Source organism: Algoriphagus aquaeductus, assembly GCF_003253485.1.
Classification (GTDB): Bacteria; Bacteroidota; Bacteroidia; order Cytophagales; family Cyclobacteriaceae; genus Algoriphagus; species Algoriphagus aquaeductus.
The window spans coordinates 1-57,671 of the sequence record NZ_QKTX01000013.1; the positions used below are offsets into that span (position 1 = coordinate 1).

The 57,671-nt window shown below is 44.5% G+C and carries 44 protein-coding genes, 1 tRNA gene and 1 pseudogene; 25 read left to right on the plus strand and 21 right to left on the minus strand.

Annotated elements, in window-relative coordinates; genetic code table 11:
• Window positions 1–313 precede the first annotated feature (313 nt).
• From CLV31_RS16060 to CLV31_RS16080, 5 genes are all read left to right on the plus strand, one after another.
• A complete protein-coding gene (locus tag CLV31_RS16060) occupies window positions 314–943 on the plus strand; it encodes an ABC transporter ATP-binding protein (protein WP_111393932.1) in 630 nt (209 codons plus the stop codon).
• On the plus strand, window positions 936–1,994 hold the full coding sequence (locus CLV31_RS16065; protein ID WP_111393933.1) for a hypothetical protein: 1,059 nt from the start codon (window positions 936–938) through the stop codon (window positions 1,992–1,994). Before CLV31_RS16060 ends, CLV31_RS16065 begins: the two co-directional genes overlap by 8 nt.
• 463 nt (window positions 1,995–2,457) lie before the next feature.
• Window positions 2,458–3,651 carry an esterase gene (locus tag CLV31_RS16070; RefSeq protein ID WP_111393934.1) on the plus strand — a complete coding sequence of 398 codons (1,194 nt, stop codon included), beginning with the start codon at window positions 2,458–2,460 and terminating at the stop codon, window positions 3,649–3,651.
• Between the two features lie 19 nt (window positions 3,652–3,670).
• The gene (locus CLV31_RS16075; RefSeq protein ID WP_111393935.1) at window positions 3,671–4,828 is read left to right on the plus strand and encodes an esterase; all 1,158 of its coding nucleotides are present in this window, start codon (window positions 3,671–3,673) and stop codon (window positions 4,826–4,828) included.
• A gap of 138 nt (window positions 4,829–4,966) precedes the next feature.
• Entirely contained in the window at window positions 4,967–5,320 is a 354-nt protein-coding gene (locus tag CLV31_RS16080) for a DUF4260 domain-containing protein (protein WP_111394089.1), read from the plus strand.
• A gap of 32 nt (window positions 5,321–5,352) precedes the next feature.
• Here the strand turns inward: CLV31_RS16080 and CLV31_RS16085 are convergent, their stop codons facing one another.
• A complete protein-coding gene (locus CLV31_RS16085; protein WP_146250911.1) occupies window positions 5,353–6,012 on the minus strand; it encodes a hypothetical protein in 660 nt (219 codons plus the stop codon).
• Window positions 6,013–6,153: 141 nt separating this feature from the next.
• Here CLV31_RS16085 and CLV31_RS16090 point away from each other — a divergent pair, with 141 nt between their 5' ends.
• From CLV31_RS16090 to CLV31_RS16115, 6 genes are all read left to right on the plus strand, one after another.
• Window positions 6,154–6,768 carry a hypothetical protein gene (locus CLV31_RS16090; RefSeq protein ID WP_111393937.1) on the plus strand — a complete coding sequence of 205 codons (615 nt, stop codon included), beginning with the start codon at window positions 6,154–6,156 and terminating at the stop codon, window positions 6,766–6,768.
• Between the two features lies 1 nt (window position 6,769).
• Window positions 6,770–7,063 carry a winged helix-turn-helix domain-containing protein gene (locus tag CLV31_RS16095; RefSeq protein WP_245943422.1) on the plus strand — a complete coding sequence of 98 codons (294 nt, stop codon included), beginning with the start codon at window positions 6,770–6,772 and terminating at the stop codon, window positions 7,061–7,063.
• 74 nt (window positions 7,064–7,137) lie between these two features.
• The gene (locus tag CLV31_RS16100) at window positions 7,138–7,464 is read left to right on the plus strand and encodes a hypothetical protein (protein ID WP_111393939.1); all 327 of its coding nucleotides are present in this window, start codon (window positions 7,138–7,140) and stop codon (window positions 7,462–7,464) included.
• A 22-nt stretch (window positions 7,465–7,486) separates the two neighbouring features.
• Window positions 7,487–8,230 (plus strand): DoxX family protein, encoded by a 744-nt coding sequence (locus CLV31_RS16105; RefSeq protein ID WP_111393940.1) that lies wholly within the window; start codon window positions 7,487–7,489, stop codon window positions 8,228–8,230.
• Window positions 8,231–8,313: 83 nt separating this feature from the next.
• Entirely contained in the window at window positions 8,314–9,558 is a 1,245-nt protein-coding gene (locus tag CLV31_RS16110) for a DUF4153 domain-containing protein (RefSeq protein WP_111393941.1), read from the plus strand.
• Between the two features lie 106 nt (window positions 9,559–9,664).
• Window positions 9,665–10,567, plus strand: coding sequence for a sugar phosphate isomerase/epimerase family protein (locus tag CLV31_RS16115; protein WP_111393942.1), 903 nt, complete (start codon window positions 9,665–9,667; stop codon window positions 10,565–10,567).
• 111 nt (window positions 10,568–10,678) lie between these two features.
• On the opposite strand, the gene CLV31_RS16120 is transcribed toward CLV31_RS16115, so the two are convergent.
• From CLV31_RS16120 to CLV31_RS16145, 6 genes are all read right to left on the minus strand, one after another.
• Window positions 10,679–11,398, minus strand: a complete 720-nt coding sequence (locus CLV31_RS16120; RefSeq protein ID WP_111393943.1) for a M15 family metallopeptidase — start codon at window positions 11,396–11,398, stop codon at window positions 10,679–10,681.
• Complete coding sequence (locus tag CLV31_RS16125; protein ID WP_111393944.1) at window positions 11,395–12,090, minus strand: ABC transporter ATP-binding protein; 696 nt, start codon at window positions 12,088–12,090, stop codon at window positions 11,395–11,397. Before CLV31_RS16125 ends, CLV31_RS16120 begins: the two co-directional genes overlap by 4 nt.
• Entirely contained in the window at window positions 12,087–13,460 is a 1,374-nt protein-coding gene (locus tag CLV31_RS16130) for a DUF3526 domain-containing protein (RefSeq protein ID WP_111393945.1), read from the minus strand. Before CLV31_RS16130 ends, CLV31_RS16125 begins: the two co-directional genes overlap by 4 nt.
• A 1-nt stretch (window position 13,461) precedes the next feature.
• The gene (locus CLV31_RS16135) at window positions 13,462–14,913 is read right to left on the minus strand and encodes an ABC transporter permease (protein WP_111393946.1); all 1,452 of its coding nucleotides are present in this window, start codon (window positions 14,911–14,913) and stop codon (window positions 13,462–13,464) included.
• Window positions 14,914–14,921: 8 nt separating this feature from the next.
• Complete coding sequence (locus tag CLV31_RS16140; protein ID WP_111393947.1) at window positions 14,922–17,453, minus strand: TonB-dependent siderophore receptor; 2,532 nt, start codon at window positions 17,451–17,453, stop codon at window positions 14,922–14,924.
• A 383-nt stretch (window positions 17,454–17,836) separates the two neighbouring features.
• On the minus strand, window positions 17,837–18,733 hold the full coding sequence (locus tag CLV31_RS16145; RefSeq protein ID WP_111393948.1) for an IS982 family transposase: 897 nt from the start codon (window positions 18,731–18,733) through the stop codon (window positions 17,837–17,839).
• A gap of 143 nt (window positions 18,734–18,876) precedes the next feature.
• Here CLV31_RS16145 and CLV31_RS16155 point away from each other — a divergent pair.
• From CLV31_RS16155 to CLV31_RS16160, 3 genes and pseudogenes are all read left to right on the plus strand, one after another.
• Window positions 18,877–20,433 (plus strand): annotated as a pseudogene (locus tag CLV31_RS16155) (arylsulfatase).
• A gap of 50 nt (window positions 20,434–20,483) precedes the next feature.
• Entirely contained in the window at window positions 20,484–20,606 is a 123-nt protein-coding gene (locus tag CLV31_RS22185) for a hypothetical protein (RefSeq protein WP_262510284.1), read from the plus strand.
• A 108-nt stretch (window positions 20,607–20,714) separates the two neighbouring features.
• Window positions 20,715–21,494, plus strand: a complete 780-nt coding sequence (locus CLV31_RS16160) for a glycerophosphodiester phosphodiesterase (RefSeq protein WP_111393951.1) — start codon at window positions 20,715–20,717, stop codon at window positions 21,492–21,494.
• Window positions 21,495–21,524: 30 nt separating this feature from the next.
• Here CLV31_RS16160 and CLV31_RS16165 read toward each other — a convergent pair whose 3' ends face one another.
• The 3 genes from CLV31_RS16165 to fahA form a co-directional block, all read right to left on the minus strand.
• Window positions 21,525–22,874 carry a sensor histidine kinase gene (locus CLV31_RS16165; protein WP_111393952.1) on the minus strand — a complete coding sequence of 450 codons (1,350 nt, stop codon included), beginning with the start codon at window positions 22,872–22,874 and terminating at the stop codon, window positions 21,525–21,527.
• A 267-nt stretch (window positions 22,875–23,141) separates the two neighbouring features.
• On the minus strand, window positions 23,142–23,852 hold the full coding sequence (locus CLV31_RS16170; protein ID WP_111393953.1) for a Dph6-related ATP pyrophosphatase: 711 nt from the start codon (window positions 23,850–23,852) through the stop codon (window positions 23,142–23,144).
• The gene (fahA, locus tag CLV31_RS16175; RefSeq protein WP_181452655.1) at window positions 23,852–25,123 is read right to left on the minus strand and encodes a fumarylacetoacetase; all 1,272 of its coding nucleotides are present in this window, start codon (window positions 25,121–25,123) and stop codon (window positions 23,852–23,854) included. The genes CLV31_RS16170 and fahA overlap by 1 nt, the downstream gene beginning before the upstream one ends.
• A 171-nt stretch (window positions 25,124–25,294) precedes the next feature.
• Between fahA and CLV31_RS16180 the strand changes: the two genes are divergently transcribed.
• The 4 genes from CLV31_RS16180 (at window position 25,295) to CLV31_RS16195 (ending at window position 34,836) form a co-directional block, all read left to right on the plus strand.
• Window positions 25,295–27,181: a CocE/NonD family hydrolase gene (locus tag CLV31_RS16180; RefSeq protein ID WP_111393954.1), complete on the plus strand. Its 1,887-nt coding sequence runs from the start codon at window positions 25,295–25,297 to the stop codon at window positions 27,179–27,181.
• A gap of 199 nt (window positions 27,182–27,380) precedes the next feature.
• Entirely contained in the window at window positions 27,381–30,359 is a 2,979-nt protein-coding gene (locus CLV31_RS16185; RefSeq protein WP_111393955.1) for a SusC/RagA family TonB-linked outer membrane protein, read from the plus strand.
• 12 nt (window positions 30,360–30,371) lie between these two features.
• A complete protein-coding gene (locus CLV31_RS16190) occupies window positions 30,372–31,751 on the plus strand; it encodes a RagB/SusD family nutrient uptake outer membrane protein (RefSeq protein WP_111393956.1) in 1,380 nt (459 codons plus the stop codon).
• A gap of 451 nt (window positions 31,752–32,202) precedes the next feature.
• Entirely contained in the window at window positions 32,203–34,836 is a 2,634-nt protein-coding gene (locus CLV31_RS16195; RefSeq protein ID WP_111393957.1) for a valine--tRNA ligase, read from the plus strand.
• A 128-nt stretch (window positions 34,837–34,964) separates the two neighbouring features.
• On the opposite strand, the gene CLV31_RS16200 is transcribed toward CLV31_RS16195, so the two are convergent.
• The 4 genes from CLV31_RS16200 to CLV31_RS16215 all read right to left on the minus strand — a co-directional run bounded on the left by CLV31_RS16200 (window position 34,965) and on the right by CLV31_RS16215 (window position 39,977).
• Window positions 34,965–35,672: an AbiV family abortive infection protein gene (locus tag CLV31_RS16200; RefSeq protein ID WP_111393958.1), complete on the minus strand. Its 708-nt coding sequence runs from the start codon at window positions 35,670–35,672 to the stop codon at window positions 34,965–34,967.
• A 3-nt stretch (window positions 35,673–35,675) separates the two neighbouring features.
• A complete protein-coding gene (locus CLV31_RS16205) occupies window positions 35,676–36,470 on the minus strand; it encodes a 3-keto-disaccharide hydrolase (protein WP_111393959.1) in 795 nt (264 codons plus the stop codon).
• A gap of 116 nt (window positions 36,471–36,586) precedes the next feature.
• The gene (locus CLV31_RS16210; RefSeq protein ID WP_111393960.1) at window positions 36,587–37,639 is read right to left on the minus strand and encodes a M42 family metallopeptidase; all 1,053 of its coding nucleotides are present in this window, start codon (window positions 37,637–37,639) and stop codon (window positions 36,587–36,589) included.
• Window positions 37,640–38,093: 454 nt separating this feature from the next.
• Entirely contained in the window at window positions 38,094–39,977 is a 1,884-nt protein-coding gene (locus CLV31_RS16215) for an amidophosphoribosyltransferase (protein ID WP_111393961.1), read from the minus strand.
• Between the two features lie 414 nt (window positions 39,978–40,391).
• On the opposite strand from CLV31_RS16215, the gene CLV31_RS16220 reads away from it, so the two are divergent.
• Entirely contained in the window at window positions 40,392–40,709 is a 318-nt protein-coding gene (locus CLV31_RS16220; RefSeq protein WP_146250912.1) for a hypothetical protein, read from the plus strand.
• A gap of 84 nt (window positions 40,710–40,793) precedes the next feature.
• On the plus strand, window positions 40,794–42,221 hold the full coding sequence (locus CLV31_RS16225) for a sigma-54-dependent transcriptional regulator (RefSeq protein WP_111393963.1): 1,428 nt from the start codon (window positions 40,794–40,796) through the stop codon (window positions 42,219–42,221).
• Here CLV31_RS16225 and CLV31_RS16230 read toward each other — a convergent pair whose 3' ends face one another.
• The 6 genes from CLV31_RS16230 to lepA all read right to left on the minus strand — a co-directional run bounded on the left by CLV31_RS16230 (window position 42,222) and on the right by lepA (window position 49,086).
• The gene (locus tag CLV31_RS16230; RefSeq protein WP_111393964.1) at window positions 42,222–44,711 is read right to left on the minus strand and encodes an ATP-binding protein; all 2,490 of its coding nucleotides are present in this window, start codon (window positions 44,709–44,711) and stop codon (window positions 42,222–42,224) included.
• Window positions 44,712–44,762: 51 nt separating this feature from the next.
• Entirely contained in the window at window positions 44,763–45,305 is a 543-nt protein-coding gene (locus CLV31_RS16235; RefSeq protein WP_111393965.1) for a DsrE family protein, read from the minus strand.
• An 87-nt stretch (window positions 45,306–45,392) separates the two neighbouring features.
• Window positions 45,393–45,476, minus strand: a tRNA-Leu gene (locus CLV31_RS16240).
• A gap of 79 nt (window positions 45,477–45,555) precedes the next feature.
• The gene (gene folD, locus CLV31_RS16245; protein ID WP_111393966.1) at window positions 45,556–46,437 is read right to left on the minus strand and encodes a bifunctional methylenetetrahydrofolate dehydrogenase/methenyltetrahydrofolate cyclohydrolase FolD; all 882 of its coding nucleotides are present in this window, start codon (window positions 46,435–46,437) and stop codon (window positions 45,556–45,558) included.
• A gap of 243 nt (window positions 46,438–46,680) precedes the next feature.
• Entirely contained in the window at window positions 46,681–47,130 is a 450-nt protein-coding gene (locus tag CLV31_RS16250) for a four helix bundle protein (protein ID WP_245943423.1), read from the minus strand.
• 168 nt (window positions 47,131–47,298) lie between these two features.
• Complete coding sequence (lepA, locus tag CLV31_RS16255) at window positions 47,299–49,086, minus strand: translation elongation factor 4 (RefSeq protein WP_111393967.1); 1,788 nt, start codon at window positions 49,084–49,086, stop codon at window positions 47,299–47,301.
• A gap of 296 nt (window positions 49,087–49,382) precedes the next feature.
• Here lepA and CLV31_RS16260 point away from each other — a divergent pair, with 296 nt between their 5' ends.
• The 4 genes from CLV31_RS16260 to CLV31_RS16275 all read left to right on the plus strand — a co-directional run bounded on the left by CLV31_RS16260 (window position 49,383) and on the right by CLV31_RS16275 (window position 54,874).
• Window positions 49,383–49,919 (plus strand): DUF4924 family protein, encoded by a 537-nt coding sequence (locus tag CLV31_RS16260; RefSeq protein WP_111393968.1) that lies wholly within the window; start codon window positions 49,383–49,385, stop codon window positions 49,917–49,919.
• Between the two features lie 117 nt (window positions 49,920–50,036).
• Window positions 50,037–52,625 carry a cation-translocating P-type ATPase gene (locus CLV31_RS16265; protein ID WP_111393969.1) on the plus strand — a complete coding sequence of 863 codons (2,589 nt, stop codon included), beginning with the start codon at window positions 50,037–50,039 and terminating at the stop codon, window positions 52,623–52,625.
• A 96-nt stretch (window positions 52,626–52,721) separates the two neighbouring features.
• Window positions 52,722–53,417 carry an SIMPL domain-containing protein gene (locus CLV31_RS16270; protein ID WP_111393970.1) on the plus strand — a complete coding sequence of 232 codons (696 nt, stop codon included), beginning with the start codon at window positions 52,722–52,724 and terminating at the stop codon, window positions 53,415–53,417.
• A 137-nt stretch (window positions 53,418–53,554) separates the two neighbouring features.
• The gene (locus tag CLV31_RS16275; protein WP_111393971.1) at window positions 53,555–54,874 is read left to right on the plus strand and encodes a polysaccharide deacetylase family protein; all 1,320 of its coding nucleotides are present in this window, start codon (window positions 53,555–53,557) and stop codon (window positions 54,872–54,874) included.
• Between the two features lie 561 nt (window positions 54,875–55,435).
• Here CLV31_RS16275 and CLV31_RS16280 read toward each other — a convergent pair.
• Window positions 55,436–56,008 (minus strand): Pycsar system effector family protein, encoded by a 573-nt coding sequence (locus tag CLV31_RS16280; protein WP_111393972.1) that lies wholly within the window; start codon window positions 56,006–56,008, stop codon window positions 55,436–55,438.
• Window positions 56,009–56,200: 192 nt separating this feature from the next.
• Here CLV31_RS16280 and CLV31_RS16290 point away from each other — a divergent pair, with 192 nt between their 5' ends.
• Window positions 56,201–57,505, plus strand: coding sequence for a hypothetical protein (locus CLV31_RS16290; protein ID WP_111393976.1), 1,305 nt, complete (start codon window positions 56,201–56,203; stop codon window positions 57,503–57,505).
• Window positions 57,506–57,671 lie beyond the last annotated feature (166 nt).

Consider the following 57,671-nt stretch of genomic DNA (forward strand, 5'->3'; position numbering starts at 1 on the left):
CAGTCAACACGAGTAGAAAATGTGAAAAATTGGTCTGAAAAAAACATCGGGCAAACCACTCTTTCCAAGAGATTAAAAACCTTAAAGTGGGATGCAAATAAAAAACCAAAAATGGCACAAATTTGACACCCCACCTGTCAGGTTTCGAAAATCTGACAGGTATTTTTTTTTCCCATCATTGCGAAAGGTGAACCCATCCTTCTAAGTGAGCTAAAAACTTGATTTGGTTAAAAAAAGATAAAGCCCATTCTACTATGGAAGGTCAAAACCAGAAACCTGTTATTTTTCAAATCAAAAGAACCCAAGCCATCAAATGCTTTCCCTTTCCGGTTTTGAAAAAAAATACCCTTCAGGTTTCGAAGTAGTCATACCGCAGCTTGATTTGCCAGAAGGGATTCACCTGATTTTGGGAGGAAATGGTTCGGGTAAATCCACTTTACTAAAAGCATTAGCAGGAATCCATCCTGCAAATGGAGAAGTCCTTTTGAATGGCACCTCGCTCTCCTCTCAGCCGATCCACTACCGACGAAAGATCGGTTTTTCGGCAGCGGAACCGACTTTCCCCGAGTATCTCAACCTTACGGACTTGATCACTGTAGTAGCTAAAGCGAAGCAATCGACTCACGCTGAAATCGCCGAGTTAACGACGATTCTCGAGGTAGGGGAATTTATGACCTATCCGATTGGAGGTTATTCTTCAGGTATGCTGAAAAAATCCGCATTGATGCTGGCGTTTTTGGGTAAGCCCGAGCTGATCATTTTGGATGAACCATTTACCACCATCGATGCCCAAACCCAAGGGCAACTCGTCCGGCTGATCTGCCAACGAGCCAAGGAGGGAACTGGCTTTCTGATTACATCCCACCAATCCGGTCCCATCGAACTATTACCAGTGATGAGCGTGCTGCACATGCGTTCGGGAAAACTAGCCACCCATGAATAAAGTGGCCATCCTGGCATTTGTTCGCCCTTTTTATCAAAGGACGCTTGGCTTTTGGTCAGCAATCCTTCTCATCGGAGGAGTACTGATGGATGAAAAGCAGCACGTACTCCTTAGCCGATTTCTGATTAAAAATCCTGTAGCCTTCTGTTTTATCCCGGTTTTACTATTTTTCTATAGTTTAATCCATCTGCGAATTCAACAGGAGCTTTTGAGGGGAAATAACTACCTGGTTTTTCATCACCTCGGTCTTTATGCCGAAAAAGAACTTAGGTTATTTTGGAGCCGAATCATTCTGGCAAATTTTAGCCCTATCCTCACCTACTTTTTATTCCTGAGTTATTTTATCTGGGAAAAAAAGGCGTTTGATCTCGGAATTACTTTGTGGATGAGTACCTTGATTTTACTGGGTTTTACCTATGGAAAGATCAGACAAACACTTCACCGTCCCTTGAAAGAAGCTTTCGTCACAAGGCCGGCAGTCCGATGGGCTTTTCCGAGATCTACCTGGATCTTGCTTTCACTTAGACAACACAGACCGATTTTGGTTTTGCTGACCAAGGCTTGCGGGCTCTTATTGCTCAACGGATTTTTCTATTCTTTCCAATCAGGAAGCTATGACTGGCGGTGGCTTCAGTTTGGTATTTTGTGTTTGGCATATGTCCAACTTCCCTTGATTTTTGAGAAAACGGAAAAAGAAATTACAGAACAAAGTTGGATATTGGCCTTGCCACTATCCTGGAAAAACAAACTGGGCTATCAAATGGGTAGCCTGATACTGTTGATTATTCCTGAATTATTTTTTTTAGGCTGGAAAGGAATACTATCGACATATCCTGAAAACTTAGTGTTGGCAATTTTGCTGGTAGCTTTTATCTCCGCTTTGCAATTGTTGGTTTATAGAAAAAAGGAAAGTTCGAGCTTCCCCAATCTTGCCTTGACAATGTTCTTCGGGTTGTTTCTAGCCATCATTTTCAGTTTACCTTGGTGGGCATTTGTATTTGGAGTTTCATTCCTCTTTTTCCAACAGTCCAAAAGAGCCTTTGGATTTTGAGGGACAATTTTTGATCTGAGCAGTCTGGAAACTGCATACAAAAAGGTCCAAGCCTGTCTACCGGAAGGCAGGTCAAAAGACTTGAACCAATCGGCCATGCAACCATTATAGAGTTGTTTATTCTAAATCATTAAAAACCACATAGGCACATAGAGGTGCATAGCAGGTAAATCAATCACTATGTTTTCTATGTGTCTATGTGGCTCAAAACCTTTCCCATAAAATCTTCCTTATTACCACCAAAGATGGAGACTTTGGATTTTGATGAGCAGTTCTTCCTTTTTTAAGCAGTCTGAAGACTTGAACCATTCTAGGATTTGAACTCATAAAGTTTTTCTGGGGCTCTATGATGAAAATTCAGATTTGAAATCAGCATCCTATTGTATCCCTTTGTGGGAATTGCTTTTGCTTTTCCAATCCCTTTTCCTATTTTCACACTTTGAGACAATAGAACCAAAAACCTATGAACAAACAAATTCTGCTTATTCTCTCAGCTTTTCTGCTGGCGGTTTCGGCCCATGCCCAGGAAGCTCTTTTCCGCGCACAAAACATCATCTCTCCAGAGATTCACGAAGACAATTCGGTGACTTTCCGACTCTTTGCTCCCAATGCCAAGTCCGTTCAGGTGACAGGGGATTTTCTCCCGACTGTGAAAATGGATACTCCCATGGGGCAAATGGACGGACCCGGAAAAGCTGAACTTACCAAAGATGAAAACGGCGTTTGGTCCTTGAAAACCCACACTTTGGGACCTGAGCTCTACAATTATTCATTTATTATCGATGGATTTAACACGACTGATCCCAGTAATCCTTTCCTGATTCGTGATGTAGCTTCTGCTACCAATATTTTCATCATCGGAGGGGGACATGCAGACTTATTTAAGACCAATGACATCGCTCACGGTTCGGTGACCCGCAGATGGTATGACTCTCCAGGATTGGGCATGGATCGCAGAATCACCATTTATACTCCTCCGGGATATGAAAAATCAACTGAAACCTACCCTGTCCTTTACCTCCTTCACGGTGCAGGCGGAGACGAAGAAGCTTGGATCAACCTTGGACGGACTGCCCAAATCATGGATAATCTGATCGCCCAAGGCAAAGCCAAGCCAATGATCGTGGTGATGCCAAACGGGAATGTCATCCAGGATGGAGCGCCGGGCGAAGGCAGCAAAAACTTTTACAAGCCTCAGTTTATGATCCCAAAGACCATGGACGGAACCTACGAAGGGGCATTCAGCGACATCATCAAGTTTGTCGAAAGCAACTACCGGGTGAAAGCTGACAAAGCCAATCGCGCGATTGCAGGCCTTTCCATGGGCGGATACCACACCTTGCACATTTCCAGATATCATCCAAACACCTTTGATTACATGGGACTTTTCTCAGCGGCCATCATGCCAAGAGAAGATGCCACTGGAAAAGTGTACAGCAATTTTGATGAGACCCTAAAGGCCCAAATGGACAATGGATATAAGCTCTACTGGATCGCTATCGGGAAAACCGATTTCCTTTACAAAGCGAATCAGGAATACCTCGAGAAGCTCAAAGGCATGAACATGCCGCATGAATATGTAGAAAGCGAAGGCGGACACACTTGGAGAAACTGGAGAGTGTACCTGACCCAATTTGCTCCCCGTCTTTTTCAATAATCGATAAACTTATTACCCTATGAAGTTTAACTATGTAATCAAAAGCCTGGCTCTGTTCCTCCTTTTGGGAATAGCTACCAAAGTCCAAGCCCAGGAAATCAGTGCGATGCAGGCCCCACAGGTCGTATCTCCGGAAGTAGCGTCTGATGGAAGTGTGACTTTCCGCGTATTTTCCCCCAAAGCCAACGAGGTCGCACTCAATGGCAGCTGGATGGGATTTCGAGAAACATTGCCGCTCACCAAGGCCGATAACGGAGTTTGGTCAGTAAGCATCAAGCCACTGCCTTCCTCCATGTACCATTACAATTTCTTCATCGACGGCGTGGCAGCCATCGATGTCACCAATCCGCATGCCTTGAGAGACGGTACCCGCTATGCCAGTTTGCTGATGGTACCTGGAGAGGGTTCCTCCGTCTTCCAACTTAACGATACACCGCATGGTAATATCTCGCAAGTATGGTACCCATCGCCTACACTTGGTACTGACCGAAGAATGTACGTGTACACGCCTCCGGGATATGATTCGGGCAGAGATTCCTATCCGGTGCTGTACCTCCTTCACGGTGCCGGAGGCGATGAGGATGCTTGGTCTTCTCTGGGTCGCGCCAATTTGATTTTAGATAATCTGATTGCTTCTGGCAAAGCAAAGCCTATGATTGTAGTCATGACCAATGGAAATGCTTGGCAGACTTCTACCCTTCGTCAGATCCCAGGTCTTCCTACCCCAACCCGAGAGACTTTTGGGCAGTTTCAGGGCAAGTTTGAAAAGAGTTTGGTGGAAGATGTAGTGCCATACATCGAGAAAAACTTCCGGGTAATTGCGGACAAAGATCATCGGGCTTTGGCTGGATTATCTATGGGTGGCGGTCATACGATTACCGCCTCTATCACCTATCCGGGCACCTTTGGCTACATCGGTGTATTCAGCAGTGGGATCTTTGATGCCAATGCAGATATGGGGGAGATGGAGAAAAAATTCACTGCTTTGAAGGCCACCGGCGTCCACAAATACTGGGTAGCCTGCGGCAAAGAGGACTTTGTGATGGACTCCAACAAGCGATTGTTGAGTGTGCTGGAAAAAACCGGATTCGAACACGAATACTTCGAAAACGAGGGAGGCCACACCTGGGCCAACTGGAGAACTTATCTGTCGATGTTTGCTCCGATGTTGTTTTAAAAGTTTGGCCGTGAGTGAAGACATTCACAGTGGCTTCAAATACCAATAACCGAGTAGTGTGATAGCGCAGTCCAATTTGGGCTGCGTTTTTTGTTTCCTTTCAAAAATTCTATTTTGGAAAAAATCAACGGGCATTTTATGAATATCCTACTGAAACTTGAAGAATTAGCACTTTTGTTTTTGGGCACTTGGGCCTTTTACCTGACCGGTCTTTCCTGGTGGTGGTTTGCAGGGTTGTTTTTACTCCCTGACCTGGGAATGGCAGGTTATTTGGCAGGAGAAAAGGTAGGCGCTTGGTTGTACAACCTTTTTCACCATCGGACCATTGCTTTGATCATTTTTGGTTTGGGATTTTGGACCGAAAATCAAGGACTTGAAGTCGCCGGAATCATCCTGTTCAGTCACATTGCCTTTGATCGGGCACTGGGCTATGGGTTGAAATATGAAAAAGGCTTCAAATTCACTCACCTGGGTGAAATCGGCAAAAAATAAAGCTTCCCTGAAAATCAGAGAAGCCCTATGGATTAATTGTTTACCGTTGCTCCGGGAGGAAGTTTTTGCACAATTCTAAACTGCCCCTTCGTGACTTTAAGTTCTTGCCCGTCCTTGGTTTTGAAGGTTCCTGCAAACTGTCCCTCAACAGTCCCTATAAACAAGCTGTAAGTGCCATTCATAAAACTGAAGCTCGTTTGTTTTCCTTCGAATTTGTTGATTTTCACGGTGCAGGAAGAACCCGGGATTTTTTCTGATTCCAAAAATCCGTACTCATGCGCTGAGTAAGCAAAATGCTTCACATTGTTTTTTTTGACAAAAGCCGTCATAAAGAGGTTGTTTCCATTGGTACCGTTACCGGGTCCTAGATTTCGTCCGGTTTCGTAAGTCCCAACTCCCAAAGGGATCCAATAAATTCCTCCAAATGCAAAGTCGTTTGCAGGACCCCAGAAACCAATCGTGATGGTTTTGTCCACATTGAGGGTATTCGCGATCTCTGCCGTGTTGGTCACTTCCACTCCATCAATCTCCATCTTATAGACATTTTCCTCTGTGGTCAAGGTGTAGGGAAAATTCAAATCATTTGAAGCTTGCTGAGGATCATCCGGATCCATCTCCCCTCCTTCGGTGCAAGACATCGAAACGCCCGCAACAATCACGAGCCACTTCCATTGAAACAGTAACTTTTTCATAGCTAAGTAATTTTTGATACAAGCCAAAAATCCGTGATATGGAATTTTGGAACTATACGGCATATGCCCTAAAAAAAATAGCCACACTCATTGGCAAATCCGAAATCTTCATTTACTTTGCAAAACAAAGTACTTTTAACTATGCGAAAACCGGAACAAGAATTAGCCGAAATCAAGTCCATGATGGAACGGAGCACCCGATTCCTTTCTTTGAGCGGCTTGGCTGGAATACTGGCTGGAATTTATGCCTTTGCAGGCGCTGGGATAGCCTGGTTTTGGATCTACTTTCCTCTGACCGAATACGGCGCCGGATCCGAAGTGATCACACATGCTGACCTTCAGACTAATTTATTGGTTCTTGCCATCATCGTATTACTCTTAGCAATCGGAACAGCCTACTTGCTGAGTCAGCAAAAAAGTAAGAAAAACTCCGACAAATTTTGGACTCCGGCAAGTAAACGCTTCCTTCTCGCTTTATTTATCCCGGTACTAGCTGGAGGACTGTTTTCTTTTGCGCTAATCCATGAGAGTTCTTACCAATTGATCGCTCCTGCCACCTTGATTTTCTATGGATTAGGTTTGATCAATGCATCTCATTTCACACTTGGAGAAATCAGAAATCTGGGAATTGGACAGCTGATTTTGGGCTTGGCCGGAGCTTTCTTTCCTGAATTTGGCTTGGTGTGCTGGGCCTTGGGTTTTGGGGTTTTACATGTGATCTATGGATCCATGATGTATTACAAATACGACCGATAAGGTGAAGGGGAATTACGACAAGGCATTTGAAAACGTCATCCGACTGCGCATCATGTCCATCCTGATGGTCAATGAGCGATATGACTTCAATTCTTTCAAAGAAATTCTTGATGTGACGGACGGCAACCTGGCCTCTCATCTTCGAAATCTGGAAAATGCAGCCTATATCACGGTGGAAAAAACTTTCTCAGGAAGAAAACCGCTAACCAATTATTTGGCAACAAAAGCAGGTAAAAAAGCATTTCAAGCACACCTCGATTTCCTCGAAAATTTGATCAACGCCAATAAGACCTAAAAAAATTTATCTATTCACTTTGAATTTCAAAGCACTTTCAAAAGAACAAGCCTATCACTAAAACACACTGAATTATGAAAAACTCACCGTCTACTTTCCTGCCATTCCACTGGAAAGACTTGATTTTACCTTCCAGTCTCGGTGCAAGCTTGCCTTTGGCCTTGCTCCTGTTTGTCATCTTGACTAAAGAGGATCTTTTTGAAACTTGGATGTTTTATCCCCTCACGATAATCCCCCTTGGAGGAGCAGTAGGCGGTGCCTTCTTTTTCTTGATGGGGTTCCATTGGTTTCCCAAGGGAAACCAAAAATTGATTGCCATCATTTTCAGTACGATTTTCTATTTCGTGGGGCTATGGATCAGTGCCGTATTGGCTTTTGCCATTACCGGGCATTGGGATTGAAAAAATTTAAAAAAACACTCCTATGCCTCTACTTCAAAAACTGGATCAATTTCACCTAAGCATCCGATCCAACCGATGGCATTCCTACTTTTATCTATTCTGTAGGCTCTCGCTGGCTTTGGGATTTGTGATCGCAGGAATGGTCAAGATCCTCGGAGAAAGATTTGCCAGTGGATTATCCGAAATCCACCCCATGGGCACCTATCTCGTGGCACTTTACCACACGGGATTCTACTATCCGATGATTGGAGTCGCACAAGTGATTGCAGCCGTTTTGTTGCTTCTTCACCGAACCACACTTTTGGGAGCGATAATTTATTTCCCGATTATTCTCAATATTTGGATGCTTTCGATTGCAGTACGGTTTGATGGGTCATATGTCTCCTCCACCCTCATGGTCCTGGCTAATCTCTACCTCCTCGCCTATAATTATGACCGATGGAAAATAATCCTCGCAGGAAAAAAAAGCGGTAATTTTTCTGTTTTGGAGGTTAGCGCTAAAAACTCAAAATTCCCTCTTGGGTTCCTTGGGTTTGTGACGGGCTGTATCATTTCAGTCATCGTAGTCTTCCAGTTTGCCTATGAAGTCATGCCCAAAAACTCCCATTCCGAATGTCTGACACAGTTTGATGAAAGTGAGCTCGGGCAAATCGGAAAAGAGTTTTGTGAATGTGTTCACCGAATCGGCAAGCCCTTGGATCAGTGCCTTGAAAATTTTGAATTAAGCAAAAAACTCATCCGTTCAAATCCAGATTCCTCTACTTAATCGCTTTGATTACAAGCATAAATACTGCCCTACTTTTCTGAAACAATCCTCTGAAAAAAAGTAACTTAAATCCTCTACTCACTATGAAAGAACTTATTCTCACCCACCTTCGCCAACCCGCGGAATTGGAACAACTCTACCGAAAAAACAAATCGGAATTCAAAGCGGCTTTCCAATCGCTCTATCCCGAAATCAAGGGTCAAGAAGCCGCGGAATTTTGGAACTCCCGACTCAACTATACCACTGACACAGTCAGTTGGGGAAAGGCCCATGAATGGCAATTTATTATTGGAGCAGCAGTTGTCGCTTGGTTTTTGGCTAAGCTGCCGGCATTTTTCAACTGGGACGAGGAGTTTTTTTATCCCAGAAATCTGGGGTTTGTGATCTTCCCCTTTGTCTCCGCCTACTTTGCTTGGAGGAAAAAAATCCCATTCAAATCCTTGCTGACCCCGATCATCATCCTGGTCATCGCGATTGCTTATATCAATCTTCTACCCGACCAAAAAAACAGCGACACACTTGCTCTGGCTTGTATCCATTTACCCTTGTTTCTTTGGGGCATGTTGGGCTATATTTTTTCCGGCACTGATGGAAAAAATCTTCCCAAAAGACTGGAATACCTGAATTTTAATGGGGATGCAGTCATCATGGGTGCGGTTTTGGGTCTATCCGGATTGCTTCTGTCCGGTATCACGGTCGGGCTTTTTAGCCTGATTGGACTGCAAATCGAAAAATTCTATTTCGAGTATATCGGTGTGTTTGGATTGGTGGCTGCCCCGCTGATTGCCACCCATCTCACCCAGACCAACCCCCAGTTGGTAAACAAGGTGCCACCGATCGTGGCAAAAATCTTCAGTCCATTGGTTTTGATCATGTTGGTCATCTATTTGGGCGCTATTGTTTACGCAGGAAAAGATCCTTACAACGACCGGGAGTTCCTGTTGTTATTCAATATGCTCCTAATCGGGGTGATGGGCTTGATATTCTTTTCCGTAGCAGAATCTTCCGATGCAAAAGCCTCCAAGTCAGCAAAATGGATACTAACGCTTCTTTCCTTGACCACCATTATTGTCAATTTGGTGGCTCTTTCAGCCATCGGATTTCGGATTTCCGAATGGGGTTTTACTCCAAATCGACTGGCTGTACTGGGAGTCAACGTACTGATGCTGATCCACTTGATCAGGGTATTTCAACAGTTGACTTTATCGTTAAAGAAAGACCTTTCCATGGAGGATGTAGGCTTGGAAGTAGTTCGATATTTGCCGGTTTATCTGATTTGGACAGCACTTGTGATTTTCCTGTTTCCTTTGATTTTCAGTTTTGAATAGGGGTAGACCCCAAATCCTATTTTCTCCTAAAAGAGACAATAAACCCTGAATCCCGACATTCAGCGAAAGAAAAATGGGTATATTTCCAATTCAAAACCTTTACCCTATGAAACAAAAAACCAATCTCAGCCTCGCCCTGCTCTTAGCTTTGACCTTGGGATTTACCTCCTGTGGCACAAAAACAGAAGAAACGGTGGAAACCGTAGTGGAGCAGCCTTCCAATTTTGGAGGACTCGCACTCTACACGGTACGTGACTCCATGGCTGCCAATCCCAAAGCCACGCTTCAAAAAGTAGCAGATGCCGGCTATGCCTATGTGGAAGCAGCCAACTATGCCGAGGGCAAATTTTATGGCATGACTCCCACTGAATTCAAATCATACCTCGAATCCTTGGGCTTAAAGGCAGTTTCTGCTCACATGGGCATGGTCAACATGGAAAATGCCGATCAACTGATTGCAGATGTCAAGGAAGCCGGAATTGAATATTTCGTAATTCCCGTTCCTCCTATGGGCATGTTTACCTTTGACCCGGCCACGCGAAGTATGGGAATGAAAGGTACCGCAGATGACTTGGTATCAGTAATGAATATTTTGGGAGAAAAATGCTACAACGCAGGCTTAAAGCTCCTTTACCACAACCATGACTTCGAATTCAAGCCCATGGCTGATGGTACAGTGATCGAAGACATCCTGCTGGAAAAGTGTGATCCCAGGTTTGTCAACTTCCAAATGGACCTGTTTTGGGTGACCAAAGCTGAAGTAGATCCATTGACTTACTTCGAAAAATATCCGGGCCGATTCAAAGCTTGGCATGTCAAAGACATGAACGCAGAAGGAAACTTTGCACCGGTCAGCACTGGCACGATAGACTTCAAGCGAATCTTGGATAAAAAAGGCCAATCCGGCATGGAAGTGTACTTTGTGGAGCAGGACAACACCTTTGAATTGGACCCGCTCGAGGCAATCAAAATCAGTCATGAAGGATTGAAGAAAATCGGATTTGAATAAAATCACAACTACCTATTGACTACAAAAGCCGACAATCAAGATTGCCGGCTTTCTTTTTTGAGTGATTTTTCGATTCAATTCCAATGGGAAGTTAAAATCGTTTTTGTCCCACTACTTATTTTGCGACTTGAAGGTCAATACTTCTCGTTCCATCTCATCTATCGGAATATCCATCAGTTCAAAAGTCCGACTGGCGTCCAAATAGTTGTAATGCCACCACTCCACCGGATCCACAGCAAACCCGTGTTTTTTCATCACTGATTTGAGGAGTTCTCTGTTTTGGAGCACATCCTCGGGTAGTTTTTTGAATTCTGGATGTGAGGCATAAACCAGCGCATCAAATGGCGTTGGCATTTTGAGTTCTTTCCCAGTATTCAAATCGATCAAAGTGAGATCTATGGCAATCCCTCGATTATGCTTACTTCCTTGCCATGGTAGCCCCATATAAACCGTGTCAGGTAGAATGTCAAACATTTGAACTGTAACTGCATAGGGCCGATATCCATCGTAGATTTTAAGTCCAACGCCATGCCTATTGAATTCTTTTTGAGCCTCTGCAAGCGCCTTAGCCACAGGCAACCTTGTCAGCGCGATTGCTTTTGGGTAAAGCTGAGTGTAGAAAACATTCTCTGTACTTGAGTATTTGATATCCAAAACTGCATTCGGGACAAAATCCGAAATCTCAACCATTCTTTTGTTGCTGTCCAAGGCAACCGATTGGCGGTAGTCTTCCAAATTCGACAACAATGGCAAGCCATAAGGATTGGAGGATTGCGCTAGAATTCTCCCCATTGAAAAAAGAATCAAGCCAAAGGCAATGAATCTAATCATATGGTTTGGAGGTACAGTTTTTCAAGTTCATTAGCCGAAAGATCATTCGCTGACAACTGACTCACCAATTGCCCTTCTTTCATGATCCCGACCCGATGTGCTACCTCTTTAGCCCTGAAGATATCATGGGTTGCCATCAAAATGGCCGTACCTTCTGCAGACAATTCTGTCAAGATCTCCGAAAATTCATTGGATGCTTTTGGGTCCAACCCACTGGTAGGTTCATCTAAAAACAAGGCTTTGGCTTTTTTTGCCAAGGCTATTGCGATCCCTACTTTTTGACGCATCCCTTTGGAAAAACCTCCTACCCGCTGGGTATGGGCTAAAGTTTGAAGTCCCGCCTTGGAAAGGAATGACTTCAATTGATCTTCAGAATAAGTAAATCCTGCCAAAGAAGAAAAGAAAGCCAGATTCTCGATTCCGGTGAGATTTGGATAAAGCATTACAGTCTCCGGAATATAAGCAAGCATTTTTTTGGATTCTTGGGGGTTATCCTTGACTGATGCACCGGCAATCAAAGCATCTCCTGAAGAAGGGGACACAAATCCCAGGAAACAATTGATCGTGGTAGTTTTTCCGGCTCCGTTTTGGCCAAGCAGGGCAAAAATTTCACCCGGACCGATATAAATATCCAAATTCCTCAGTGCCAGATGATCACCATAGCTCTTGGAGAGTTGTTTTGCTTCTATCATGTACGATTCTTTTTAAACATTTGAATTCCTGATTTTTTAAAATTGCGACTTGCCCAAAGCCATAAAACCAGATAAATAAGAACAAAGGGAGCAACTATTCCCATCCAATTTGGCAAGGGGTGATCTTTAAATTTCTCCAGCTCAAACTTGGACCAATCCTCCTCAAGTACCGGTTGGTTGCCAAAAATCTTCGGGAAAAAATAGGCTTTTTTCCCTTCGTGAAATTCCTCCAAGGCAGTCAAATAATTCAGATAATTCCCCATATCTGATAGGCTCAACGCATTCAAAGAGAGTTGAGTATGGACGGAAGGCATCATCCAGCTCAACGTTTTGGCAAGTCCCTGCCGCTGTGCCAACTTAGCCTTCAGTCCTTCCACTTGAGCCCCTGCTTCATCATCACCTGCCTGCTGCATGGCAAAATACCAAAGCCAGCTAAAATCAGCCTCTTGGGGATGAATAAATTCGGTATACTCCGGATACTTGACGTAAAACTTTTCCAATGTCGGCTCCTTTGGCTTATCCCATTGGGAATGATAACCCTCTCTGTTTTGTATTACCGCAGACATGGCCTCAGGGATAGGAAACAACCAGCGCTGAAGAACATTGATCCCGGCAGGAAGCAAAAGATTGAGTACTACCCAAAAGCTCAAAAGCAGTTGGGCATTGTGACTGGAGTTTTTCTCCAAACTCACTACCCACCAACTGAGACCAAACCAAAAAAGCACATACATCACGGAGATCATTCCAAAAATGATGAATCCCAAATCTAGAGGAATGTCCAGGTAAAACTTGGCGACCGTCAAAAGGATCAGCAATACCAGCAGGACACTGCCTAATCTAACTCCCATTTTATACCTCAAAAAAGTAATCGGAGAGCAAGTTTGGCTTCGCACCAAACTCCAAGTACCTCCTTCCTTTTCCTCAGACATCAGATTGAATCCGAAAGCGATGATGACCAAGGGAAACAAATAAATCAACACAAAACTGAAATCCATATTGCCCAGCAGCTGAAAGAGCGGGTTAGTCAGGTCGGTGGAGTACCGTTGCTCTTCCAGATTTCGGATCGTCAGACTTTGAATAGAAGGATAAACATCCCGCTGTCCGATGGATAGACCTGCAAGCCTTGAAGTTTCATTTTCCAATCCAAATCTGAGGTAATACATCAACGTCCCCATTTCCTTATTGAAATAAGAAACATTCCGTTGGATGCTTTCTTGTTGATGGATGGCTGTTTTTTCAGAAACTCCGGATACTTTATCCAAAAACCTTGCACCGATTTCCAAGCTGATCAAACCGGAAACCAGAAGCAAAATCAGACCTATGGGATAAACTCTGGATCTAAAGAAGTTTTTAAGGAGGTAATAGATCATATCAAAATACCTTTATTCGGTTAGAAATAAGAGTTCCTACTGCTACTGATCCAGCCAGCCAACAAAGCAATACCAATAAGGTCCCTTTCTGCTGCTTTAAAACTTCTTCGGAAGAAAGAAAGGTATGGTGAAAATCAGGGAACTGCTCCCAATAGTCACTGCTGAGCCTCGCCGCCGGGTCGGAGGAGTTTTTGATCCGATTGCCGATCAAGTCGATTTGGAGCTCATTCATCGTCTGGGCCAATTGGTAGCGATAGGTTTCTGCCTGATCCTGAAAACTCAGGTACATGGAATAATCTGTCCCGGCAAACCCCATCGACAGTTTTTTAATTGCCAAAAAAGGGTCTAGCCAGGCGGCTTTGTGAAGCACATCTTGCTGCTTGATAAACTGATCCACCAAACGCTGCTGATGGGAGAGAAAAGTCTGCGTACTCAGCCTTTCCCCTTCTCTCATAATGAAACCACTGTAGTTGAAAGGCAACTGCTGCGTTGAATCCACCCCATAGGCTTGAAGCAAAGAATCCTTAAGTGCAGCATAATGCGGATCATTTGGATTGTGACTGTCCCCCTGCCGGATCAATTCCTCCTCTACAGCCATATCAAATTCGATCTTGGAAGGGGAAGGAAAAGCAGATTGTCCGAGGACTTGACCTACTTTGGGGACAATCAGAGTGAAAAGTAACCAAAACCCTATCAAGCCAATAAGTGCTGATTTGGAAGAAGAACTTTTGGCCGATACAGAAACCGCCATCATACACAGAATAAAAAAATAGACCCCATAGCCAAGGGCAAGAAAAAGGTAATGAATCAGTGACTGACCTAACAAATCCGGCTCCCGGTGGAAAAACAGGAAAGAAAACCCAAGTAGAAAGGGAGGAACTACCACCGATAGGTTTACCCAAAATAATCCCCAAACTCTTCCCCATAGAAGTTCTGAACCACTTACTCCCTGAGAAAAAAGAATCTTCAGAGTCCCTTGCTCCCTATCTCTGGAAATCAAATCATACCCCCAAAAAAATATGAGCAGGGGAATCAGAACCTGCAAAATCATTCCTGCCGAAAGTTCTCCAAACCTCAGCAATCCGTTTGAGAGATTGGCTTCGGAGAAGTTTACCGTATTCTGTTTATGTGCCTCCAAAAAAATGACATTCCCCAGATAGCTGTCCATTCCATAGTCAAAAAATGACAGCGGAAACTTTTCTCTAAACACCAAGTACCCATAGTGAGCCATCCGGTGAGGATGCTTATCAGGACTATTTTCCCACTGCTCTCTTACCTCCTCTCCAAACCCGTGGATCTGAGATTGATGTTTCTGCAAGTTCAAAAACCCTATAGTAAGAAAGACTATCAATAGAATATTCGTCGATGCTATAAGAAGTTTTGCACTGGTCTGAGCTAGGGTATTCTTCCAAACCTGACCAGCAAGCAGATTGATTTTACGGAAACTGTTCATTCAATAAGTCAGAATTTGTAAGTAGCTGTCAACATGAAATTTCTGGGTGCACCGGGGAAAAGTCGGGTGAAATTCTGAGCACCAAGCCAATACGTATTATTCATCAGATTATTTGCATTGAGTGCCAGCTGAAGATTGCTTTTCGTGGGTGAATAATAGAAAGCTGCATCGAACAAGACAAATCCAGGAACATCAAAATCACGGGTAAACCAAGGAATTCTTTTACTCTGAGCTTGCACTCCCAAGCCCACTCCGAGATTTTTCAATCTGGTCTCGTCTCCAAAATTGTACCTCGACCATACGTTCCCACTGTTTCTCGGAGTATTTTCCTTCCGCAGCCCGATCAAGTCTTCATTGGAATCTGACAGAATCTCAGCATTAATAAAACTATAGGAAGCAGTAATCTGCCAGTTGGGCAAGAGATACCCAGTCATATCCAATTCAAATCCCCTACTCCTGTCAGCACCCCTTTGAACCAAGGAATCGGGAAAAGCAGGTAGGTTGGCATTCATCAGAATGTTCTTCTGATTGATTTCATAAACAGCTGAATTGACCAATATTTTCCCATCAAACAATTCTGCCTTTGCTCCAAATTCTTTCAAATCACTGATCAAAGGTTTAAACCTGGCAGCAGATTCAGAAGCCCAGAAGAAATTTCCGGTATTTGGCATCAGCGTGACGGTATTGGACTGAGGCTGCATCCCCTCAAGATAAGTGGCATAGACATTTACAGATTTGCTGACTTCATACGTCAGACCCAGTCTCGGCAGAAGGACCACATTGGTAAATGATTTCTCATTTGGCGTATCATAGTTGGTGATATCCTCAAACCATTCGTTTCTTAAGCTGACCAAGGCAGAAAACTTTCCCCACTTAAGCTGCTCCTGAAGGTAAATCGCGGAAGAAGTGGTCAAAGCCGAGGGAACAGCAACTCTAGAGTTGAATCGGTAATCCTGGATGGTAGGCAAAGTAGTGCTTGGATTCGTCAGATTGAAGTAATTGACATTTGGCCGAGGGAGTACTTTACCATCGATGGTGATGGTCTGAAAATTAGCCGCGTTGGCTGGATTGAAGGTATTGGACACGCTTCCATCCCGCAGGAGAAAACCTCTGGCGGCATTTTGCCCTCCACCCTTCAGCTTGTTCCAAGAGTGCAAGTCATAGCCGACCACCAGTTTGTGAGAAGTCTCTCCCAAGTCAAAATTAAAGTTGAAAAAGGCATTGAGGTTATCAATATTCCAAAGTTGCTGCCTTTGAACAAATTGCATCATGACCAGGCTGTTTACAGGTTGACCTGTTATATCCCGTGCAAAGGCATTGGTGGTACGATGTTCTTGAAGATCTTCTTGCCAGGTTTGCTTCATGTAGACCGCGTTGAAGCTGATATTCTGAGAAAATTTATGAGAGAGATTAGCGGTCCAGACCAGTTCATTGGATTTGAAGAAATCATTGGGAGCTCCGAGATTTAATGAGATTGGAGTGCTGTTCAGGGTAGTCTGACCTGGGACAGCGCCGAATATCGGTTGACCTCTGTCCAGGTTGCCGTTCATCGAGCTGAAAATCACCTCCGTATTGATCGAGGTCTGATCGGTAGGGAGGTAAGTGATGGAGGGTGAAATCAAAACTGAGTTGTTTTTCACATAATCACGAAATGATCCTGCTTCTTGGTAGGCCGCATTTAATCGGTAAAGGAGTGTCTTGGAAGTATTGAGTGGACCTGTGAAATCCAAAGTTCCTCTCATGGTCCGAAAACTACCCGAACTCAAACTAAACTCTCGCCGATCCTCTGAAAGCGGCTTTTTTGTCACCATGTTGATACTTCCTCCCGGATCTGTACTGGCAAAGGCCACAGAGGCAGGGCCTTTCAATACTTCCACCCGCTCGATATGTGAAGTTAAAGGTTGCAAAAAGTAAAATTGCCGGGTTCTCAACCCATTGATTATTTGACCTTCCTCATTTTGACTGATGCCCCGTATCGAATATTGATTATAAAAACTGGATGGAATCACCCCACTGACATTTTTTACTGCATCCGCTAACTGAAAGGCCTGCCGATCTCGAATCAATTCTTTGGTCACGGTCCCCATGGATTGAGGGAGTTCTTTATTTGGGATGGCAATTTTCGTTGCCGAAAAACTGTACTCACTGGTATAATCCTGTCTGGCACGACCGACTACTTCCACTTCCTGAAGATTCAAACCACTGGTAATCAATCGGATTTCAAGTGGATTTTGGACATTAGCCATCTCTATCTCTTGCTCATAGGTCTGGTAACTCATGGAAGAAATCAACAATTTGTACTTCGCCCCAAGAAGGCCCCCAAAAAGAAATTTACCGTCCAAATCTGTGATTTCTATTTTAGTTTCGCTATCAGAAATCAACCTTACATTCATATTGATCACTGGAATACCTTTAGCGTCCTTGATATAGCCTGAAATTTGATTTTGCCCCAAAACAATCCCGGGAAACCAGAAGATCAATAAGAGAAGTAATCGCCATTTTTGAATCAAACTGCCAATGGACTGTGAAACTGTCTTCATAAGTGCTTGGAATAATATGAGTGTGATGGGTGTGGAATTTGTTGTGCTTGTATGCTTCAGGAAGTTTGATTGGTGATATTTCTTTCCCCCAAAACTTTTCGGGAACCACATTAATGCAATCCTGTTGCAAGATTAATTAAAAAGAGGTAGTGAAACAATGTTGCAAAAAAACTTCTTTTGAAAATTCACCCTCACCTCTTTTAAAAAACTGTAAATCTCTTTCCTTTCAAAACAATAAAAAGAGGTTTCTAGCCTGAAACCAAATCGATTACATAGGATGAATGGGAATATGAGCTAAACAAAAAAAGACAAGTTATTTTTTTAGGCAAAAAATTTAGATTGAGAATATCTGCCAATTTTTTACCTTTTAACCTGAGTTCGATTTAAAAAACGGCTAATTGGTTTGAATTGACGGGTTGATATTTGATTGCGGGTTTTTTATCAAAGAAGGAATAAGCAATAAGTCCTGCGATCAAGTTTGTGAGGAAGTTTTGAAAAGACCGATGTCTGGAATGCTCTACCTGACAGATGTTTTTAAGTTCATCATTTATGGTTTCGATGACGGATCGCTTTCTAAGGAGGATTTTATCTTTAAGTTCCATTAGCACATTCTTCATGTTGTTTCTCAGGCTAGTGATTAGATGAAGTCCGTCCAGGAAGAGTACTTGGGTTAAGGCCTGGGAGATGTACCCTTTATCGCCATATAGTTTTCCTTTAAGTGTTTTAATAAACCCTTGGTTTTTAAGTGGTTCTCGATCATCAACATGAGCTTGAGTAATCATTAGACTTAATAACTCTCCTTTGTCATTGACAACCAGATGCAGCTTGAATCCATGAAAGTAGCCCATCGTGGACTTGCCGGTGGAGGCTATTCCTTTGAATACTTTGTTTCGCTTAATCCGCTTGTTGTTACAGACCCGAATAGGGGTAGAATCAATGAATGCGATTCCGGTGGGCTCACCCATACACTGCGATTTGAGGAATAAAGTCATGGGTAAGACGGCCTGTTGCATCAGTTCCACAAAGCGGTTATAAGAGACTAAATCAGGAAATAAATCCGTTAAATGCTTGCCCACATAAGCCAAATAAAAGTGTTTCATATTCCTGAAACCACCCTGATGAAATAGCACCATCAGGGTAATGACCTCACTGGTACTCATTTTAGGGGTTCTCTTGGGCGCATTTCCCAAGGTGTAGGGGCTGATAGTGCGCTCAAATTCGAGGCAGAATTCATCGATTAAATAGAAAATATCAGTAATTTTATCGGTAGATAGAGTCATCTTTTATCGGTTAAATATTTGATTTTCAGATGATTAAATATACCGAAATCTGATGGCTTTATCTACTTTTTTCAAGAAAAACTCTCTCGAAATTCTCTCCTTTATTAATCGAACTCAAGTTTTTATATCCAATCCAAAGCCGAATGCCGCTAATCCCTGTTTTTTTATGGTTGATTTTTTTAGGAAGTCATGCTCTTTCTCACCTAAAGGAACCTCTCTCAAAACCCAACATCATTCTGATTTTGGCTGATGATTTGGGATGGTCCGACATCGGCTGCTATGGAAGCGAAGTAAAAACGCCGAACCTGGATTGGCTTGCTGCAAATGGGATACGCTTCACGCAAATGTACAATACCTCAAAATGCAACCCCTCCCGGGCAGCTTTGTTGACTGGGCTTTATGCACAGCAGGTTGGGTACGAAGCCAATTAGCAACAACCACTCATAAATGGAATCACGCTGGGAGAGCTTTTGAAATCTGCAGGTTACCGTACATTATGGGCCGGAAAACATCATGGAGGAGATCATCCTTTGGACCGAGGGTTTGACCGCTATTATGGCTTGATGGAAGGTGCTTCCAACCACTTCAATCCGGGACCGCAACGGGAAGGCGAGTCCCAACCTGCGCAAAAAAGACCTGATCGACCTTTTTATATTGACAGGATACTGCATCAACCCTATCCTGTACCAAATGATTATTATTCCACGGACTACTTCACCAAGTATGCCATCGATTGGCTGGAGGAATATCAAGCGGAGCAAAAGCCCTTTTTTCTTTACTTGTCCTATACCGCTCCCCATGACCCTTTGATGGCATGGCCTGAAGATATTGCAAAATACCGCGGAACCTATTCCGAAGGCTATGAGATCATCCGTCAAAGACGTTTCGAAAAGCAAAAGGCATTAGGAATCATCCATACCGATCACACCTTAACCAATTCGACTCATGTACCTTGGTCATCCTTGTCTGATTCACTCCGCCGGATTGAAGAACAAAAAATGGAAGTCTATGCAGCGATGATTGATCGAATGGATCAAAAAATCGGTGAGATTATTCAAAAACTGCGCGACTCGGGAAAACTGGAAAACACCGTGTTTATTTTCCTCTCCGACAATGGGGCTTCGGGTGAAGTCGTCAAACTTCCAGGAGACGGAAAAATCGGAGGTGTGGGACAATGGACTTCTCTGGGTGAGGATTGGGCAAACGTAGGAAACACCCCGCTTCGGTTCTTCAAAAACTACTCCTTCGAAGGTGGCATCAAAACTCCATTGATCATATCCTGGCCCACAGGATTGGGACACCAAAATGAAATCAATTCTTTTCCTTCCCACCTCATAGACATTATGCCCACCATGGCAGAACTGGCAAATGCTGATTATCCAACCTCCTTCCTAGGAAAACTGATCCTTCCATGGGAAGGAGAAAGTCTTCTTCCCGCGATCAGGAAAGGTAAAATACAGCGCGAAACACCCATTTTTTGGGAGTGGTCCATAGGCAAAGCGGTCAGAAAAGGTGACTGGAAACTAGTAGCTCATGGAAAAACCAGCCCTTGGGAGCTTTATGATCTGAAAAATGATCCATACGAAACCAAAAATCTAACTGCCCAATTCCCTGAAATAACAAGAGTTATGGAGGCTCTTTTTCTGGAGTGGAAGGTTAAGGTGAGTAAGGTACCATCGGAGCGAATGGGAACTCAATAGATAGCGGAAAATAAAAGCAAAGACAATTCAAGCATTCCATCCCTCCCCCCATGAAAGACAATATTACTGTGATCATCATCGTCTCCCTATTGGCCATCCATTTTTTGGCCGGGATAGGTTGGTTGATTTATAAAATTCTTGGAGCAAATCCTTCAGAGAAAAAACAGGACTAAGCCTCCCCTCCTTTGTGAAGTTTTTGTAAACTTATCTTCCTTTGACACGGGCGTGGCCAATATTTTCTATTTTGGCCACGTTTTCAATTTCACAAAGACTATTCAGCAATGAACAAAGCGGTATTCTCATTCCTTTTCCTGATGCTTTTTTCTACATTTTCCTTCGCCCAAGCTACTTTTCAGGTCAACAAAGTGATTGCCCATCGTGGAGCTTGGAAGGCTCAAGGCTTGCCTCAAAACTCTCTTGCTTCCTTAAATGAAGCGATCCGCTTGGGCTGCGAAGGCTCTGAGTTTGATGTATGGATGACAGCGGATGAAGTATTGGTAGTCAATCATGACCACGATTTTCAGGGAATTGACATCGAAACTTCCACCTACGAACAACTTTTGACCAAAAAGCTTCCCAACGGAGAAAAAATCCCAACCTTGGAGGAATACCTCAAGGAGGGAATGAAGCAAACGACAACCAAATTGATCCTCGAATTTAAGCCCTCGCGGATCAGCGTAGCACGAAGTGAGCGGGTGGGTGAATTGTCGGTAAAAACCGTGCAGAAACTTGGCGCTGAGCAGTGGGTGGATTACATCACCTTCAGCTACGAGGGTGGAAAAAAAGCCATAGCTACCGACCCCAAGGCCAATGTGGCTTACCTCAGCGGGGACAAAACCCCTGCTCAACTCAAAGAAGACGGTTTTTTTGGCTTTGATTACAATATCCGGGTATTAAAGAACAAGCCCGAGTGGATTGCGGAAGCCCAGCAACTGGGTTTGACAACCAATGCCTGGACTGTAAATCTGGAAGAGGACATGAAGTGGCTATTAGATCTGAAGGTAGATTTTATCACCACCGATGAGCCGGAGAAGTTGTTTGAATTGATCTCAAAAAAATAGGCGGAAATAAGACCTCAAAGAAAAACTGGCTTAGGCTGCCTTCGGAATTTTCAGGAAAAAGACTGAGCCCTCTCCGGGGACGGATTCCGCCCACACGCTTCCTCTTAGATTTTCAGAGATCTTCTTGACCAGAGCCAAACCAATTCCAAACCCTTCGGTCTCCCGCTCGGGATGGAGTCTGCTGAATACCACAAAAGGATCCAAGGAAGCTTTGCAGTCAAAACCGAGTCCGTTGTCGGAAACCGAAAACTTCCAACTACACCCAATATCTTCGCATGAGATCCAGATTTTAGGCGAAACTTCCGGGTTTTGAAATTTAAGTGCATTGGAAACCAACTCATTCAAGGCTTGAATGAGATAAGTCTTGGATGTTTTGATCTTAGGCAGCGGGGAATCAACTTCAATCCGGGCATTAGAAATCTGTATTTTCTTCTTCTGAAGAAACATTACTTTCTCCACAACTTCGGAAAGTTCAAAACTTTCATATTCCTCGGGATTTCTACCAATTTGAGCCAAATCCAACAAACCTAAAATTATCTCCCTCATTTTTCTCCCTCCATCCATGGCGAAATCGATGTACAGTTGCGCTTTGGGATCCATGTCTTGACCAAACCTCCTTTTGAGCTGTCCCAGAAAGCTCAGAATGTTTCGTAAGGGTTCCTGAAGATCTTCTGAAACCCCTTTGATTAATTGGCTCAAATTGGAATTCTTAATTTCAAGTTCCTGAATCAGGGTGTTGAGATCATCTTGTTTTCCGAGTAATAGTTCCTCGATTTTTTGCCTTGCCAAAATGCTCTGTTGCATTTTCTCAAACAAAATAGGAACTACCAAGGCTATCACTCCATTGATAAACAAAACATTAATCGAAATGGCCAACCAGCCAACCCATTCGATTTTTTCACCGTTTTCGGGATAGAGAAAACTATAGTTTAGCTCCAAGCCCACCAAAATACACACCAAGACTCCGGAGAAAACTCCCAGCCAACTCCTTTTGGAAGAAAAAAGAAGGGAAATAAAAACCCCTGAGGCCACCAAATACATCAGCCCGGGCCCGAAGGATCCCAGTTCCAGCATTAGCACCAATGCAAGTGCATTGGTAATCAAAATCAACAGGACTTTCTTGGCTGAAATGGAAAGGAATTTGGTAAATCCAATCACACCAATACAGGCAATGGCAAAGAAATCAAATAAAATCAGGGTAAGATGTCCACCCAAATAGCTAACAAAAAAGCTCGGTATAAGCGCTACAATCGAAAGAGGAATCAGATAGAGCATCATCACTCTAAAAAGGTAATCTCTCCAATAGTCGAGCGAGTTCATGGGACTTTCCAAGGGAATGTTTTCCCAGATAAAAGCTCGATATCGATTCCAAAAGTCCATGATATTCTTGGTTTAAAACAACTATGGCTCAAAAATAGCCACAAGAAGTTAACCCAATCTCCATGTTGTCGCATTATATAAACCATCTGCACTTTGGGAATCAAAAAGATGGGAATCAAGGAAGAAACTCCAAAACCGGCCACTTTAATCCGATCCGGTGGGAAATCAACTTCTTCCTTCCGTAATGCTTCTTTAGCAATTTTTTAAGAATAAAGCCAAAGGGACAAACCTAAACACTTAGATCCACGCATCCATCCATAATCGAAATCAGGCAAGGCTGATTTCCGCAAAAGAAAAGGCTTTTTGCGCTACTTCCCCATTTTCTAATGGAATCTTATACAGTTGCTCCACACGACCCTCAACGTGGACCGGCAGGGGGTTTTTAAAAATCGGGCCCTCAAAGCAAAAGGTATGAAACTCCCCATTTTCTCCACATGGATCTGCCTTCCCATCTATGGCTTTCAGAAATTGGAAATCAAATACTTCTCCCAAAAAAGATTTGGGAACTAATTCTGGGTCGATCGCACAAATTAAGGTTTTGAACCCCTCTTCGATAAATTCCCTTGCCAATTGAGGAGTTGACCTTTTCCATAGCGGAAAAACCGCCTGAAATCCCTTTTGAGCCAACTGAGATTCTCTGTATTTCCGAAGGTCTTCCAAAAAAATATCCCCATATCCCAATTGGTGAATCCCTTCTAAACTTAATCTTTCCAGATACTGATTAATGGCATTTTCGTAAGCTTGATTATCTCCACTGGCCGGATAATATAGTTTGTCCAAAGGAATCCCCAACTCATCCGCCTGGGCCTGAATCAACTCTTCTCGAATTCCATGCATTCCCACTCTTGACGTCGTCTCGCTAAAAGTGGTATGTAACCGGACGACCTGATAGGAAGGATTGTTTTTCAACAAATACAAGGCAAATGCACTGTCTTTACCTCCCGACCAGCTTAAAGAAATTGGAATTGGATTCATCATCAGGACTTGGCCGGCAAAATCTGGGAACTTACTTCCCCAAAACCTACCCGGATGCCATCTTTTTCGGCAAATCCTTTCATGATCACGGTATCCCCATCCTCTATAAATCGACGCTCCAGTCCATCCTCCAATTTCACGGGTTTGGTTCCTTTCCAGCTGAGTTCGAGCATGGACCCAAAAGAATCCTCTGTGGGTCCGGAAATCGTGCCTGATGCCATCATATCGCCCACATTGATATTGCATCCATTGACGGTGTGGTGGGCAAGCTGCTGGGCGACATTCCAATACATATTTTTAAAATTGGAGGTGCAAACTTTCGATGCTTTGCTGCCATCCGGCTGAATGTAAACCTCCAGATTGATATCAAAGCTGTGATCTCCTTTGCTCTTGAGATAATCCAACACTTCCGGCTCTTGAACAGGGCCTGAAACCCGGAATGGATCCAAGGCTTCCAAAGTCACCACCCAAGGTGAAATGGATGATCCAAAGTTTTTCCCCAGAAATGGTCCCAAGGGAACATACTCCCAAGCCTGGATATCCCGAGCTGACCAATCATTGAACAGTACAAAACCGAAAATATGGTCTTCTGCTTCATTGACATCGACCGAGTCACCGAGTTTGGTTGGCTTGCCGGTGATGAAGGCCAACTCGAGTTCAAAGTCAAGTCTCCTACTGGGACCAAAAGCCGGTTTTTCCATATCAGGGTCTTTAAATTGCCCTTTTGGACGGAAAATAGATGTTCCGGAAACAACAATGGACGAAGCCCTCCCATGATATCCCACCGGTAAATGCCTCCAATTCGGCAAAAGGGCGTTTTCTGGGTCACGAAACATTTTCCCCACATTGGTAGCATGCTCGATGCTGGAGTAGAAGTCTGTGTAATCTCCGATTTTCACAGGCAAAAGCATCTCTGCTTCTTTCCGATTGACCATGACCTTGCCTCTGGCGGAATGATTTTTTAGCTCTTCATTGTCCTCGAGGAGCAGTTGCTGCACCCGCTCGCGAATTTTGCGGGTCTGGGGCTTACCCAATGCAATAAAATCGTTGAGCGAATCTTTCAAGAATACGCCTTCCGGCAAAAAGAAAGAAGAGAAAAACCCTTCTTGATCCAGAATACTTAAATCGACGATCTTGTCACCTATCGCAATACCAATTCTGGGGCTAAGTTTTTTATTCTTAAAGACACCAAATGGCAAATTATAAATTGTGAAATCTGAATTTTTTGGAACTTCTACCCAAGTATTCAAAGTGGGAATCGAACTGTCAACCATGATCAAAAATTGTTGGAGGGGCAAAGTTAGGCTTATCCCTGTAATTCAAAAATCCGTGCCACAGTGTCGCACCTTAATTCTGTAACAATTCAGCAAATCAAAACCATTTATCAAAATTCAAAACCGAATTAAATTTCGTGTTGTAATTTACCTGAGTAAACCCTTTGTTCTATGAGATCCATATTCAAAATTCTCTCTTTTTTACTTTTCCTAGGGATGACTCCCCAGGTCTTCGCCCAAGAAAAGCCAATTTTGGTTCAACTGGACGAAATCGCCATCATTGATCAAAAAGTGATGATGCCCATGCGGGATGGGACAAGACTCGCTACTGACATCTATCGCCCTAAGGGAGATCAGAAAGTCCCGGTGGTTTTCTCGAGGACACCGTACAATTTCAATACCTATGCAAACGGGGAAATGAATACCAGAACCCTTCAGTCAGCGCTGGAATGGGTCAAAAAAGGATACGCCTATGTGGTTCAAAACGAGCGCGGAAGATTCTTTTCTGAGGGAAACTGGGATATTCTTGGCACACCTCTGACCGACAGCTATGATGCCTTTGATTGGATGTCCAAACAGGATTGGAGCAATGGCAAAATCGGTCTTTTGGGCTGCTCCTCCACCGCGGAATGGCAAATGGCCGCTGCTTCCCTCAATCACCCGGCTTTGGGTGCGTTGGTCCCTCAGGGTTATGGTGCAGGCGTAGGTCGGATTGGAGACTTTTATGAGCAAGGCAACTGGTACCGAGGAGGTGCCGGACAGATGCTCTTTACGGCTTGGCTTTATGGTACCCAACACGATCCGATGGCGCCAAGATTGCAGCCGGGAATCGAACAAAAAGACCTGTTGAGGCTTCAACGGTTCTACGATATGGCCCCAGAATACCCGCGAGTGGATTGGAAAGAAGGTTTGGCACACCTGCCAGTCAAGGACATCATCAAAAATGTCGGTGGCCCCATGGGGATCTATGAAGAAATGATCACCCGCAAACCAAACGATCCTCGTTGGTATCAGGGAGGGCTTTTTCATGACAATATGCCTTTTGACAAGCCGAGCATGTGGTTTGTGTCTTGGTATGATGTCTCCTCATCGCCAAACATCGCCCTTTACAACCACGCCCGTAAAAATGCCATCAGCCAAATGTCACGTGATAACCAATACCTGATCATCGCTCCGGTTTTGCATTGCTCTTTCACCCGGGCTACCGAAAACACCATGGTGGGAGAGCGAAGCGTAGGTGACGCAAGATGGAATTATGATGAGGTGATTACCGCATGGTTTGACCTTTGGCTAAAAGGAAAAGACGAAAGTGGCACCATTGCCAAGCTTCCAAAAGTGACTTACTACACCATGGGAATGAATAAATGGCAATCCTCAGACGTATGGCCTCCAAAAGAGGCGGTGATGACTTCTTACTTTTTGGATTCTCAGGGAAAAGCAAATACCCGAAACGGTGATGGCAAACTGGTGTCAAAAGCCCCAAAAGCCGAGGCCAAAGACACGTTTAAATACGACCCGATGAATCCTGTCAATTCCTATGGTGGAAACGTCTGCTGTACAGGCAATGCTGTCCAAGGCGGAGCTATGGATCAAAGCGAAATGGAATTGAGAGATGATATTCTGGTCTACACTACTGAACCTTTGGCAGAAGGGGTGGAAGTTTCCGGTTTTATTGAAAGCTACCTCTACCTCTCTTCAGATGTGAAAGACACGGACGTGACCATCAAGTTGATCGATGTTTATCCCGACGGAAAAGCATACAACTTGGACGAAACCATCCAGCGTGTGCGATACAGAGAAGGCTATGACAAAGAAGTCATGATGGAAAACGGAAAAGTTTACGAAATCAAAATGACTCCAATGAGTACTTCCAACTACTTCGAAAAGGGTCATCGAATCCGGATTGAGGTCAGTTCTTCCAACTTCCCCCGATTTGATCGCAACATGAACACCGGAGGAAATAACTACGATGAAACAGAAGGAAAAATTGCCACGAATTCCATACACCACGGAGGCAAATTCCAAAGCAGAATAGTGCTTCCGATGATCAAAAAATAAGCCTTTCAACAAATACAAAAAAAAGCAGGACAAAAGTCCTGCTTTTTTTTGTATTATAAAGAACGAAAGTATAAAAACTATAAATCATTTCGTCAGGATTAAAATCCGCCCATAACTTTTTCTAATCTCTTTTGCCCAAAAACGAAAAGCAATCCATATTTTTTCGCTAAATAGGATAAAACAAAATATTCTTTATCCTATGTTCAAATTTTACAAAACACTCCTTTCCCTGGCGTTTTTATGGGGTTCGGTAGGTTGGGCTTACGCTCAATACACCGTTTCCGGAAAAGTGTCAGATGAGCGAACTGGTGAACCCATGATCGGTGCCAGTATTTTAATCAAAGGGACTACCTCAGGTACCATTACAGACCTGGACGGTGGATTTTCAATCACTGTACCTACCAATGCCGGGGCCAGTTTGATTTTCTCCTCCATCGGCTATCTCAGCCAAACTGTAGAAGTCGCTCCGGGTGTGAGCATTCTATCCATCCGACTCAAGCAGGATGCGACCAACTTGGAGGAAGTGGTCGTGACAGGTTTGGCATCATCTGTCAAAAGAAGTAATCTGGCCAACGCCGTTTCCTCGGTTTCAGCCAGAGATCTTTTGGGGACCACTACTATTCAGACCACAGACGGAGCACTCTATGGCAAAGTGGCCGGAGCCACCATCCGATCCAACGGTGGTGCACCTGGAGGGGGTATTTCGATCCAACTTCGGGGTATTTCTTCCTTGACGGGGGCTTCACAGCCGCTGATCATCGTAGACGGGGTCTACATCAACAATGCCTCCCAGCGTTCCGGTCGTGCAACAGTATCCGGAGCAGGTGCAAGTAACCAAGATGACAGCTCCAACCGTTTGGCAGATTTAAACCCAGCTGATATCGAAAACATCGAAATCCTAAAAGGTCCATCTGCAGCGGCCATTTACGGAACACGTGCAAATGCCGGGGTTATTATCATCACCACTAAAAGAGGTGCCGAAGGAAGAACCAACGTTTCGCTTTCTCAGGATATCGGATTTGCCAAGCCACTTAGACTGCTCGGCGTGGATGATTGGAGCGAAGACAAAATCAATTTCTTCTTCCCTGTTGCCAGAAGACCGATCGAACTGGAAAGATTCCGAGCAGCTCAAAGCAGCGGTACTTTTATTGACTATGAAGACTACTTCTACAACAACCAGGCGACACTCCTCAACACAAGAGTAAACGTGTCAGGTGGAAATGAAAAAACCAAGTTTTTCGTATCCGGTAACATTACAGATGAAGAAGGAACTGTAAGAAGGACAGGTTTTCAGAGATACTCCGTAAGAGCCAACGTGGATCACAAAATCACCAATGGCATCCGACTGGGAGTTTCCACCAATTACATTCAATCCAACACGGACCGAGGATTCACCGGAAACCAGAACAACTCCGGAGCTTCGATCGGCTACAGCATTGCCTACGTTCCCAATTATTTTGATTTGAGAAGAAATGCGGACGGCAGTTATCCTGTTAATCCGTATTTCTCAGAAAACCCCGTTGCTGTGACCGATAATGGTATCAACAATTCTAAGGTAAACCGATTCATTCAGGCTTTCACTTTGGATATTGATCTCTTGAAGACTCAAAACAGCTTCTTGAAAGCCACCGTTGCAGGAGGGCTGGACTTCCTGCAAAACTCCACTTTGGTATACCTGCCGGAATTTCTTCAGTTCCAAAGAGCCCAAGCCAATCCGGGAGACCTTTTCGTCGGTCGTCAGGAAAGCTTCAACACCAATTTCCAGGCAGCCTTGGTGTACAATTGGAACTTGGGTAGAGTCAACATGAACTCTCAGGCTGGTTTGGTAAGATTGGATTTTAGAGACAATGCACTGTTTAACCGTGGACGTGGTCTTGTTCCTGGCATGAGAAACCTCAACCAAGCTGCTATCCAAGAGATCAATCAGGACTTTCGCTCCACTGTATCAGATGCGGGTATTTTCCTACAACAGGAAGCTAACTTTGAAGACAAAATCATCGGTACTGTAGGTGTCAGATGGGATAAATCTACCCTTAATGGAAATCCTAACGAGTATTATGCATTTCCAAGAGCTTCAGTTGCATTCAACCTGGGCAACTTCGGGTTCTGGAACAGCTCCTTTATCAATCAGCTGAAGCCAAGAATTGCCTATGGGGAGACTGCAGGTCCTGTAAACTTTGGTGCCACCTTTACTCCACTTGGAGGAACCAACATTGGCGGATTACTGGGCTCTGTAGTAGGTACCCAAATCGGAAATACCCTGATCAGACCTGAGACTGCGACAGAATTGGAATTTGGTGTGGATGCCGGTTTCTTCAACAACCGAATGGCGATCGAAGCGACTTACTACATCAAAAACACGCAAAACAACATTCAAAACCTCAATCTCGCTCCTTCTACCGGGGTGACTTCTACGCCATCCAATGAGGCCGAATTGCAAAACAAAGGAATTGAATTGAGTTTGTCAGGTACTCCGATCGAGAAGGCAAATTTCAGATGGTTTACCCGGGTGATGTTCTGGCAAAACAGACTGAACATGACAAGGCTTGGAATTCCCACCTACATTGCTGGAGCTTTCGGTTCAGGTTTGGGCACTTTCCTTTATGCGCAAGGCTACTCTCCTACCACGATTGTGGGAACCCCTGCTACGGCAGAAGTACCCGGAGGGTTTACGGTATGGGGCAATGCTCAACCTAAGTTCAACATGTCGTTCTTCAATAGCTTCAATATTGTAAAAGGCCTGGACCTTTCGGTTTTGGTAGATTGGAAAAAAGGTGGGGACAACATCAACCTGACGTCTTTCTTGAATGACGGCGGAGGTACCACCAACGGTTGGTTTGACGATGATAACGGTGATGGAATTCCCAATGGACGTCAGCGTGCTCCAGAACCCTACAACAATGCAGGCAGATGGGTACAAGACGCTTCCTTTGTGAAAATCAGAGAAATCGGCCTCTACTACACGTTCTCCAAGGCCAGTATCACCAACATGTTTGGCAGCACGGTACAGGGAATCAAAGTCGGAACTTCAGTTAACAATGCCTTCTTGTTTACCAAGTACGAAGGTTATGACCCTGAGACATCCACCTTTGGTGCGACTGCAATCGCCAACAACGTGGACATTGCGCCATACCCGACTCCACGTCGAGTATTCTTCCATTTAACCATTGATTTCTAAACCGGCTAAATCATGAAAAACTTAAGAAATTATTTCGCTTCAGCTTTGATTTCCGCCGCGGTTTTATCCAGCTGTAATCCCTTGCAACTCGACGAGGTGCAAGATCCCAACAACCCGTCGGTCGGTTCGGTATCCAACAACGCCACACCTCAACAAATCCAGTTTTTGGTGACGGGCTTGGAGTCTCGTCACAGAGGATATGTGACCAATATTTCTCAGGCCTGGAATACCTTCGGCCGTGAGATTTGGTATCTAAACGCTTCAGATCCCCGGTTTCAAACGGATTGGCTTGGTCAAAACGGTCGGGTACCTGACCGTGCATACTTCGGATTCGGGACCACCGGTGGAGGTTCTTGGGCTGCTCCTTATCAGGCGATCAAGCAGGCAGATGTGTTGATCACCTCTGCTGCAAATACCAACTTGATTCCTGAAACTTCAAAAAGTGCAGTTAGAGGATTTGCCAAAACCATCCAAGGCTTTCAGTTTATGATTCCCGCTAATTTTGTATACCAAAACGGAATCAGAATCGATGTCAAAGACCCGCAGAATCCAGGACCCTTTGTTCCTTATGCCCAGGCATTGGATGCAATCAAGACCATTTTGGATGAAGGAGATGCAGACCTTCAGGCAGCCGGATCAGGAAACTTTCCCTTTATCCTGACAAGAGGATTTAATGGATACAACACCATTGCGGGAATGAGACAAGTCAATCGCGCGATAACTGCCCGCTTGAATGCCTATAGAAAAGACTGGCAAGGAGTATTGACTGCGTTGGATGCTTCATTTATGAATCTGACGGGCGATTTGAATGCAGGACCTTCCCACCCTTATGGTGCTTCTCCTGATGTGTTCAATCCGCTGTTTTATGTGCCTAACGCAGCAGTAAACACCATCATTGTGGTGCACCCTTCTGTATTGAGAGATACGATTCCGGGTGACCGTCGCGTTCGAACCAAATTCTTCCGCAGGACTACCGCTGTGACAGTTACAACGGACGCAGGGGCATTGGTGGGCACTCATCAGGATGCACGTTGGCCGGCGAATACAGCCTCAATTCCTTTCATCAGAAATGAAGAATTGATCCTGCTGAAAGCTGAAGCTCATGCTAACCTGAATCAGGCTACCCAGGCAGTAGAGGCGATCAATATCATCCGAAATGCGGCAGGAATCGGTTCTTACACCGGAGCGACTACCCAAGCGGCCCTGATCGATGAGATTCTGTTCCAAAGGAGATATTCGCTTTGGGCTGAGCCCTGGGGTCACCGCTGGATCGATGCACGTCGCTACGAGCGTCTGAATCAGATCCCTACCAGCTTTGACGGCGGCACGATCTTCACGCAATTTCCTCATCCACAGGCTGAGTTGAGCTGGGATGAGTATAAAGGAAATTAATCCTCAGATCAAAAAAATAAAAAGACCGGCAGCGATGTCGGTCTTTTTTTATGTAAATCTGGAATTCGATTCAAATTTTACAGAAACTAAGAAATTTAAAGGCACATTCCGCGAAAACTATTTCGCACAAAGACGCTAAGTCGCAAAGATTTTAATCTCCTTCGCACCTCTCACACTTCTCCGAAAAAAATGGAATTGTTGTCCTGCTTCTCCAGAAGCTGGACATTCGAATTTTCAAATTTGATAAACATGCTTGTTGGCAAAAATTCAGAACCCCGAATAATGAATAAAGAATAGCGAAGTGATCCTCGGAAAAGCAGCATTGCGCAATCCCTTAATTTCCTCAACGCCCCCAATGGTTTAAAACCCTTTTTCTCCTTCCCTTTCTTTTTCATCCAAGGCCTTTTGGGCTTTTTCACCTATTTTTGCCCCTTCGAAAAAACACAAACGTATGTCTATTGCCAGCAAATACGAACCGGCAGCCGCCGAGGCCAAATGGTACGCCTACTGGATGGAGCACAAGCTCTTTTCCTCCCAAATCGACCACAGCAAGGAACCGTACACCATCGTCATTCCTCCGCCTAACGTCACCGGTGTGCTCCACATGGGCCATATGCTGAACAATACCATCCAAGACGTACTTATCCGACGAGCCCGCATGCAAGGCAAAAACGCCTGCTGGGTACCCGGAACCGACCACGCTTCCATCGCTACGGAGACGAAAGTAGTCCAACTCCTCAAAGAAAAAGGGATAGAGAAAAAAGACATTTCCCGAGAAGAATTCCTAACCCATGCCTGGGAATGGAAAGAAAAATATGGAGGCATCATCCTCGAGCAGCTTAAAAAGCTCGGTGCTTCCTGCGACTGGGACCGCACGGCATTTACCATGGATCCGGGACTCAGCGATGCGGTGATTTCGGTGTTTGTGGATTTGTACAAAAAAGGAAAAATCTACCGAGGCATCCGCATGGTCAACTGGGATCCAAAAGGCCAAACTGCCCTCTCGGATGACGAGGTAATTATGAAGGAGATTTCCTCCAAGCTCTATTACATCAAATACCAAATCGAGGGAAGTGAAGGTCAATTCCTGACCATTGCTACTACACGTCCAGAGACCATCATGGCCGACGTGGCGATCTGCATCAATCCGAATGACCCTCGATTCACACCCCTGAAGGGTAAAAAAGCGATCATACCACTTATCAACCGAGCCATACCAATCATAGAAGATGAGTATGTAGATATGGAATTTGGTACAGGTTGCCTTAAAGTAACCCCTGCCCACGACATCAATGACTACGAACTGGGGATTAAGCATAAACTGGAAGTCATCGACATCCTGAATGACAATGGCACATTGAATGAAAAAGCTCAAATCCTTGTAGGCGAAGACCGATTCATCGCCAGAAAGAAAATCGGAAAGCTTCTGGAAGAAGTAGGTCAACTTGAAAAGATCGAAGACTACAAGTCCAATGTTGGCCATTCCGAGCGTACGGATGCGGTGATTGAGCCGAAGCTTTCTTTGCAGTGGTTCCTCAAAATGGACGAAATCACCAAGCCTGCCTTCACCTCAGTAATGGAGGACGTGATCCAGCTCCACCCGCCCAAGTTCAAAAACATGTACCGGGTGTGGATGGAAAATGTCCGCGACTGGTGCATCTCCCGTCAACTTTGGTGGGGACACCGGATTCCGGCATTCTACCTTCCCAACGGGGAATTTGTGGTAGCCAAAACCGCTGAGGAAGCCTTGGCCCAGGCGAATGCTCAATTTGGAAAAAGCTGGACTTTGGCAGATCTGAAGCAGGACGAAGACGTATTGGACACTTGGTTTAGCTCTTGGCTGTGGCCGATTTCTGTGTTTGACACGGAAGTATTTTCTACAGGCAAACCAAACGAGGAACTGAAGTATTATTATCCAACCAATGACTTGGTGACTGCGCCGGAGATCTTATTCTTCTGGGTGGCTCGAATGATCATTGCCGGCTATGAATATACCGGAGAAAAGCCTTTCAAAAACGTGTATCTCACCGGTATTGTGCGGGACAAGCTGGGCCGAAAAATGTCCAAGTCTCTTGGCAACTCTCCCGATCCACTGGAATTGATTGCTCAGTATGGTGCGGATGGGGTGCGAACCGGAATGCTTTTCTCCTCTCCTGCCGGAAATGACCTGCCTTACGATGACAAGCTGGTCGAGCAAGGCCGAAACTTCGCCAATAAAATCTGGAATGCTTTCCGATTGGTGAAGGGTTGGGAGATCGATCCAAATTTGGACGGATCGGCCAATGCATCAAGTATCGCCTGGTTTGAAAGCCGATACAATCAAGCCTTGACGGAGATCAACGAGCATTTCGAGAAGTTTAGAATTTCCGATGCCTTGATGGCTACTTATAAATTGGTGTGGGACGACTTCTGTTCATGGTACCTTGAGATGATCAAACCCGCTTATCAGCATCCGATCGATCAGGCGACTTATGACAAAACGATTGAGCTTTTCGAAGGAATTCTGAAAATCCTCCATCCGTTTATGCCATTCATTACTGAAGAACTTTGGCATCAAATCTCCGAGAGATCGGTAAAAGAATCCCTGATTTTGGCGGCTTGGCCTGAGGCAAAACCATTTGATCCAAAAATCATCGAAGAAGCAGCACAGGTTTTTGAAGTGGTGTCTCAAGTGAGAAATCTACGGGCTTCGAAAGGAATGTCTCCGAAAGAGGCTCTTGATCTCCATATCAACACCAAGAAACCTGAACTCTATAGCCGATTTGCTGCGGTCTTGACCAAGCTGGCAAATCTGTCTTCGCTCAACTTCTCCGAAAAAGTAGACAATGCGATGAGTTTTGTGGTCAAAGCTGACGAGTGCTTTATCCCGATGGGCGACTCGATCAATATCGAAGAGGAAAAAGCCAATCTGAAAAAGGAACTGGAATATGCTCAAGGCTTCTTGGCTTCAGTCATGAAAAAGCTCAGCAACGAGCGATTTGTAGCCGGAGCTCCTGCCAACGTCATCGAAATGGAGCGAAAAAAGCAGGCAGATGCCGAGGCCAAGATCAAGGCCTTGGAAGAAAGCTTGGCGAAGTTGGGCTAATAACCTTTGAGTCCGCCGCGGCGGACTCGAAGGTTTCCTAGAACAATTGTTTCCCGCTGATCATCGCAGAAAAAGCCGCAGAATTCCGCGGATAAAATAAAATCCAGAGTTGAGATGCTCTGGATTTTTCATTTATTGTAGTTTGAGACTATTTTCATAAACCTTTCCTCAGAAATCATTCCCAAATCACGAAGTTCTTTATAAAAAAGTACAGGCTTTTCGCATCTAATTTCATCATCAATCAACTTCCAATGTCTAGTGAAAATCTCCAATGAATCCGAATCCCATATAATCCTATCATCCTTTACAACTTCTATTGCAGCGACAAGAAACATCCCACAAAATTCCTTTTGAACTAGGTTCTTTGGCAAATTCCATTCAAAATCCAACCCATCATTTTTTCGGTTCGCATTTAGGTAAAGAGTTTGATTTTTTAAATCATCTATTCTCTTAACCCAATCAGATTTGGCTCCTATAAAATGTTTGACGTCATTATTTGGGACTGAAAATTTTTTCAGGACTGGAAAATACCATGTATGGTTTTTAGTTTTATGATTTTTAAATTCTTTCCAAATTCTTCCTTCTATTCCATTTGCTAAGAGGATTTTTTTAATGATTTCAATCTTTGAAACTTCTTCTACAGCCATTATTGCAAGTGAAATAGCTCTAGGAAATTTACTTGCTTTAAATAGTATTAATGAATCATCTAGTAAATCCTCAGCATTCTCAATTACCTTTTGAATTCCTTCAGCTGCCTGATTAATTGTTAATTTACCTCTGTATTCATCTTGAAATTCTGGAAAAAGAGTGTTTAAAAATTTAATAACATCTTCCATAGTTTATAACTCCCTGATTTTTATCTCCCTAAACATCACTCCCTGCCCCTCGCTTTGCAGACCGATATAGCCTGACTTGAGCGGGGTGCCGTCCACTTTGATGGCAGGGTCAAAACGATTAGCTACGCCTCCGCCAATTTGAGGATTGCTGTAGGTCAAAACGGTATCTCCATTGACCAAATGATGCACGATGGAGTCACCATAGACGATCAATTCGGCTTTTACCCACTGATCCCATTGAAAGGTTGGTCCTGAAGAATTGATGCAGTGGCGTTCATCGATTTTTCCTTCAAACACCACATCAGTTCCCGGACTGCACATGTTTCCGGTTGGCCGTGGTTCGCCCTCCTTTTCCTCTGCATACATCTGATACTCTACCGAGATCGGCCAATCCTGTTCTTTCAAAATCGTCACCGGAGCCTGCGAGTGAAACATCACCCCCGAGTTGCGATAGGTATAACTCGGTGCATCCTCCATAAACTGATCTGTAAATCGATACTCCCAACTCAGATGATAGCTGGAAAAAGGCTTCTCATAAAACAGGTGTCCAAATCGATCCTCAAATTTTTCATACCCATCGTAATTCACCACGATTGCTCCATCCTCCACCCGATAAGTATTTGCATAATTGTCTCCCACCTCGTGATGATGAATCTTGGGCGTCCAGCCGGATAGGTCTTTTCCGTTAAAAAGGACTTGCCATTCTGTTTCTATTGGTTCAGTCGCTAGTTGTTCTTTTTCAGCTTTTTGGCAGGAAAAAAGAATTAGAATGGAAAAAAGGACGGGGATGGATTTCATAGATTTAGGGGTATGATTTCAAACATGTAAGTGGTCTGTTCGGAAACAGACCAAAGCAAAAGTGAAGGCAGTTAACCCTCCAAGGGTTTGAAACCCTTGGAGGGTTGGATTAATGCTCAATGCTTCCAATCATACCCATCGATCTGCTCTAGACAGGCAACGAGGAGTGAAATAGAGTCTGAAATATCCTTTTTATGTGCCATCTCAATGACTTGATGCAAGTGGCGGGTTGGGATGGAAATCGCACCTGCGATCGAGCCCTGCTTGCCCATGCGCTGTACGCCTGCGGTATCGGTTCCTCCGGCAGTCAGGATTTCGGGCTGCCAGGAAATAGCTTCCTTAGTGGCTGTCTGCTTCATAAATTCCACCATGCGGTAATCGCAGATCGTCATCGCATCCATGATTTTGATGGCTGTTCCTTTGCCGAGTTCGGTTACTTTTTCATGTGCCGCCGCTCCAGGCACATCGAAGGCAATCGTCGTATCGAGTGCAATACCAAAGTCCGGATTGATGCTGTGCGCGGCGACATTGGCGCCTCGAATACCGACCTCTTCTTGAACGGTAAAAGTGGCGTAGACATCGTAAGCTGGATTTTGGAGCTTTTTCAAGGCTTCAATCAGGATAAACACCGCCACGCGATTGTCAATAGACTTGCAGTTGACGCAGTCACCCATTTCGATGAGTTCCCGGTCTCGAGTGATAGAATCACCGATGGTGATGTATTTTTCCACCTCCTCTTTGGTCATCCCCAAATCGATAAAAAAATCAGTGGTCTTTGGAAGCTTTGCCCGCTCCTCCTGGGTCATTACATGGATGGGTTTGCTTCCCATTACTCCGATCAAGTCCTTTTTACCATGCACAATCACGCGCTGTGCGGTGAGGGTCTTGGGATCAAATCCCCCGAGCGTATGAAATCTCAAAAATCCCTGTTCGTCGATATGGGTCACGATAAAGCCGATTTCGTCCAAGTGGGCAGCGACCATGACACGCTTGCCGTCAGGATTTCTATTTCCTCGCTTGATCGCAATGACATTGCCGAGATTGTCTGTGCTGACCTCATCGGCATACGGCTTGACCAGGTCGATGACCAAGTCTCGGACACGCTTTTCGAAGCCCGGAGCACCGGCGATTTCACAGATTTGCTTGAGAAGGGGGACGTTTATTTCCATATAGTTTGATCAGATCTTCGAACCTGAAATTAAGTCAAATGGTCAGATTGCCACCGACCAATCAAATAAAAAGACAAATCTTCAGTTCTGTGTTGTCTTTCATTGATGAGATGTTGATGGTCTTGATTTACTGAATAACCGAAACATGCAGGCTCAAATTGAAATCCCGAAGGGATTGAATACCCTTGGGTTATTGGCCCCAAATGCCAATCCGGAAGGAAAAAGAAAAAGGGTTAACGATCCTCTTAACCCCGAATGGGGTTGAATTAAGTGAATTTTAACCGTTGCTGGAACTATTCCCTTTCCCCACCACCGGCACCCAAACACTCAATCTCGTGACCAAACCGCTGCTTCAGATGCAACTAAACTAGGGCATACCAAATCCATAAAAAAACCTCTGAACCCGAAGATCCAAAGGCCTTGTATAATCAAATCTCAAATTTTTAATCTCCAATCAATAAGCTCTGACCACCTTCCCCTCCATATAGTTGGCAAAGGCGCGGTTGACGACGCGGGTACCTCCGGTGGTCGGATAGTCGCCGGTAAAATACCAGTCGCCTGAGTGATCCGGAATGCATTTGTGCAGGTTGTCAACAGTCTGAAAAATCACTTTCACCTCAGCATGAATCTCAGAAGTAGTTACAATTTCGGCGACTTTGTCTGAAATTTCCTCATCCGTAAACGGCGCATACACCTGCTTCACAAAATTCTCGGAATTATGAGGTTGTGATATACAAGACTCATACACTTGCTCCAATAGATTTTCCATTTTACGCTCCTTGATCAGAGCGATGGCTGCACGGAAGGCGATAAATTCCTTCATTCGGGACATGTCGATGCCATAGCAATCCGGATATCGGATCTGGGGAGCAGAAGATACGATCACAATCCGTTTTGGATTAAGCTTATCGAGTGTTGTCAGGATGCTTTTCTCCAAGGTCGTTCCTCTCACAATACTGTCATCGATCACCACTACGGTGTCTATTCCGGGACGGATCACTTCGTAAGTAGTATCGTAAACACTCGCTACCATCGAGTCTCGGTCTTCGTCACTCGTGATAAAAGTTCGCAGCTTCACATCTTTGCTGACCAATTTCTCCACCCGTGGGCGGAAACTCAGGAGTTCATCCAGATCGCCGACATGAGGTTTCCCATCCAGCAGGACTTCCTTTCTTTTGGCCACCAAGTATTCATCCAATCCCTCGATCAAGCCCAAAAAGGCCGTTTCGGCAGTATTGGGAATGTAGGAAAACACGGTGTTTTTCAGGTCAAAGTCAATCGCTTTCAGAATCTGAGGGATCAAGGCTTTGCCAAGATTTTTTCTTTCCTGGTAGATTCCCGGATCTGTTCCTCTCGAGAAATAGATCCGCTCAAAAGAGCAGGACTTCTTTTCTCTGGCAGGCAAAATCTCATCCTCAGAGTAGGAACCGTCCTTATTGATCACAATGGCATGACCGGGCTTAATCTCCTTGATGGCATTGAAATCAATATTGAAAGCTGACTTGATCGCCGGTTTCTCAGAAGCTATTACAATGACCTCCTCATCTGCATAATAAAAAGCTGGCCTGATTCCGGAAGGGTCTCTCACCACAAAAGCAGACCCGTTACCGATCATCCCCGCCATGGCATACCCTCCGTCAAAATCTCGGCAGGATCTCCTGAGGATTCGGGCCACATCAAGTTCGTTTTCGATGATGTGGGTCAGCTGTTCGTTGGTATGGTTGTGCTTGTATTTGTCAAAAATCCGCTGATTTTCTTCATCCAAAAAGTGTCCTACTTTTTCCATCACGGTGACGGTATCGGTTTTTTCCTTAGGGTGCTGCCCGAGCTGGACGAGTTTTCCAAAAAGTTCCTCGTTGTTGGTCATGTTGAAGTTGCCGGCCATGACCAGGTTTCGGCTTCTCCAGTTATTCTGTTTGAGGAAAGGGTGGCAGGTCTCGATGCTGTTTTCTCCGTGGGTTCCGTATCGAAGGTGTCCGAGCCAAACTTCTCCGGAGAAGGCAATGTTTTCTTTGAGCCATTCCCCGTCGCTGAGCGCATCGTGACCTCCGAGTTTCTTGGCCTTTTTGTACTTTTTATTGATTTTGTCGAAGATGAAGTTGACTGCGGAGGGTTCGACTGAGCGGTATCGGCTGATGTATCGGGTACCCGGTTTGGTGTCAATTTTGATGTTGGCCACTCCGGCTCCATCCTGACCCCTATTGATCTGCTTTTGCATTAGGACGTAGAGCCGATTGGCTGCAAAGGAGGCGGATCCGTATTTGTCGATGTAATATTGAGTGGGTTTACGCAGCCGAATCATGGCTATACCGCACTCATGTTTGATAGCATCACTCATGGAGAAGGACGAAGGTTCTTTTGAGACTTCAAAGGTAAGTGATTTCAAAAGATTTATTCCGGATAAAAAGTTCTGCTTGGAAGAATTATCTACGGCAACGATCCAATGAAGCAGATCGACACCTATTCTCCTGATATAGGAAAAGAACAGTTCACAATGGGGAGGTCATCTACACATTTCCCCTTATTTTTTTAGCAAAAACCTCTAAAACAGCCCTGAATCGCAATTGGCACGGGCTTGGCACTTATCCTAGCACAATCGGAAAACAAGTTTCCGAAATCAGAATCCGGACTCTGATCAGTACTAAACCAAATTACGATGGCCCTAGTGTTGAAAGAAAATTTAAACCTGCATCAGGTAATTAAATTGGAATTCAAAAATCCACGGGCAATCAAAAACAAAACCACAAAAAACATGAAAAAGACCATTTTAATGTCCGCCCTATTGCTAGCAGGTGCTGCCTTTGTTCAGCCTTCTGTAGCTGCCATCTCTTCTGATGTGATTGAAATTTCCATGCAGGAAGAGAAAGTGCAAATTAACCCCAACGATCTTCCCGACGCTGTAAAAGCGACTATCGCAGCCGATGAGTCTCTGCAAGGTGCAGCTGTCTTTGAGGCTTGGAAAATCACCAAAGAAGATGATTCTGTGCACTTTCAGGTAATCTTCACTTCGGCAGAAGGGGAAAAAACAACAAAGACTTATGACCCTGACGGGAATGAAATAAAAGAGTAAGTTGCTAGATCCCTCTAATTAAAAAAGCGCCGGACTGTTGTCTGGTGCTTTTTTTGTAAGCATTTTCACAAAAAAGCATTGATCATGGCCCATATCTTATTAGTTGAAGACGATTTGACCTACGCAAGGATTGTCAAAAATTTTTTGGAAAAGAACGGTTTCCAGGTGAGTACCTGCATTAAGGTAAAAGATGCGCAGAACTTGCTGGGTAACGAAAAAATTGATCTGACTATCGCCGATTTCAGATTGCCTGACGGCACCGGCATGGAGCTGTTGCACTGGGCGAAAGAGAACTTCCCTCAAATGCAGGTGATCCTGATCACACACTATTCAGATATCCGGATCGCGATCAAAGCCATGAAGTTGGGAGCCTTTGAATACATCACCAAACCCATTAATCCGGATGAATTACTGGCTACGGTCAGGGAATCGCTGGCCCAAAAAGCAAGTCCCTCTATCCAGATTGAAATTCCGGAGGAACGCTCCTCTCCCCATTCCAAAAACACATCCGTCCTCCGGTCGGCTTATGTCGTTGGTAGTTCACAGGAAGCCGAAAAGCTTGAAAAACACATCCAACTGGTGGCACCTACGGATCTCAGCGTGCTGGTCTTGGGGGAAACGGGCACAGGAAAAGAACTGATATCCAAACGTATTCATGAATTTTCTGCCCGAAAGAATGGGCCATTTATTGCTATTGACTGCGGGGCTTTACCCAAAGACCTTGCAGGTTCTGAGCTGTTCGGACATGTGAAAGGTGCCTTTACCGGAGCTTTGGACAACAAAACAGGACACTTTGAAATGGCTAACGGTGGCACCATATTTTTAGATGAAATCGGGAACCTCAGTTATGAAGTACAAATCCAGCTATTAAGGGCAATCCAAGAACGAAAAATCAGGAAAATAGGAGGCAACAAAGAAATCGAGATCGATGTGCGAATCATTGCCGCCACCAATGAAAACCTTCTCTCTCAGTCGGGCGAAGGATTGTTCAGAGAGGACCTGTATCACCGTCTCAATGAATTTACCCTTCATGCCATTCCCCTGCGAAACCGAATGGCAGACTTGGAACATTTTGTCCAGAATTTCATTCAAGAAAGCAACGAAAGACTTAATAAATCCATCAAAAGTTTGGCCCCTGAAGTTTGGGAAACCTTTTATTCCTACGATTGGCCGGGAAACCTTCGGGAACTCCGCAATATGATCAAACGGGCCGTATTGCTGAGCCAAGGCGATCGAATTGAGCGCGAGGCTCTTCCCACCGAACTGCTGGAAACCCAGTACTATGAAAAGCGCATGGCTTCTGAAAATTCTGCCCCTGCCTTTACTCCGGCAATTCCTTCAGCCCGCCCCATTCCCACCGGGGATTACAAGACCCACTTTCAGGAACAGGAAAAAGAATTGATCCTCAAAGTCCTACAGGATACCCGCTACAATAAGTCCAAGACGGCCAAAATCTTAAAAATGGACCGTAAAACTCTCTACAGCAAAATGGAAAAATACGGCCTGGATTGATCAGGCCGTTTGGTTAATTTTTTCCTTGAGTGCATTCAGGGTTTCCCTGGTCAATTGATCTAGGGAATTCAGGGCCTCATTGATCCCGGTTTTGGTATTGATCTTTAAGCTGTTTTCCACCTTTCGGGCATAGGGACTGGCCGGACTCTTGATTTGCCCCAGTCTGCTTCCCAGCTGATGGCATATTTCCAACACCTCATCCCAGCGATCATTCAGTCTAGCCTTACTAAGTCGCTCCAGGTCAGATTCCGTCGTGCGGATCAAATCTCTGACAATATCCAAGAGTAGATCCTCATCTCCCATGCAAAATTTCTCCAAGTCTCCCAAGTGGAAGGGCTGTGACAAATCCTCCACTGCCACTGTTTCTTTGATTTCTTTGGCCTTTGTTCTTTCCGGGAAAATGGTCCCCAGTTTTTCAATCAAATCAGTTTCCTGAAATGGCTTAATGATCACATCCCAGAATCCATGTTCCTGCAGTTTTTCACGCTCTTCCACAAATACATTTGCAGTCATGGCCAACACCGGAAGGCCTCCATAAAAATCCATGGATTTTAAGGATTTCACCACTTCATACCCGGATACCTCGGGCATTTGAATATCGATCAAGGCAAAATCAAATTGGGAAACGGAAAAGGTGTCCCGAAACGCCGCCCCACCCTGATAACTTTCTACCTGAGCGCCAAAGTATTCCAAAACCAATTGAAGGTACCTCAAGCCTACGGCATCGTCATCCACCAACAGCACCCGTACCCCTTGTAGGTCGATTGTCTCTGCACTGGATTTGGCACCTGTCCATTCTGGCACGGGACTGGTTTCCATTGGGATCCTAACGCGCATCAAGGTACCCTTCCCTACTTGGCTTTCCACCTCCAAAGTCCCTTTCATCAAATCCACCAAACGCTTGACAATAGCCAAGCCGAGGCCTGTTCCACCAAACTTTCTGGAAACCGAGGTATCCGCTTGATCAAATTCTTTGAAGACTTTTTCCAATTCCTTCGGCTTCATTCCGATTCCGGAATCCTGCACATCTAAATGAAGCCAACCCGACATCCATTTGACTGATACACCGATCCCCCCCTCCTTAGTAAATTTGAATGCATTGCTGAGCAGGTTATTGAGGATCTGTTTGAGTCGAAGCTCATCTCCTACCAGCCATTGTTCTTCAGGTAAATCAATATTCCAGTCAAAACTCAACTTCTTTTCCTTGGCACTGAGCTCAAAAAAATTCTGGATATTTTCGAAAAGAGAAATGGGGTCAAAGGGATAGTTTTCCAATTTGAGTTTACCGGCTTCCAGTTTGGAAAAATCCAAAATATCATCTACGATTTCCTTCAAAGTATCCGAAGCAAATTCTATCATCTGAAGATGGGAAAGTTGGTCAGCTGTAAGCGCGGTATTTTTAAGCACATTTCGATAACCTTGGATGAGATGAAGCGGATTTCTGATTTCGTGGCTCATATTGGCCAAAAACTCCTGTTTGGATCTTGCCAATTCTTCTGATTTCTGTCTGGAAATCTCCAAGTCTTCCTGGTATCTTCTGTTGGTTTTGATCTCCCGGAGAATGGAAAACACCAAAACCAAAGTGGCCAATACTGCCAAAACCACAACCATGACCAGAAAAAAAGTCACATCGGCCACCAAACTGCCTGCTTGTTGACTTTGCTCATTGGAGGTCTTGATCGTCTGTCCTTGCAACTCCCCGATCAAAGTCTGGATTGTAGAAGTAAGAGAAGCTTGTTTTTGAAAAATATCGCTTTCCAATCGGGCCAAAGTTTGCCTTTGGGAGGACTCCTCCCGATAAATCCTACCCATTACCCTACTCAGGGAAAAGAGCACACTGTCTAGGTTGGCGGTGCGAGTTTGTTGGGACGCCCCTGAGTTTTGTTTTTGAAATTGTTGGAGATATCGAATAATACGATCCTCATCGGTACTGAGCATGGAAGACTGCCGCTCCAGATTGGCTTGAGCCTGCTGCTGCAGCTCACTATTCATCAGACGTCGGGGATTGAGGTCCCTAAGCGGTTGGGTTTCCATCGCGAGAGCCCTTCTCCGGATGCTGATTTCCAGTCTTCTAAGGGCTTCCTGCGAGAAATTCCGGTTGGCCAGATTCTTTTTTACCTCATACAAATCGAGATATCCATTGATCAAGAGGGCAAGATTTTCCCGAATAGACTGGATCGACTTTGTCTCCAAAGAATCGGAGGTGAGACTGTCTAACAGGTTTAGTTTGGCCTCCAAAAACAAAACCGTCGAGTCCTTGATCCGCACATCCGTGATGGAGCTCTCCGAACCGATTTGGGTGATTTTAAATACCTCCTCCTGCAGTGAATTGAGCAAATCCAGCTTTTGGTTGGGCTGAGCCATCTGATCAATCGACTCCACCAATCGATTGAGCGAGATATAAGTAAGCCCCGCTACCGCAATCAAAAAGATAGTAGCGACAAAAAAACCGAGAACGACCTTTCGGCCGGTAGATGTGATGGTGGTCAATGTCTTATAGTTAGGTTTGAATCTGACCGCCCAATTTTTATTCCAAGCTGGTCAAAACTTCAATAAAATATACCCTTGAGGCACGTAAGTGGTAATAGTAGTCAAAGCAGAATGTGCAATGGTTACTCCTGGCCATAGATCGGAAGTTTTCAGGTTTCTGGCTATGAGGGATTGCCCACAGACCATAATCTCAGCCCCTGCTTCTTCCAAAGCCTCGAACACTTTCAAGTTTGGATTGTCAACCTCAAAGCGCTTTTTGTAATTCTCATCATTCAATAGTGCAAAAATACCTCCACCATGTAGAATCACCTTTACTTTTAAACGGTCTCTACTCACGCCCGCCAAACCATGCAAATTCATCATTCTGGCCACATTGTCCACAAAACGTGAAATCTGCTTATTATCCTCAGAAGGCGAAGTCAGGTCAACCAATATTTTATATTCCAATGTACCATCCGGTCGCTCCGTGGCATCCGGTATTTCATAGATGCCACCAAAGCCTTTCACAATGGGAAATTGAGGAGTCTGGGCATTGGCTAAAAAGCCTGAGAAAAAGCAAAGCAACAAGGCAAGGAAGAAGGTCCTGAAGTTCATGGAAATGATATTTGTCGAAAAGTAAGAAAAATCCTACCGCATCTATAACCAAAAAAGAAAAAGCTCAGCCAAAATTGACTGAGCTTGTGCGCATGAGAAGATTCGAACTTCCACACCCGAACGGGCACCACCCCCTCAAAGTGGCGTGTCTACCAGTTTCACCACATGCGCGTATTAGGGTCTGCAAAAGTAGAAATCCAAGGCAATCGATGCAAACCTGATTCGAGGATTTCTTGACTTTTTTTACAAATTATCCGAAAACCTTCTTTTCAGCGGACTGAAGGGTATTGTAGAGCAAAGCTGCTATCGTCATCGGACCTACTCCACCAGGCACAGGAGTGATCGCAGCCGCTTTTTCTGCCACTTCATCAAACTTCACATCACCAATCAATCTGAAACCTGACTTCTTGCTTGGATCTTCGATTCGGTGAATTCCCACATCGATCACCACTGCACCCGGCTTCACCATATCTGCAGTCACAAACTCAGGTTTGCCGATCGCTACGATCAGAATATCTGCTGTGCGGCAGATTTCTGCCAGATTTTGAGTTTTGCTGTGAGTCAAGGTGACCGTAGCATTTCCCGGATAGCCATTTCTAGCCATCAGAATACTCATGGGACTGCCTACGATATGGCTTCGACCAATCACCACGCAATGTTTGCCCGAGGTCTCAATGTTGTATCGCTTCAACAATTCCACAATGCCGTAGGGTGTTGCAGCTACATAAGCTGGCCAATTGAGCGTCATTCGTCCCACATTGGCTGGAGTGAATCCATCCACGTCTTTTTCAGGCTTGATTTTGTTGGTCACCTTATCCACGGAGATATGCTTTGGAAGAGGGAGTTGAACAATCAATCCGTCGATGTCCGGATTTTCATTGATGTCTTCTACCACTTTGAGCAGTTCAGCCTCTGAAATATCCGATTCCAGACGAACCAGTGTAGACTGAAAACCCACCTCTTCGCAGGCTTTCACTTTGGCACCGACATAGGTCTGACTAGCGCCGTCGTTGCCTACAAGTACAGCTGCCAAGTGGGGCGTTTTCCCTCCTTCGGCTTTGATTTCCGCTACTCTGTCAGCGATTTCAGATTTTATTTCGGAGGAGGTTTTTTTGCCGTCGATGAGGATCATTACTTGAAATGAGGGATAAGTTGGAAATTACGATTTACGATGTACGATTTACGACATCAATGGTAGTTCAATGCTTTTTAGAAGTTTTTGAGATTTTAGGCTGAATTGATAAAGACTCATGAAAGCAACCTTTAATCCTGTTTGCTTAGTAACAAAATATTATTTCTACTTTTCAATATCCTCTTGATGTTTTGATACTAGCTACAACTATAGATAGTATTTCATCTGTTTATAATTTGATTTTCATTTGCCACATAGCCTGTCCCGATCTTTCATCGGGAGAATGCCCTGGATAATCATTTCCCTGTGTGAGAAGCATTTTCTCATGGGCATTTCATCTGCTTCTTGGATAAGTCTTTTTAATTCTGAAACCAAACAGTCATCAAATTGAACTTCTAGTATAAATTCGAGGAAGAACTGACTTTCGTCTGCTTCTTCCTCCACAATTTTCAATTTGTTGATAAAGTCTGCCCTTGATTTTGCCCGACAGGAAGCACGATAATTGGCTGCGACAGAAGTTGAAGATCGAATCAATTGGACAGCTATACTATTAAATTCCCGGGAATGAGGAAGTTTTTGACACAATTTCCAAACATCAATTGCAAACTGCTTGGTCCTTCGTTGCATTTGAAATTTGTCCATAGCATTAATAATATTTGGTTTTTCAAAAACTTTAATATCATTAAAATCCATGCACCACACAACCTAAAAACCTCTACACTTCATTCACCTTCACAGGTCTACAACAAAAGGATGGAACCTGCAAAAATGATTGAAGGCTAATTCGACGTCGTCATTCGTAAACCGTAAATCGTAAATTCAACCAATGAATGAAGAACGTCGAATTTTGAATATTGAAGTTTAATCCAACTTCAACACCGCCATAAACGCCTCCTGTGGCACCTCGACATTGCCGACTTGTCTCATTCGCTTCTTACCTTTTTTCTGCTTTTCGAGGAGCTTCCGCTTACGGGAAATATCACCCCCGTAACACTTGGCCAAGACGTTTTTGCGAAGCGCCTTGATCGTCTCACGGGCGATGATTTTCTGCCCAATTGCCGCCTGAATCGCAATCTCAAACATTTGTCTAGGTACTAATTCCCTCAACTTTTCACAGAGTCTCTTACCCCACTCGTAGGCTTTATCTCGATGAACTACTGCAGAAAGGGCATCGACAGGTTCCCCATTGAGCATGATATCCAATCTGACCATGTGCGACTGTTGGAAGCCTTTCAGCTCGTAATCCAAAGAAGCATATCCTCTGGAGATGGTCTTAAGCTTGTCAAAGAAATCAAATACAATCTCCGCCAATGGCATGTCAAACTGCAACTCAACCCGGTCAGCAGTCAAATAAACCTGATTTTTGATCTGACCACGCTTCTCCATGCATAGCTGAATGACAGGACCGACATATTCGGCCGCAGTGATAATCGAAGCTTTCACAAACGGCTCCTCGATATAATCCATTTTGGTCGGGTCAGGCATATCACTTGGCGCATTGATCAGCTGCACGGAGCCATTGGTCATGATTGCTCTGAACTGTACTGAAGGCACTGTAGTGATCACGGTCATGTCAAACTCACGCTCCAAGCGCTCCTGCACGATCTCCATATGAAGCATGCCCAAGAATCCGCATCGGAATCCGAAGCCTAAGGCAGCTGAAGTTTCAGGTTCCCACACCAGAGAGGCATCGTTGAGCTGAAGCTTTTCCATGGAAGCGCGGAGCTCCTCAAATTCAGTGGTATCTACCGGATAAATCCCGGCAAATACCATTGGTTTCACGTTTTCGAAACCTTTGATCGCTTCCTTGCAAGGGTTTTTCACATGGGTGATCGTATCCCCTACCGCTACTTCTTTGGCTACTTTGATACCTGAAATCAAATAACCCACATTACCCGCGCTCATGGTCTGCTGAGGAATCTGATTGATTCCCAAAATGCCGATTTCGTCGGCATAGTATTCTTTGCCGGTGTTGACAAATTTGATTTTGTCACCCTTATTGATTGTTCCGTTGAAGATTCTGAAGATTACCTCCACGCCTCGGAATGAATTGAATTGCGAGTCAAAAATCATCGCTTGAAGCGGTGCATCCACATCTCCTTTGGGAGCCGGAATTCGCTCCACAACGGCATTCAGAATATCTTCGATACCGATGCCTTCTTTGCCGGAAGCCAAAATAATATCTTCCCGATCGCAACCGATCAGGTCAATTACCTCATCGGCACGTCCTTCGGGATCCGCACCCGGAAGATCGATTTTGTTCAACACCGGAATAATCTCCAGATCCTGACCCAATGCAAGATAGAGGTTGGAGATGGTCTGAGCTTCAATTCCTTGCGAAGCATCCACGATCAGAAGGGCACCCTCGCAGGCCGCGATGGAGCGGGAAACTTCATACGAAAAGTCCACGTGTCCCGGGGTATCGATCAGATTAAGGGTGTATTCCTCCCCTTTATAGGTATACTTCATCTGTATGGCGTGAGACTTGATGGTGATGCCCCGCTCACGTTCCAGATCCATATCGTCCAACACCTGGTTTTGCATTTCGCGATCAGAGATCGTGTTGGTAAACTGCAACAACCTATCCGCCAATGTACTCTTCCCATGATCGATATGGGCGATGATACAGAAATTTCTAATGTTTTTCATAAGCTCTTCGTGGCGCAAAAGTAGGAAAAAAGAAGCTTTGATTGACAGGGATTTTGAAATAGGACCTAATCGGGTTTACACTTTTTGTAATAAGATGGAAATACGATTGAAATACCTTTTGCTTCGCAAAATAAAAAACGCCTACGGCGAAATATGGGTACCCATCAAATTCACATTGATGGGTTGCGAAGCTTATTTCACCTCGCGCAGCGAGGTTTATTTCCACAGTATTTCAATTGTATTTCCATCGTTTTTCAACTCTTCCTTAACTTTACCCTCCAATCAACCCATTTCCCATGCAATCTGTTGCTGAAAATAAAAAATCCCAAAACATCGGAGAATACCTCATCTATATGTACCAGATGGAGGACTTGATTCGATCCTTTCAGGGAAATATGGAGGAAATCAGGCAGTATGTCATCTCTCATTATCCGGTTTCGGATTCAGAAAAAGTTCAGATTACTGCATGGTTTGAGGGGCTCTTGGATCGGATGAAAAGGGAGGAAATTCTAGAAAAAGGCCATCTCCAAGAACTAAACACAATTGTAAACCAACTGCTGCAATTACACTATCAATTGCTGAAAACAGATAAATCCTACTTCGAAACCTTTCACAAGGCAAAGCCCCATATCCTTGAATCCATCCTTGCAGCCAAAAGTGAAAATCCCGGTAATGAAATCCAAATCTGCCTCAATGGGGTCTATGGACTACTCCTTTGCCGATTGCTAGGCAAAAAAGTAAGCGAGGAGCAGCTTAAATCAGCTGAATCTTTTGGGGAGGTATTAAGTTTCCTCAACCTTGCCTACCAGCAAGATCTCATTTCCCGAAACTAGGAATTGATCCGCCAAGCCAAAAAATAATCTCTGGACAATTACCAGCTTTTTCTTCAGTGATTTGGGGTTTCCATCCCGACAACTTGTATTTTTAGGGAAGTCTATGATCCTGACACTATGGATTTTTACCGGCAAACCCCAGAGGAGCTATTTACCAAATTTGAGTCCAGTCCCCAAGGACTAAGCCAAAAAGAAGCGGAGCTGCGCTTGGAAAAATATGGTTCCAATTCTCTTCAGGAGAAAAAGAAGAAGCCCGCTTGGCTCTTATTTCTGGGTCAGTTCAAAGATTTCATGATACTCATTTTGGCTGCCGCGGCTCTCATCTCCGGCATAGTCGGGGATTTGACCGACAGCATTATCATTTTGGTAATCCTTGTCCTCAACGCCATCCTGGGGTTTGTTCAGGAATACCGTGCCGAAAAGGCGATGGAATCCCTGAAAAAAATGACCGAAACCCAAAGCAAGGCAAAGCGGGACGGACAGCTCCGTTCGTTACTTTCCTACGAATTGGTCCCGGGAGATATCATCGCTGTGGAAGCAGGAAATATGGTACCTGCGGATCTGAGGCTGATTGAAACTTTTTCGCTTAAAATTGATGAATCCTCCCTTACCGGAGAGTCGGTTCCCATCGACAAACAAACTAAAATTCCGGAAGGGGAAAAGCTCAATCCAGGTGACCAACTGAACATGGCTTTTAAGGGGACCTTGATCACCAATGGCCGGGCTTTAGGATTGGTAGTGGCAACCGGCATGACTACAGAGATCGGGAAAATTGCCAGCCTACTTCAGGAAAAAACTCCCCTGACCCCGCTTCAGCAACGGATGCATCGATTCGGTAAGGTTATTTCATACCTTATTTTGGGCATTTGTGCGGTATTGTTTGCGGCAGGTGTGGCCCGTGGGGAAGAGATTTTTTCAGTTTTGCTGCTGTCAGTGAGCCTGGCTGTAGCCGCGATTCCAGAAGCATTACCCGCCTTGATCACCATAGCCCTTTCCCTTGGTGCGGGGCGGTTGGCCAAGAAAAAGGCACTTGTAAGAAAACTTCCAGCCGTGGAAAGTCTGGGCTCTGTGACCTATATCTGCACAGACAAAACAGGAACCCTTACTCAGAATAAAATGACCGTGACGGAAGCAGAGGCTTTTCATCTCAGCCCTGTAACTGCCGATTATTCCAATCTCCAATTGGGACTGGGACTCTGTCACGATGTACATCTGGATAAGAAAGGAAACCCTGAGGGCGAATCGACCGAAGTAGCTCTGGTGGAGCGGATTCTTCAGGAATTGACAGCTAGCCAATACGAGGAATTGAGAAATAAATTTCCCAGGGTTGGTGAAATTCCATTTGATTCCAGCAGAAAGCGGATGAGTACCTTTCATCAAACGGATCAAGGTATATTGATGCTCTGCAAAGGTGCCCCTGAGTCGATTGCATCCCAACTTTCTGACCCATTGCTAGCCAAGCAACTTAGGGAAGGCTCGGAGGAATGGGCAAAGCGTGGCGAGCGGGTATTGGCCTTTGCCGGGAAACTGGTAAATCAACTTCCAGAGGAAAATGATTGGATTACCCTGGAAAATCACCTGGAATACTATGGAAAAGTAGGCATGATCGATCCCCCAAGGGAAGAAGTAAAAACTTCCATTTCGGAGTGCAGAACCGCTGGAATCAGGCCGGTCATGATCACGGGAGACCATCCGGCTACGGCAAAGGCCATCGCAGAATCCGTCGGAATTTGGAAACCAGGAGACGGAGTATTGACTGGCGCCCAATTGGCAGCGTTGTCCCAAGAGGAATTTGCAAAACAGGTTGAAAACATCAGCGTCTATGCCCGGGTGGCGCCTGAGCAAAAGCTATTGATTGTTCAAGCTCTTCAACAAAAAGGGCATTTCGCGGCCATGACCGGAGATGGTGTCAATGATGCGCCCTCCCTTAAGGCGGCTAATATCGGTGTGGCAATGGGAATTGCCGGAACGGATGTGAGCAAAGAAGCCGCTCATTTGATCCTACTGGACGACAACTTCTCTACCATAGTCAGAGCGGTTAAGGAAGGACGTCGAATCTATGACAACATCGTTAAGTTTATCAAATACATCATGACCTGCAATGGGGCAGAAATCTGGACAATAGGCTTAGCTCCATTTTTGGGATTTCCCAACCCCCTACTTCCCATCCATATCCTTTGGATCAATCTGGTAACGGATGGACTTCCCGCCCTCACCCTGGCGAGTGAACGCCCTGAACATGACATCATGAAAAGGCCTCCCCGCCCACCAAAGCAGAGTTTATTTGCCAATGGGGTTGGTTATCACATTATTTGGGTAGGCATGCTCATGGCAGCGGTAGCCCTGTTTACCCAATATTGGGCTATCCGTCAGGGCTGGCATTGGCAGACGATGGTGTTTTCGGTGCTTGCCTTTTCACAATTAGGGCATGTGATGGCCATAAGAAGTGACCATACCTTTCTCTATAGACAAGGCCTACTGACCAACAAACCACTTTTGATGTCTGTGGGGCTCACCTTCTTTCTCCAACTAGGCGTAATCTACCTCCCGTTTTTCAATGACCTGTTTCGTACAGAACCCCTTAATCTGCAAGAAATGGGCTTTTGCTGTGGAATGGCCTTATTGGTTTTCCATGCAGTTGAAATTGAAAAATGGGTCAGAAGCCGGTATTTGAAACCCAAACAAAAAAACAAATCCCTTTCTTAATTTATCCTAAAATGACCAGAATCAAATCCCTCTCTTCTTATTTCCAAAAAAATGGTGCAGGTTTTGAACTGGCATAACTGTTAAACCAACTTACTTATGAAAAACATCCTTGCAATGACGCTGGCTCTATTTTTAGCCATTCCTCTTTTTGCTCAACAAATCCAGCAAGTCCCTTTGATCGAAGTCGAAGGATACTCGGAGCGAAAAATCACCCCAGATGAAGCTGTTTTTTCCATTTCTCTGGAAGAAAAAAAGCTGAAGGTCAACGAGGCCGTCTCTACCCTGAATAAGAAGACCCAAGCACTCGCTGACTTGCTCAAAAAGGAGAAAATCCGTGATTACAAACTTGTGGCAGACAACTACGCAGTGGATGTAAATCGAATCTACCACAGCGGATCTGCAAAAGACAGTGGGTATGTCGCCCGTCAAAATCTCCGAATCATTACTACAGCGACTAACGAAGACCTTCAAAAAATCGTCGATGCGATCCAAAGAGCAGGAGACATGAGCTACAGCCTGAATTTTGGAATTTCGGAGTCCACCAGAAAATCACTGGAAAACACCCTCCTTACCGAAGCCCTCAAAGATGCCGAAGCCAAGGCGCTTTTGATTGGCAATACGTTGAGCATTCGCAATCTTCGGGTTTTCCATGTCACTATGGAACAAAACTTCCGCCCACAACCGGTCTATATGATGAATGCCAAAATGGACATGTCTGAATCTGCCGATATGCTGATTCAGACAGAGGATCAGACTTTGACCAAAAGGGTGTATGTGAAGTATACCTATTGAGGAAGCTTAGCTTTCCCGGTAGATTCTAAAATATCAGACTTGGCAGGTTTCTAAATCCTGCCAGGTCTTTTTTTTGATCAGCGGTTTCGGCTTTCATGCTGGAATTCAGGAAATTTCAAGTCAAAATTCCTTAAATCATGAAAATCACCCCCTGTTTAGTATCTATTGGACTTGGACTTCTTTTCTCCTGTACTGAAAAAGACCTGCTGATTGGTCAGACTGAAATCACCAAATGGCCCGATTCTAAAAAAGGTGCTATCTCTGTCACCTATGATGACGGCATCGTCAATCAATTCACCATTGCCAAGCCGATCATGGATAGCCTTGGCTTACCGGCCACGTTTTACATCATTACCGGCAAGGTCGAAGGATCAGGAAAAGGAAAATTTATTGGCCGAGATCCTAAGGAAATCATCGCTGAAACTGCCCGGATCAAAACTGACTCGAGTAATTTGTTTGAGCGGGCATCTTTAATTGCATTTACCGGAACAACCGAGGCTGAAGACTACCATGCGAGGATAGGAAGTCTTTTTGAACAAGGAAAAAAGCAGGAAGCCTATGCCCTGACAGACGAAGGCTATGCAAAAATCCGTGCAGGGAAAATGAAAAATACCAATGACGTGGTTTTTCACAATAACCGAGAAGACACTACTACATGGGAACAATACAAGTCTTATGCAGCCCAAGGCCATGAAATTGCTTCACATACGGTGACTCACCCTCGATTGGCAGTTTTGGACGAAGTCAACATGCGCTACGAGTTGGAGCAAAGCAAGGCGGACTTACTCCAATTTATAGGCCCCGAATCTATCTTTTCGGCAGAAGGGCCTTATGGCACCGAAAATGAAAGGGTAATGGAAATCGCCCATCAGGTATACCCGGCCCTTAGAAACCGAATGCCTGAAGAATGGCTGGAAGAAATTAACCGAGGCAGCAAAATGACTCCCGGGCAATCCAGCAAAGAATATGTACAATGGCAGCGTGGTCCATTGACCCGAATCGATATTACCCAAATGAAGGCTTGGGTAGATACTGTGTTGCACCACGACAATAATTGGTTGGTGTTGGTTTTTCACGGCATCGAAAATCTGGGGTGGGAACCCAAAACCAGAGGTGAATTGGTGGAATACTTCTCCTATATGAAAACCAATGAAAAGGATCTTTGGATTGCCACTTTTCGGGATGTCACCAAATACCTCAGGGAGCGAAAAGCCACTCAAATCCAGTCTACTGTGAAAAGTGGTGAAATCAGGCTCACGCTAAGCAGCGATTTGGACCCAGAAGTGTATACAGTTCCTTTAACTTTAAAAACCTACCTACCTAAAGACTGGAAAGCAGTCCAAATCACGCAAGGTTCTGCGCAAATCAGCCCACAGATTCAATCGGATGAAAAGGGGAATTTTGTGTTGTACAACATTTCAGCAAAGAGTAGAGAAGTTCAGTTGAAAAAAGGGTAATTAATTAAAATGAATATACAGAATCTTACCAGTAGCATTTCTAAAGGTCAGAAGACCAAGTTAACGCCATATTTTTGGAAATCTTCGGTCATCGGTCATCGGTCTTCCAGCCCAAAATCAGTGGAATATTCGTCAACTGGCAGAATAGCGTATAATCAGTTTAATTAAGCTGCATATCCGCTTTCTTACCAGAAAGTTAAGCGAGCTTAAAAGTTTTCTAGAAAAGGTTGAAATCTGGAATGCTTCGGTCTTCCGACCCAATAATCGAGGAGTATTTGGCTGGTGGTGTAATTGCGGACAATCCTATTAATCTAAATAAAAGACCTGTCAGGAATTGAAAACTGGCAGGTCTTTCATCTGTTTATAATTTGATTTTTAATGGCCAGATGGAATGCCCCGGATAATCATTCCCCTGTGTGAGAAGCATTTACTCATGGGCATTTCATGTGATTATAATTTGATTTTCATTTGCCACATGGAATCTCGCAAATCTTACAATCATTCCATTGTGTAACTTTTTAGTCATGCCTGTCTGCCTCAGGCAGGCTCGATTTCATCTTTTTACAAGATCATATTGCCCAACAGCACCACCACCCCAAAGGCCAAGGCTAGGGTAAAAACGGTGTAAGCCTGGCGAAGAACCTTGTATTTTCTGCTCAAAACTTTTCCCTGATAGTACAGGGACATAGTCATTTGGTCCTGAATTTCTTTCCTGGAGTGGAGTACACGATGAGTTTCTACCAGGTATTCTTCATAACTATAGAAGTCCGTGGCACCAAAAAAAAGCATGCTAAACTGAGTCTTTTCAGCTTTGTCCTTGGATTTACCCATGATTTTTGGCTTGGCTACTTGCACAGCCAAAAGGGTTGAGGTCATAATCAAACCCAAAAAGATCAGAATCGGCAGAAATACCACCGGCTGATGCATTTCCAATTGATTGGAAATTGAACCATAACTCACCAAGGCAATCAGCGAAGAGATCACCAAGGCATTGATGCTGATGATAATGTTGGCCTTGTTGTCGGCGATTTGCAAAAGGTTGCTATAATTTTGGAAAGCAACCCGATAAAAGGTCTGCCTTTCCCGTTCGGTTTTGTCTTTTTCCTTCTTGGTTTCTATTACTGGTTCTTCCATGGGCTGGGTTTTAATCATGGGAAATTACAGAATTATCGAACTTCTACCATCAATATCCAAAAAGCTGAATTTCAATGAAGCCAAATTTTTTATTAATCAACTTAAAAAAAAGACCATTATAATTAAAACGATGACCCTCTTATCGATTGGAATGAATGATTTTCAATACTTTAGACAGCTAATGTCACTTTTATGAATTCAAACCCCAGTTCAACTTCCTTTTCGGGAATAATTACTTTCCGATTTGCCTTCCTCTACTTTATTTTATTCTTCAATCCCTTGGGCTATTTCTCAGGGATTCCGGTCCTAGAATGGCTTCCCCAACTAGTCAGGTTACCTTTTGATGCACTGACTTTTTTTCTCAATGACCGACTTTTTCATATCAAGCCTGTTCTCAACCAGTTTGGCGGAGGTAGTGGAGACACTAGTTTTGGCTGGGCGCAGCAGTTTACATTTTTGATTTTGAGTGGGCTTGGAGCCTTGGTTTGGACAATAGCTGATCCCAAAAGCAAGTCCTATCCCAAACTTCATTACTGGCTTTGTATCCTGGTCAGGTTTACGCTGGCCGGTGTATCTTTTTCTTACGGTATACTCAAAGTCTTTGCCATGCAGATGCATTTCCCCAACATGAGTCAAATGGCAACTCCCTTGGGAGACTACCTTCCCATGCGGTTTTCTTGGATGTTTATCGGCTACAGCGCACCCTATCAGATTTTCTCCGGATTGGCTGAAGTGGCTGTGGGATTGTTGCTTTTTTGGAGAAAAACCGCACTTCTCGGGGCATTATTGGCTGTGGGTGTTTTCGCAAATGTTGTCATGCTCAACTACAGCTATGACATCCCGGTAAAAATCTATTCCAGCAATCTATTGATTGCCAGTATCTTTTTGGTATGGCAGGAGAGAAATCGGCTCATTTCTTTTTTCATCCAAAACTCTCCGACCGTCCCCTCTTTGCTTTTTGAAAAAGCCTATTCCATCAAATGGCAAAAAGCAACTCGAATCGTGAAGACTGCTTTCTTCCTCTTTACCTTTGGATTTACCCTAGCTGACACCTTTTCTTATTATCAAGATACCAAACAGCAAAACACCAAGGTTCTTGAACCAATTCGGCCCGGGATGTACCATGTGGAGCTGTTCGTAAAAAATGGGGACACCATTCCTGAAAGCCTCGCGGATTCACTTAGATGGAGGGATGTGATTTTTGATTACAATGGACAGGGAAGTTTCTCCGCACAGGATTCCAGCTTTCGCATGCGCTATGGCAGGGCGTATTTCAGCTATCAGCCAGACAGCTTGGGAAGCAAATTGGATTGGAAAATATCAGCTTTTGACAGGGAATCCTTGGTTTCATTTGCCATGCAGATACCCGAGGATGACCGGATTATTCTTAATGGACAAAAGGGAGTTGACTCCCTATATTTAGTTCTAAAAAAACTAAACCGCCACTTCCAAATTACAGAACGGCAATTTCACTGGATCAGTGAGAGCAATAGGTGAGAATCGAGAGGTTAGACGTTTGGCGCAAGAGATTAGAGACATTGGTTTTTTTAGCATCAAATGACTGGTAGCTAGAAGAAATCACTTAGTCTGTAAACCCAAGACTATTTACGCTAGTGGTAAAAATACGCTCCTTTGATTTCACCAGTTGTTTCTAAGCCACGCT

Coding starts and splice junctions, on each gene's coding strand:
- CLV31_RS16060 (WP_111393932.1), top strand. CDS start 314: ATGCTTTCCCTTTCCGGTTTTGAAAAAAAATACCCTTCAGGTTTCGAA.
- CLV31_RS16065 (WP_111393933.1), top strand. CDS start 936: ATGAATAAAGTGGCCATCCTGGCATTTGTTCGCCCTTTTTATCAAAGG.
- CLV31_RS16070 (WP_111393934.1), top strand. CDS start 2,458: ATGAACAAACAAATTCTGCTTATTCTCTCAGCTTTTCTGCTGGCGGTT.
- CLV31_RS16075 (WP_111393935.1), top strand. CDS start 3,671: ATGAAGTTTAACTATGTAATCAAAAGCCTGGCTCTGTTCCTCCTTTTG.
- CLV31_RS16080 (WP_111394089.1), top strand. CDS start 4,967: ATGAATATCCTACTGAAACTTGAAGAATTAGCACTTTTGTTTTTGGGC.
- CLV31_RS16085 (WP_146250911.1), bottom strand. CDS start 6,012: ATGAAAAAGTTACTGTTTCAATGGAAGTGGCTCGTGATTGTTGCGGGC.
- CLV31_RS16090 (WP_111393937.1), top strand. CDS start 6,154: ATGCGAAAACCGGAACAAGAATTAGCCGAAATCAAGTCCATGATGGAA.
- CLV31_RS16100 (WP_111393939.1), top strand. CDS start 7,138: ATGAAAAACTCACCGTCTACTTTCCTGCCATTCCACTGGAAAGACTTG.
- CLV31_RS16105 (WP_111393940.1), top strand. CDS start 7,487: ATGCCTCTACTTCAAAAACTGGATCAATTTCACCTAAGCATCCGATCC.
- CLV31_RS16110 (WP_111393941.1), top strand. CDS start 8,314: ATGAAAGAACTTATTCTCACCCACCTTCGCCAACCCGCGGAATTGGAA.
- CLV31_RS16115 (WP_111393942.1), top strand. CDS start 9,665: ATGAAACAAAAAACCAATCTCAGCCTCGCCCTGCTCTTAGCTTTGACC.
- CLV31_RS16120 (WP_111393943.1), bottom strand. CDS start 11,398: ATGATTAGATTCATTGCCTTTGGCTTGATTCTTTTTTCAATGGGGAGA.
- CLV31_RS16125 (WP_111393944.1), bottom strand. CDS start 12,090: ATGATAGAAGCAAAACAACTCTCCAAGAGCTATGGTGATCATCTGGCA.
- CLV31_RS16130 (WP_111393945.1), bottom strand. CDS start 13,460: ATGATCTATTACCTCCTTAAAAACTTCTTTAGATCCAGAGTTTATCCC.
- CLV31_RS16135 (WP_111393946.1), bottom strand. CDS start 14,913: ATGAACAGTTTCCGTAAAATCAATCTGCTTGCTGGTCAGGTTTGGAAG.
- CLV31_RS16140 (WP_111393947.1), bottom strand. CDS start 17,453: ATGAAGACAGTTTCACAGTCCATTGGCAGTTTGATTCAAAAATGGCGA.
- CLV31_RS16145 (WP_111393948.1), bottom strand. CDS start 18,733: ATGACTCTATCTACCGATAAAATTACTGATATTTTCTATTTAATCGAT.
- CLV31_RS22185 (WP_262510284.1), top strand. CDS start 20,484: ATGAAAGACAATATTACTGTGATCATCATCGTCTCCCTATTGGCCATC.
- CLV31_RS16160 (WP_111393951.1), top strand. CDS start 20,715: ATGAACAAAGCGGTATTCTCATTCCTTTTCCTGATGCTTTTTTCTACA.
- CLV31_RS16165 (WP_111393952.1), bottom strand. CDS start 22,874: ATGGACTTTTGGAATCGATATCGAGCTTTTATCTGGGAAAACATTCCC.
- CLV31_RS16170 (WP_111393953.1), bottom strand. CDS start 23,852: ATGATGAATCCAATTCCAATTTCTTTAAGCTGGTCGGGAGGTAAAGAC.
- fahA (WP_181452655.1), bottom strand. CDS start 25,123: ATGGTTGACAGTTCGATTCCCACTTTGAATACTTGGGTAGAAGTTCCA.
- CLV31_RS16180 (WP_111393954.1), top strand. CDS start 25,295: ATGAGATCCATATTCAAAATTCTCTCTTTTTTACTTTTCCTAGGGATG.
- CLV31_RS16185 (WP_111393955.1), top strand. CDS start 27,381: ATGTTCAAATTTTACAAAACACTCCTTTCCCTGGCGTTTTTATGGGGT.
- CLV31_RS16190 (WP_111393956.1), top strand. CDS start 30,372: ATGAAAAACTTAAGAAATTATTTCGCTTCAGCTTTGATTTCCGCCGCG.
- CLV31_RS16195 (WP_111393957.1), top strand. CDS start 32,203: ATGTCTATTGCCAGCAAATACGAACCGGCAGCCGCCGAGGCCAAATGG.
- CLV31_RS16200 (WP_111393958.1), bottom strand. CDS start 35,672: ATGGAAGATGTTATTAAATTTTTAAACACTCTTTTTCCAGAATTTCAA.
- CLV31_RS16205 (WP_111393959.1), bottom strand. CDS start 36,470: ATGAAATCCATCCCCGTCCTTTTTTCCATTCTAATTCTTTTTTCCTGC.
- CLV31_RS16210 (WP_111393960.1), bottom strand. CDS start 37,639: ATGGAAATAAACGTCCCCCTTCTCAAGCAAATCTGTGAAATCGCCGGT.
- CLV31_RS16215 (WP_111393961.1), bottom strand. CDS start 39,977: ATGAGTGATGCTATCAAACATGAGTGCGGTATAGCCATGATTCGGCTG.
- CLV31_RS16220 (WP_146250912.1), top strand. CDS start 40,392: ATGAAAAAGACCATTTTAATGTCCGCCCTATTGCTAGCAGGTGCTGCC.
- CLV31_RS16225 (WP_111393963.1), top strand. CDS start 40,794: ATGGCCCATATCTTATTAGTTGAAGACGATTTGACCTACGCAAGGATT.
- CLV31_RS16235 (WP_111393965.1), bottom strand. CDS start 45,305: ATGAACTTCAGGACCTTCTTCCTTGCCTTGTTGCTTTGCTTTTTCTCA.
- folD (WP_111393966.1), bottom strand. CDS start 46,437: ATGATCCTCATCGACGGCAAAAAAACCTCCTCCGAAATAAAATCTGAA.
- CLV31_RS16250 (WP_245943423.1), bottom strand. CDS start 47,130: ATGGATTTTAATGATATTAAAGTTTTTGAAAAACCAAATATTATTAAT.
- lepA (WP_111393967.1), bottom strand. CDS start 49,086: ATGAAAAACATTAGAAATTTCTGTATCATCGCCCATATCGATCATGGG.
- CLV31_RS16260 (WP_111393968.1), top strand. CDS start 49,383: ATGCAATCTGTTGCTGAAAATAAAAAATCCCAAAACATCGGAGAATAC.
- CLV31_RS16265 (WP_111393969.1), top strand. CDS start 50,037: ATGGATTTTTACCGGCAAACCCCAGAGGAGCTATTTACCAAATTTGAG.
- CLV31_RS16270 (WP_111393970.1), top strand. CDS start 52,722: ATGAAAAACATCCTTGCAATGACGCTGGCTCTATTTTTAGCCATTCCT.
- CLV31_RS16275 (WP_111393971.1), top strand. CDS start 53,555: ATGAAAATCACCCCCTGTTTAGTATCTATTGGACTTGGACTTCTTTTC.
- CLV31_RS16280 (WP_111393972.1), bottom strand. CDS start 56,008: ATGGAAGAACCAGTAATAGAAACCAAGAAGGAAAAAGACAAAACCGAA.
- CLV31_RS16290 (WP_111393976.1), top strand. CDS start 56,201: ATGAATTCAAACCCCAGTTCAACTTCCTTTTCGGGAATAATTACTTTC.